This is a genomic window from Paeniglutamicibacter selenitireducens (assembly GCF_051550675.1).
GTDB lineage: Bacteria > Actinomycetota > Actinomycetes > Actinomycetales > Micrococcaceae > Paeniglutamicibacter.
Genome location: NZ_JBPULF010000004.1, coordinates 1 through 57,671, shown reverse-complemented (window position 1 = coordinate 57,671; position 57,671 = coordinate 1). Strand labels below are relative to the sequence as shown.

The window sequence follows — 57,671 nt, the reverse complement described above, 5'->3', positions numbered from 1 at the left end:
TGATTCCTGCGAGCATCAAGGTGGATAACGGGTAGTAGATCATCGGTTTGTCGTACACGGGCACCAGCTGTTTCGAAACACCGCGGGTGATTGGATGTAAGCGTGATCCCGTTCCCCCGGCGAGAATTATGCCTCTCATGGGCACATACTAAGCACACCTAGCCACGGATGTGGAGGGGCGATAGCCTTGCGACCATGAAGAGAATCCTGGTAACTGGGGGTGCCGGATTCATTGGGGCGAACTTTGTCCGATACGTGATTGAGCACTCCCACGCGAGCATTGTTGTACTTGACGCATTGACCTACGCGGGGAACCCCGAGTCGCTCAGGGACCTTCCCGCCGACCGGGTACGGCTGGAAATCGGGGACATCGCCAACGCCGCACTCGTCGATGGATTGGTGGGGGATGCGGATGCCGTCGTCCACTTCGCCGCGGAATCCCACAATGACAATTCCCTCCACGATCCCGCACCGTTCCTGCACACCAACATCGTGGGGACCTACACCCTGCTCGAGGCGGCCAGGCGCCACGACGTGCGCTTCCACCACATCTCGACGGACGAGGTCTTCGGCGACCTGGAGCTCGACGATCCCGGGCGCTTCACCGAAACCACCCCGTACAACCCCTCAAGCCCGTACTCCTCGACAAAGGCCGCCTCGGACCTGCTGGTCCGGGCCTGGGTGCGGTCCTTCGGGCTGCGGGCAACCTTGAGCAACTGCTCGAACAACTACGGGCCGTACCAGCACGTGGAAAAGTTCATCCCGCGGCAGATCACCAACATCCTCGACGGCGAGCGACCCAAGCTCTACGGCAGCGGTTCCAATGTCCGCGACTGGATCCACGTGGATGACCATTCCTCGGCGGTCTGGGAGATCCTGCAACGGGGCGAAACGGGGCGAACCTACCTGGTCGGGGCGGACGGCGAAACGAGCAACCTGGGCGTCCTGGAGACGATCCTCGGCCTGCTGGGCGAGGACAAGGACGCCTTCGACTACGTGGCCGACCGCCCGGGGCACGACATGCGCTATGCGATAGATGCCGGCTCCCTGCGCAACGAGCTGGGCTGGCGACCGCAGCACCGGGACCTTGCAGCGGGCTTGGCACAAACCATCGACTGGTACCGGGAGAACCGCTGGTGGTGGGAGCCTGCCAAGCGGCGGACCGAGGAGCGCTACATGCTCCAGGAACAAGCCACAGGACTCGCCGCGGCGGACGGCGACGCCCGGTGACGGCACCTGAGGTCCAGGCCACCGGCATCCCTGGACTCCTGCTGGTCCAACTGCCCGTGCACGAGGACGCGCGGGGCTGGTTCAAGGAGAACTGGCAGCGCGAAAAGATGACCGCCGCCGGGCTGCCCGATTTCCGGCCCGTGCAAAACAATGTGTCCTTCAACCGGGAAACCGGCACGACCCGCGGGATCCATGCCGAACCGTGGGACAAGTACGTGGCTGTGGTTGGCGGATCCGTCTTCGGTGCCTGGGTCGACCTGCGTGCCGGGGACGGCTTCGGCAGGAGCTACAGCACGGTTCTCACCGCCGGGCAGGCGGTTTTCGTGCCGCGCGGGGTCGGCAACGGTTTCCAGACCCTGGAACCGGACACCGGCTACAGTTACCTGGTGACCGAGCACTGGTCACCACAAGCGCAGGAGGGCTACACCTTCCTGAACCTGGCCGACGAAACCGCCGGCATCCCGTGGCCAATCCCGCTGGACCGGGCGGTCACCTCGGAAGCGGACAAGGAGCACCCGGCGCTGGCCGACGTCATTCCCGTGCCACGGCCCAAGACCCTTGTCATCGGCGGGAACGGCCAGCTGGGGCGTGCGCTCTCGGCGCTGCTCCGTGGCGAGGGCCGATACGAGTTTCCGCGACGCGGTGACTTCGACCTCTGCAATCCGGAGCACCTGGCCGGGGTCAACTGGCAGGACTACGGGACGGTTGTCAACGCCGCGGCCTACACGCGGGTCGACCTGGCCGAAAGCGAAACCGGCAGGCACGACGCCTGGGCCACCAACGTCACAGCGGTGGAGCGCCTGGCCCGCGTCTGCACCGAGCACGGCATCACCCTGGTGCACGTCTCCAGCGACTACGTCTTCGACGGGCGCCTGCGCTCCTACGGCGAGGAGGACCCGCCGTGCCCGCTGGGGGTCTACGGACAGACGAAGGCCGCCGGGGAGGCGCTGGTCCGCACGGTTCCGCGCCACTACATCGTCCGAACGAGCTGGGTCGTCGGGGCCGGCCAGAACTTCGTCGCCACCATGGCGAGGCTGGCACGGACCGGTGTGAATCCGTCCGTGGTCAACGACCAGGTCGGGCGGCTGAGCTTCACCGCGGACCTTGCCGCCGGTATGGTGCACCTGCTCGAATCCGGTGCTCCCTTCGGCACCTACAACCTGACGAACGACGGCGAACCGGCCTCCTGGGCCAGGATCGCCAAGCAGGTGTTCGTGCTCTGCGGCCACGATCCCGCCCGGGTGAACGAGATCAGCACCGCCGACTACTTCGCGGGGCGCCCGGACACCGCCCCGCGGCCGGCCAGCAGCACGCTGCGACTTGAAAAGATCCGAGGAACCGGGTTCCATCCCGCGGACCAGTTGCAGCGGTTGGCCACCTACGTGGAGGAACTGTAGCCCAGCGGCTCCAGCGGCCGCGGGGCAAAGACCGACTTCGGCCACAGGCGCACGGTGATCCGGGGCCCGGTGGAGAGCCGGTCCGTGAAAGCCCGCTCGACACCGGCCAGTGCCTGGACCAGCGCGGCTCCCGCCGTGGGGGCCTTGGCGGCCGGGGCGTACAGCTGCCGTTCGTAGGCCCCGCCCAGTGTGTGCAGGTCGGCGGCCGCACCGGGCAGGAACTTCGCGAGGCGCCGGGCATAGTCGCCGGCCGATTCGTCCTGGCGCATGGGCCGTGAATGGTCCAAGCCCAGCGCCACGAGTTCCGCCCAGGCGGCATCGACGGGCGAACCTGCCGTATCCCCGCGGTCCCCGGCGACGGTGCGCAGGCGCCGGGAGCGCTGGAGGCGGCGGATGGCGAACGGGGTGGCGCCCAGCAGCAGGACCCCTGCCAGCGCCGCCAGCGGCCACGCCGGCGTGTCCCGCTCCACCGGCCCGGTGCCGGCTGCGGGGCCGGCGGCCGCGGAGGAGGAACTCGCCGTGGGGCTGGCGGTGTTGCTGGTGGTGGGCCTCGTCTGGCGCGGGTCGCGGCCGGGGTCCTGGGTCGGCACGGCGGCGGCCGGGGCGTAGGCCGGCGGGACGCCGCGGCCCGGGGTGGGTTCGAAGGGGACCCAGCCCGCGCCGGGGAAGTAGAGTTCGGGCCAGGCATGGGCATTGCGGGAATTGACAGTGAATTCCGCGAGCGTGCTCCCGTTGCTGCCCGGGACGCTCTCGCCGGTGGCGCTGCCCGGGGAGTATCCGGTGACGATGCGGCTGGGGATTCCCAGCGTGCGTGCCATCACGGCCATGGTGGAGGCGAAGTGCACGCAGTAGCCGGCCTTCTGCTGCAGGAAGGCATCGATGACCTGCATCCCGCTGCCATCGTAGCCGTCCTCGACGGGGGTCTTCTCGGAGTAGGTGTAGGTCCCGGACCGCAGGTGCTTCTGGATCGCGGCCGCCTGTTCGAAGGCCGAGCTGCCCTCGGCGCCTTCAATGGCCTTCGAGGTCGCCTCGAACAGGGACTCGGGGGTGTCGTCGGGCAGCCGCAGGTATTGCGAATCGGCCGAGCCCGCGGCCGCGCCCTGGAATTCGATGCTCCAGCTCTCGAGCTCCTCGGCCGTGAACTCCGGGACCCGGGCCAGCGCGGTGTAGTCCTGCGCCGCCATCGGCTCGTTTTCCCCTGCACGCATGGTCCCGGTGTCCGGGCTCCACCGCCAGTCCCCGGGCAGGTTGTCGACGATGACGGGGTTGCCCGGCATCGGCAACCACACCCCGCGGTACCTGTCGGTCACCACGCGGGTCACGGTGTCCCTCGTCAAGGCGAACCCCGCGAGGCCGGAAGAGACCAGGGGGTCCGTGACAGGCACCCGGGGCTGGGAATCCTCGGGCTGCCACTTGCTGCCCTCGAGGGCCCCGATCACCGAGGTGCGCAGGTACAGCGGTTCGGTGTCGTCGGTGTAGTAGCGCAGGACCGTGCCGGGGGAATTGTTGCGCAGGTCGTTGCCCAGGGCGATCATCGGGTCGATGTTCGTGGCGACGCCGCCCCAGGAGGGCCTGGTGCCCTCGACCATCATGCCCTTGGTGAACCCGGGGACGGCCATCGGCAGCACCATCAGGCTCGCGACGGCGCCGGCGAGGACCACGGATCCCTGGATCCACGAGGTCCCCGGCCTGCGAGGTGCCGCGGCATGCCCGGGGTCATGGTCCCCGACGAGCTCCACGGCCAGGCGCCGGCCCCCGGTGCCCGGGGCCGCGGACTCCAGCCACCGGGCGGAGGCAAGGACCAGGAGGAACCCGACGGCCGCCAGCGTCACGGAACCGATCCCGGCGCCCTGGGGTTCGAACAGGGAGGCGATCACCGGCAGCAGCGACAGCGGGATCCCGGAGACGGCCGGCGCCCGCAGGGTGAAGGCGAGCGTGTCCACGGCCAGGGCGACGACGGCGGACCACAGCGTCACCGAAAAGACGATGACCCCCGTGGTTTGCACCGGCGGCACCTGCGAACCCATCTGCTCGTTGGCCGTCTCCCACACGTACAGCAGCGCCCTGTAGGTCTCGGGGGTGGGCAGGAAACCCAGCAGTGCGGTGTTGGAGAAGAACAGCAAGGTCAGCGTGCAGACCGCGGCCAGGACCCCGGCCACGGGCACGGCCCACCGCGGGGCCGCCAGGTGGCGGGCCAGGTTCGTGGCCAGCACGACAGCCAGCACCGTGGCGGCCACCTGGACCAGCCACGACCAGCCGCTGACTACCCCGTGGAGGCTTGCCGCCGAGCCGAGCGTCGCCAGCAGCGTGGCGAACCCGGCACCCAGCAGCGGTGCCGCGGCGCGCAGGTCCCTGCGCTGCGGGGCCATGGCATGGAGGTCCTCGGCGGGCAGCGCCCGGTCCAGTGTCGGGGCGCTCACGACTGCCCTCCGAGTTCGCTCCAGGCCTCGGCCAGCGTGGTCTTCGGGGACACCGCCACGGCCGACCACCCGGCCTGGCGGAAGCGTGTGACCACGGGCTGTGCCTGCTCCGGCCGGTGCACCACGCAGAGCACCACGACCTGGCGGCGGGAGCCGACCGAATCGATCCACGCGTTCGCCGTCGCGGGGGACACCTCGCCGAGCAGCAGCACCAGCCGATCGCCGTGCGTGCGCAACCGGGTCTTCAGGGCCGTGGTCAAGGCCGGGGCCGATTCCGAGACATGCCGCGCGGGCGGGTCCTCGAGGCCCAGCGCCGCCAGGGCCCCCTGCATGTCCTCGACGGCGTGGGGGCCGCCGAAGACCTCGCTGCCGTCATCCGACCCCGAGGCCGAGACCTGGTTGACGGGACGTGCCTCGTGGTCGATCATTTCGATGCCGAACCCCGACCGGGACAGGTAGGCGCCGATGCCCAGGGCCCCGCGCAGCGCCCACTCGAACCGCGGGGTGGACTGCTTGGGGTCGGAGGTGTACTGCGGGATGGCGATGCCGGGCTCGGAGCCTGAGCCGTGGGGCAGGTAGGCAGCCCGCGAACGGTCTAGCACTATCAGCGCACGCGGCGTCGCCCGGTAGTCCTCCTGGCGCACCATGACCGAACCGCGCCGGGCGGTGGCCGGCCAGTGGATGCGCCGCACGGAGTCGCCGTCCCGGTAGTCCCTGGTCATCACGTCGAAGGAATCGGGGGTCAGCCGGCGGTTGGAGCTTGCCTGCCCGTGGGCCCCGCGCTCGCCGGGCAGCCCGTCCGGCTCCAGCGGCTCGATCCGAGGCATGGCCACCAGGGCGCTGGGCTTGTCCACCGCGGCCGGTCGCGCGGCCAGCCCGAACGGGTCCGTGACCCGGGCCTTGACGGGGCCGATGGGGTAGATGCCGCGGGAGGCCAGGCGCAGGCGGTATTCGTAGTGGCTGCTTGAGACACCCTCGTGGACCGCAGCGTTTCGTGACGGGTAGCTGAATTCGGGGCCGTGCCCGAAGTCCCCGGGCAAGGTGTCGCTCAGCGGCAGGATGCCGGGGGAGCGGCCGGCATGGCTGATGTGCAGGCGGACCCGTACCCCGGAGTCCGTCTGTGCCACGCTCGGGTTGAACGTGCGCACCACGCCCAGCGGCGTGCGCCCGAAGCGCAGCAGGAAGGCAGCGAGCAGGGGCGTCAGGACCAGGAAGAGAGCCACGGCCATCAGCTCGCGCCGGCCCAGCAGCCACGCGCCGGCCAGTGCCGCAACGCCCGTGGAAAAAAGGCCCCAGCCGCGGGAGGTCAGGAACCCCAGGTGGACGCGCTCGCGCAGGCTCGCCGGTGCCTCGTCGCGCACCCACCGGCCGGTGTGCGGGGACTCGCGGAACTCCGCGGGGCCTTCTTCCCGGGGGTTCATCGTCTCGGACGTCCTTCGTGCGTCATCCGCGGGCACCGGCACGGACCGGGATGGAGTTGAGGATGGAGGCCAGCAGCGATTCGGCGTTGGTGCCGGCGGCCTCGGCACGGCGGTGCAGGATCAGGCGGTGGCCCAGCACGTCGGTGGCGACGGTCCGCACGTCCTCGGGCAGCACGTAGTCGCGGGCGTTCAGCGCGGCCTCGGCCTTGGCAGCCCGCAGCAGCTGCAGCAGCGAACGCGGGGAGGCCCCCAACCTGATTTCCGGGTGTGCGCGGGTGGCCCGCCCCAGGGCAACGATGTACTCCTTGACCGGCTCGGCAACGAACACCGCGGCAACGGTGTTGATCAGCGTGTGCAGTGTCGCCAGGTCAAGCACCGGGCTGACGCGCTCCAGGGGCGACGCGGCCTGGTGCGACTCGAGCATCGACATTTCCGCCGCGGCATCGGGGTAGCCCATGGAGATCTTGGCCATGAACCTGTCCCGCTGCGCCTCGGGCAGCGGAAAGGTGCCCTCCAGCTCGATCGGGTTCTGCGTGGCGATGACCATGAAGGGGTTGCCCAGCGCATGGGTGATCCCGTCGACGGTGACCTGGCCCTCCTCCATGCACTCCAGCAGCGCGGACTGCGTCTTGGCATTGGCCCGGTTGATCTCGTCGCCGATCACGATGTGGGCGAACACCGGCCCGGGCCGGAACTGGAACTCGTGGGTGTCTTGGTTGAAGATCGAGACGCCCGTGACATCCGAGGGCAGCAGGTCGGGGGTGAACTGGATGCGGTGGACCGTGCAGTCGACGGTCTTGGCCAGCGTCTTGGCCAGCATGGTCTTCCCGACGCCGGGGACGTCCTCGAGCAGCAGGTGTCCCTGGGCGAGCAGGACGATCAGGGCAGTGCGCGCGACCTGGGCCTTGCCGTCGATCACCGTGCCGATGCTGGAGAGGACCTGTTCACAGACGCGGCCGAACTCGTCGGCAGACATGATCTGGGGCTCGGTGGAAAGCGACATGCAATGTACTCCTGAGGTGCAGCAGCGGGCAATTGTGAAGTCCTCACTTCAACGATACCGGCATCCGCGTGCCACGCATCACATTTGGCGGGACCCGGCATGGTGGGACGCGTACCCTAGGTACGTCGCGGTCGATCGCCGCGCAACGCAAACCGCGCACCGAGGGAGACGGATCGATGGCCAAGGGCAACGGCGCAGCAGCAGGCGGAAGCACCCACGGGGTTCCCGAGGCGTACCTGCCCGAGGTGGACCGGAGGGGCCCGGAAGTCGAGCTGTCCGGGAGCGGCGACAACGAACAGGGCAAGAAGCGGAACCTGCACTACCCGCCGGCCCCCGAACCGCTGCCGTTCGGCGTTCCGGACAACCACACCCACCTCGACTTCCGCGACGGGCTGGTCGATGTCGAGGTGTCGAAGGCCCTGGACGCGGCTAACGCCGTCGGGGTTCCCGGCGTGATCCAGGTAGGTTGCGACGTCGAATCCTCCCGTTTCGCGGTCCGTGCCGCGAGCGAGGACCCCCGCGTCCTGGCGGCCGTCGCCATCCACCCCAACGACGCCGCGCGCCTTGCGGCAACCGGCGACCTGGATGCCGCGATTGCCGGGATCGAGGCACTTGCCGGCCACGACCGGGTTCGGGCCATCGGCGAGACGGGCCTGGACTACTTCCGCACGGGCCCCGAGGGGCGTCCCGCGCAGGAAGCCTCGTTCCGCGAGCACATCCGCATGGCGCGGGAGCACGGAAAGGCGCTGCAGATCCACGACCGTGATGCACACCTCGACGTGGTCCGTGTCCTCGAAAGCGAGGACCTGCCAGAGCACGTGGTTTTCCATTGCTTCTCGGGTGACGCGGCGCTGGCCGAAACCTGCAATGCCAACGGTTGGTTCATGTCGTTCTCGGGAACCGTGACCTTCAAGAACTCCCTCGACCTGCCCGAGGCGTTGTCGGTAGCCAGGCCAGAATTGGTGTTGGTGGAAACCGACGCCCCGTTCCTGACCCCGCACCCGTACCGCGGCCGTCCCAACGCCAGCTACCTGATCCCGCACACCGTGCGTTTCATGGCCGAGCACCTGGGTGTCGGGTTGGAGGAGTACTGCCGGGTGCTTGCCGGAAACACCCTGCGCGCCTACGGCCCCTTCTAACGTATTTTCGCCACAACTCAAGCACGAGCCACTTGCGGCCTTATTACGATTCGATTACGGTTAAGGAAAAGTAGCCGGGATCGGGGAAGGTTCCCGGGTGCATTTGATGCCGCAGGAGATTGTCGGGTTCCGTATCGGAGCCCGGCAATTTTGCGGAATTGGATGGTGCCGCAAGACACCGGCCGTTGCGCAACCACGGCCCCGGCTTGATCCGAGATCAGGCATTCAGGGCTAGACGCGCGAAGTTCGGTTCCCCGTGCCTGGACCAAAACTAAGTTTGGAATCCTGTGAAGAATGCCTTCAAGAATCGTTGGGTGAAAATCGGCGCGCAAGCAGCCGTCCTGACCGCGTTGATCCTTGGTCTCGTCACCTTTGTCGGTGGCAACAAGACCGTCGCCGTCGCCATCGACGGTGAAACCCAAAGCGTGACCACCCGTGCCGCAACCGTGGCCGATGTCCTGAAGGACTCGCAGATCGAGGTTTCCAACCTCGATGCCGTTTCGCCCGCCCTCGGCACGGCCGTGGCCGATGGGACGGCCATCGACATCAAGCGCAACAAGACCATCGAGGTCAATATCGACGGAGTGGAGCGCGTCGTTCAGACGACCGGCCTCACCGTTGCCGACGTCCTCGATCAGCTCAACGTGGAGTCCGACTCGGAGATCGCGCAGGGCCCCGCCCTCGAACTCGTCGACCTGCGCACCCCGATCGACATTTCCACTCCCAAGGCAGTGACGATCAAGGTTGACGGCGACACCAAGAACCTGGACACGACAGCGGCCACCGTTGCCGACGTGCTGGCCGAGGCCAAGGTCAAGGTCTCCAAGGACGACGAACTCAACGTCAAGGCTTCCGACGAAATCACCGAGAACCTGAAGATCAAGGTCACCCGCGTGGAGACCAAGAAGGTCAAGGAAACCGAAACGATCGCCCACGGCACCACGACCGTCAAGGATGCGAAGGCGCTCGAAGGAACCAAGAAGACCCTGGCCAAGGGCAAGGACGGCGAACGAACCAAGACCTACGAGGTGACCCTGCGCAACGGCAAGGAAACCGACAAGGAACTGGTCAGCGACAAGGTCACGACCAAGCCCGTCGACGAGGAAATCTCCGTCGGCACCAAGGAGAAGCCGAAGCCCAAGGCAAGCAAGGGAACCACCGCCAGCGCGGGCAGCGTTTCCGCGACCTGGAAGGCACTGGCCAAGTGCGAATCCGGCGGCAACTGGGCGATCAACTCCGGCAACGGCTACTACGGCGGCCTGCAGTTCTCCGCCAGCAGCTGGGCCGGCGCGGGCGGCACCAAGTACGCGCCGCTGCCGCACCAGGCGACTCCCGCCGAACAGGTGGCAACCGCCGAGAAGCTCCGCGCCAGCGGCGGATGGGGCCACTGGCCGGCCTGCTCCAGCAAGCTGGGCCTGCGCTAGGAACCGATACGCCGACCGCCCGAGGGGCGTGAAGCCGCACGGCACATACATGTACATCCGATGGGCCCCGCAAGTCTTGCGGGGCCCATCGGCCTTTCCAACAAGGGCCCCGTCCGGGGCTTTCCACCGGCCACCGGTCCGCCCGGGCCGGTGCCTGAACTAAGATTGAATCGTGACTTCCGTAGAATCGACCCCGCCGCCACTGCTCGGCGCCACCGACATTCGCCGCCTCGCCGGCGAGCTCGACGTACGCCCGACCAAGACGCTGGGGCAAAACTTCGTCATCGACGGAAACACCATCCGCCGCATTGTCTCGAATGCACGACTCGACCCGAGCGAAACGGTGCTCGAGGTCGGCCCCGGCCTCGGCTCGCTCACCCTGGGACTTCTCGACGCGGCTGCCCGCGTCGTAGCCGTCGAGATCGACCCGAAACTTGCCGCGCGTCTGCCGCAGACCGTTGCCGAGTTCCGCCCCGAGAAGGCGGAGAACCTCACGGTCATCCTCTCGGACGCCATGAAGGTCACGGAGCTGCCGCACCCGCCGACGGCCTTGGTGGCAAACCTGCCGTACAACGTCGCGGTGCCGGTGGTGCTGCACCTGCTCGAACACTTCCCGTCGCTGCGCCACGGACTTGTGATGGTCCAGGACGAGGTCGCCGACCGCATGGCCGCGGGACCGGGCAGCAAGACGTACGGCGTCCCCAGCGTCAAGGGCGCCTGGTACGGCACCATGCGCAAGGCCGGCGTCATCGGCATGAACGTTTTCTGGCCGGCCCCCAAGATCAACTCCGGCCTGGTCGGGTTCGAACGCAGCGAACCGCCGACGACCACGGCCAGCCGCCAAGAGGTCTTTGCCGTCATCGACGCCGCTTTTGCACAGCGCCGCAAGACGCTGCGCGCGGCACTTGCCGGGTGGGCAGGTTCCCCCGCCAAGGCGGAAGAGGCCCTGACTGCGGCGGGTATCGACCCGCAGGCACGCGGCGAGAAACTTGGCATCCTCGAGTTCACCGCCATCGCCGAAGCCAGGCAGGCGCTGGAATCCGGTACCGAATGAGCCGTACGATCACCGCGCGGGCGCCGGGAAAGATCAATTGCTACTTCAAGGTTGGTCCGCCCCGCGAAGACGGCTACCACTCGGTAGCCAGCCTCTACCTGGCGGTCTCGCTCTACGAGGATGTCTCCGCGACGGGCCGCGACGACGAGGAAATCCACGTCTCGCTGCACCCGGATTCCACGGCGGTCTCCGATCCGGAATCGTTCCCGCTGGGCCCCGACAACCTGGTGGTCAAGGCCGCAATGATGCTCCGCGAGCACACCGGCCACTACGCCGGTGTCGACCTGTGCATCACCAAGCGCGTACCCATTGCCGGTGGCATGGGCGGGGGATCAGCCGACGCCGCGGCGACGCTTGTGGCCTGCAACGCCCTCTGGGGGACCGGCCTGAACCGCGAGGAACTGGCCCGGCTCGGTGCCCGCCTGGGCGCCGACGTGCCCTTCGCCCTGCATGGCGGGGCAGCCGTCGGGCTGGGCGTCGGGGACCTGTTGGCCCCGCTGCTGCTGCGCGAACGCACCGACTGGGTGCTGGTCCCGGCCTCCTACGGGCTCTCGACGCCGAGGGTCTACGGCATGCTGGACCGGCTGCGCGCCGCCGAGGACGTGCCGACCCCCACCGAGGTCGACCCGGACATGGTTGGAGCCCTGATGGACGCCGACCTCGACGCGCTCTCCGGGCTGCTGGTCAACGACATGACGCGGGCGGCCCTGGCCTTGGCGCCGGAGCTCGGCGTGGTGCGCGACCTGGGCGAGGCAGCAGGGGCCCTGCATGCCCTGGTTTCGGGTTCCGGCCCGACCCTGGCGCTGCTGGCCACCGACGAGGCGCACTGCGAGCAGATCATGACGCAGCTTTCCGACGAGGCAGGCGTCGCGACGATCGCCGTGCACGGCCCGGTCCCCGGGGCCGGTATCCTGCCCACCACCGAACACACCCTCTAGCTAGGAGCTCCCCACCCGTGGCACATCTGCTCGGCGCCGAAAACATTTCCATGGCCTTCGGCACCCGTACGGTTCTCGATTCCCTCTCGCTGGGGCTCGAGGACGGCGACCGCATCGGCATGGTCGGCCGCAACGGCGACGGCAAGTCCACGCTGATGCGCCTGTTGGCCGGACGCATCACCCCCGACGAGGGCCGTGTCACCAAGCGGGGCGACGTGCGTGTGGCCTACCTGGACCAGTCCGACGTGCTGGAGGGGCACCTCTCGGTCGGCGAGGCCATCGTCGGCGAGGCTGCGGACCACGAGTGGGCCTCGAACCCGCTGGTGCGCGAGGTCATGGGCGGCCTGGTCGGCGAGGTCGACTGGCACGCCGAGGTCGCCTCGCTCTCCGGCGGCCAGAAGCGCCGCGTGGCCCTGGCCAAGCTGCTCATCGGCGAGCACGAGGTGATCATGCTCGATGAGCCGACCAACCACCTCGACGTGGAGGGTGTCGCCTGGCTGGCCAAGCACCTTAAAAACCGCTGGCGCGCCAACGCCAACGGCCTGCTCGTGGTCACCCACGACCGCTGGTTCCTCGACGAGGTCTGCACGCGCACCTGGGAGGTCCACGACGGCATCGTCGACCCGTTCGACGGCGGCTACGCCGCCTACGTGCTGGCCCGCGCCGAACGCGACCGCACCGCGGCCGTCGTCGAAAGCAAGCGCCAGCAGCTGGTCAAGAAGGAACTGGCCTGGCTGCGCCGCGGCGCCCCCGCCCGAACCTCCAAGCCGAAGTTCCGCATCGAGGCCGCAAACACCCTCATCGCCGATGTCCCGGTGGCCCGCGACACCGTCGCACTGAACAAGATGGCCACCGCCCGCCTGGGCAAGGACGTACTGGACCTCGAGCACGTCACCCTCGATTTCGGCACCGGCAAGCCGCTGTTCAACAACATCACCCTGCGCCTGGCGCCGGGCGAGCGCGTGGGCATCGTCGGCGTCAACGGCGCCGGCAAGTCCACGTTGATGCGCCTGCTCAACGGCGAGATCGAGCCGACATCGGGCACCATCAAGCGCGGCAAGACCGTCAAGACCGCGATCCTGACCCAGGAGGTCAAGGAGCTCGACGAGGTCGCCGACATGCGCCTGATCGAGGTCATCAAGTCCGAGCGCCTCTCCTTCGAGGTCGGAGGCAAGGAGGTCTCGGCGGGCCAGCTCGCGGAGCAGCTCGGCTTCGGCACGGACAAGCAGTGGACCCCCGTCAAGGAGCTGTCCGGCGGCGAACGCCGCCGGCTGCAGTTGCTGCGCCTGCTCATCGGCGAGCCCAACGTGCTGATGCTCGACGAGCCCACCAACGACCTGGACACCGACACGCTCGCGGCGATCGAGGACATGCTCGACGGCTGGCCGGGCACCCTCGTGGTCGTCAGCCACGACCGGTACCTGCTCGAACGCGTCACCGACCACCAGGTCGCCCTGCTTGGCGACGGCAAGGTCCGTGGCCTGCCCGGCGGCGTGGACCAGTACCTGGAACTCCGTGCGGGCGTCCAGGGTGGCGGAAGCACCGGAGCCCCGACAGCCAAGTCCGGCTCCTCCGAGACCGCGGAATCTGCGGGCCCCAGTGAGGCAGAGAAGCGCGAGGCCCGCAAGGAACTGAACCGGGTGGAGCGACAGATGGGCAAGTTGGACACCCAGATCGAGAAGCTTCACGCGCAGATGGCTGCCGCTTCGGAAGCCATGAAGTTCGACGAGGTGAACAAGTTCAACGCCACCTTGCAGGGCGTCGAAGCGGAGAAGGAAGAGCTGGAAATGGCCTGGCTGGAGGCTGCCGAGATCCTCGGCGAGTAGCGGGCCGATCGATCCCGGCGCCCGGACGGAACGCCGGGGAAACCCCGCCGCATGAAGTCCGGTCTGCGGTCGGACCGGGCCTTGCACGGAGGACTTCGTGAAGGGCCCCGTCCGGGTTCGGGCGGCGGTTCTTGCCCACTGCTGGCGAGCCGATGCGTAGCGTTGCCGTTTGTGGGCGGAGCGACCGGGTGGCCCATCGAGTGGGTTCACGCCGGGATCTGTGGAGGACCCGTTGCCCGTCACCACCCTCGCGGCCGAAGGTTCCGGCAAACTCCGGAACCCGGCCCGGATTTCCCGAAACCAGTCTGTGCGGTGTCGGGATCCCACGGTTTCCCGATCTGGATCGAGATCCAGATCGGAGCCAAAAGGTCGAGGTCGATTCAAGCCGAATCCAGATGGATACAGGGCCGGGGTGAAGAAAGCCAGGAGACCCTCAAGCGGCACCGGGATCGAACAAGTTAATCAATTTTCCCCGTAACTGGTGATTAGGCCGCAGAACCGCCGTAGGATGAGCACGAAGTTGCAAGAGACCTCCTTTGGGGGGAGGGTCTTTCGTTGATATATCCGGGTTTGGGGAACGGGTGACAATGAATGAAGTCAATGCTTGGCGTCCAAATTTTGGGGAGAACGCCAATGCAAATGGGGAAGTGTGTCTTACGGATTCCTTTGGGGGGAAACCACGTGATGCCTATATCGACAAACTGAAATCCGTGCTCGAGCAAGGTTCGGCAACGGCACTTGTCATGCTTGGTGAGCATGGGGATGACCGAGTTGCACTCTTGGCGCTCGCACAGCGACAACTGAACGAAAACGGCGACATCATCCATGTTGTCGGGACGACCTATGCCCAAAGAATCGAATACGGAGCGCTGGGTTTCCTGCTGGCTGATGTCGAAACCAGTGGTTCGCTCGGCCCAGCCGATGTCGCTCGTTCCTTTTCGAAGGTGAAGCGTCGCACGGGCGGGCGTCCCGTGGTCGTTGTGCAGCATCCGCAACTCCTTGATGAGAAATCACGTGCAGTGTTGTCGCAGATGGCCCACAACCGGAGTATTCTGTTGGTCGTCTTGGCCGTACACGCGGAGTTCCTTCCTGCCGAGTTTGTTCCGCTCTGCGATGGCCCGGGCTATCACGAACTTGTCGTCGATCCTTACAACGTGCATGAGACACACCAGGCCCTCATCGATGAATTCGGTGTTGTGCCCACGCCTGTGACTACAGCGGAAATGTGGCGCCGCAGCCAAGGCAACCCCGGCTGGCTTGAAGCCCTCGCCCTCGATGCCTTCGCCAGCGGGAAACTCGCCATCCGTCGTGGCCACCTCAGCACGGAGAAAGGGGACTGGCCGCATGGCGCCAGGGTCGAGTCGATGGGGCGTTCCCAGATTTCCATTTTGGATGCTTCGGAACGAAAGTTCATTCAGCGGCTTGCCGTCTCAGGATCCCTCGATATTTCTCAATTGGCGGCCAACGAACTTGCATGCGTCGACCACCTGATTGGGTGGGGTCTTGTGCAACGTCTTGGCGGGCAGCGGGAAGCCATCGTCCTCACCTCGAGGCTTCTCGAAGACGTCCTCAGAAGCGAAACACGGGCGGGGTCCTTCGCGCCCGACGCGTATGCCGGTTCCGAGGAAGGAAACTTCTACGCCTTCATTTCCGATCGTTGCCACGCATACGAAAAACTGGCTGCGAGCGGTATCCCGCGCAACCTGGAACTGTGCCATTTGCTCCGAGACCTGCGTGTGAGTCTCCTGGACGGAGAACTGGGGGATGCCGAACAGGCCATTCATCAAGTACTCCCCGGGTACTTTGAAGAACTCCCCGCGGAGCTGTTCGAGGTCGTCTCGGTGGCTGAGGCAATCTTGAACGTCGCTTCCGACCGTTTCCACCAAGCGCAGCCGGTTCTTGAAGCCATGTTCGCACAGCTGGAGGAATCCGAGGCAACCTACGATCTGTGGCTGATCCGGTCCATGCGGAATTACGTTCAAGACATGGATGACCCGTCGAGGCACTCGCCCCTACCATTTCCGGAAATTTGGGATCCCGGCAGGTGGTGGTTTACGGAGCTGTTGGCCTCTCCTGAAACCACGTGGGCACACGAGTCCCGGATGCCCGGTGGAGTTCGCCAGAATGTCAGCCAACGTGAGGTCCTCGAAGCACTCGTTGGATTGCGGCATGGGTTCCAGCCGCCGTATCGGTTCTCTGATCAGGACGTGGAATACAGGTCCACGAGGTCGGGAACCGCCCTTGCACTCATGGCCTCCGGCTCGGACCTGGCGACCGAGTCCGGACAACTGTCCGGGCTGGAAGCCATGATCGATGCTGGTTTGGTCGTGTTCGCGCTGCCCGGCGCCAACCAAGTTGTCGAAAGGCTTTCACCTCCGGGTAAGTCGTTGGTGGCAAGCTGGGTCAACCGCCGCCGCAAGAGTGCTGTTTCGCGGTCGGAGACCGCGCGCGACGATGTCCTTGATGGCGAATACCCGCTGCTTGAAGTCCTTACCCGGCGTGAGAAGTTTGTCGCTACGGCAGCCGCCCGCGGACTCAACAACCAACAGATCGCCAAGAACGCGGGTGTTTCGATCCGAACGGTGGAGGGGCACCTGTACCAGATCTATTCCAAGCTGGCGATCGGCGGGCGAAGGGAACTGAGCTCGATGGTCGCTACCCTCGAAAATCGTGGAAGTGCCAGGGCATGAAGGCGCCAGCGTCCTTGGCAACGGATCTCGCTGGTCACGACGCACGCTCCGAGCTACTCAAGATGATGAGTCAACCATCATCGAACGGGGCCGTGATCTCAGGGCCAATCGGCAGCGCAAAAACTTCCTTGCTGACGGAAGTGCTTGGAGGGGAACTAGTAGAGGCTGTCCACCTGCTTTGTTCGCCGGTCCTGGGTGAATGCGAGTTCGGGACCCTCACGCCGCTATTGATAGATTTCGAGGGCCAATCGACCGATATTGCCGTATTGAAGCACCTGATGCAGCGGTTTACGCCCTCCGTCAGTGGATCAAAGACGCTGGTAGTCGTCGAAGAAGCGCACTTCCTGGACCAATCAAGTGCTTTCGTCCTGTCTCAATTGGCCTTGGCCGGCAACATCAGGTTGCTGCTGCTGACCGTAGGACAGGGACGAACAGAACCCGTGGTTGCCAGCACGGAAATCGGTGCCCGGCTGGGAAGGGTGTCTCTCTCCGCCTTGTCCCTTCAAGAAGTGGCGGACTACGCTCGCCGTATTCTTGGCGGACCCACGACGAATGCAACGACGCATTCGATCGCCGTTTCCTGCGCCGGAAACCCCATGCTCATTTCCGCATTCCTGCGTTCTGCCCGTGAGCAGGGGGTCCTCGTTGAATCCAAGGGCTGGTACGTCCTGACCCAATCGCACGTCGAGAACGACCTGCATTTGTCGGCCGCAGTTTCCGAAATCCAAAAACGCTTGAATGCCGAAGATGCAACGGCCCTCGAGGTGCTGGCATTGGGTGGGGCAGAAGAAGCCGTTGCCCTGGAAGAAATCTCGGGGTCTGACATCGGGCGACTCCTTGGCACAGGGCTGGTGAACTACTCTGCCGAATCCAAGATCGTCATTGCCGCTCCCTTGTACGCGCAGATTCTCCGCGAGATCGTGCCACCCGGGCGAAGCGCGCAATTGTGGAGGCACGTGTCCATGAGGACTGCTACCCATGGAAGCCTGCCGTATTCGCTGATGTGGGCCAGTGAAAGCGGAAGCGTGGTTCCCAGGGAACAATTCACAGCGGCCATCGGCCGAGCAAATGCGGGTCTGGAATTTCGCGATGCCTGGACAATGTGCCGGCTCTCCGGGGCACTTGAAACCGACCCCCACATTGCCTTGCACGGTGCCAGGGCGATGATGGGCCTGAAACGGTTTCAGACGGTTGTTGAGATCGTTGACCGGGTGCAGAAACTATGTGGCGATCCCCTGCTGCAGCCTGACCTCGTCTCGCTGAAGGCATTGGCCCTGTGGCACGGACACGGAGACGATGGCGAAATCAGGGAGCTGATGAGGGAATGCGGAACCAGCCCGGAAAGCACCCCGCCCAATCGGGCAGGAGCCACCGATGCCCAGAAACCGTTCAGCATGCCAACGATGGATGTCTTCGGATTATGGGTCGATATGGCCTCCGGAGTGAATCTGCACAAGGTCTTGGACCAAGCCCGGGAAGCCGCAAGCCGACATGAACCGGGAAGCCTTGAGTACCTTTTGTGCCGTGATGCGTGTTGCCAGATACTGGTGGCTCTCGGCCGTTTCGTGGAAGCGGCAGACACCGCTATCGAATTGCTCGAGGAGATCGCGCCAAATTCAGCCAATGAATACGTTGCCGGGTACACGATCGTCTCCACCGCGTTGCGTGCACTCTTTGCGGTGGGGGACTACGCCAAAATCCGGGGATTGGCGATTGCCCATGAACCGGAATCGCCCGACCTGCATCTGGAATGGAGTGGACTTCTGCATTTATGGGCGGCGTTTGCCGCAGTCCAGGAAGGTCGGTGGCAACTTGCGGGCAAGCTCTTGGACGAGGCCCGAGCAGAACTTGCGGTTCACGATCCCAACGCGTTGCTGACCCTCGCCGAGGCTTTGCGCGGCTACATACGGCCTGATGCGGGTGGGGATCTTGGTTCCGCAGGTTGTGTGGGTCAGGGCAGCCCCACGAATCGCGTATCCACCGTGCATGGACGCCAAGATGCGACACTGCTTGCGGCTGCCTACAGGAGCCTTTCAACCGGGACCCACGAAGAAGAATTGGTGAAACTTGCTGCCAGGGCCCGCGCCTATGGGCTTCTCCACACCGAACAGCAGCTACTGATTTTGCTTTGGAAGTCGGAGCCGGGTTCCTCGAAATACCATGAGCAGATGGCAAGACTGCATGAACTTGCCGAGGCCGGCGTTGGGCGTAGAAATGGCACCCTGTCGGGTGCGGTCCGGATGTCGTCCTCGGAGAATCCATCGGTGTTGGTAAACGTGGCGGACGAACTGTATTCCTGTGGCGAGACCGGTCTGGGAACCGAACTCATGGAGCTTTCCCTGCGGTACTTGGAGGGAACCGGGAACGAACGCCAGCGCGGCGTTGTGCTGAGAAAGATCGATTCACGGATCAAGGAACTGGGTGGGAGAGCCTGGGGAACGCTGACTAACGCCATGAGTGAAAGGGCACTGACGAACCGGGAGAGAGAAATCATCTCCCTGGTGAACCAAGGCCTAAGCAACAAGGCGATCTCAGCGGAATTGGTGGTTTCGCAGCGAACGGTTGAAGGGCACCTGTACAGGATCTTTGCCAAGCTCGGAATCAGCGGGCGCGACGAACTCCGCAGCAACTAGCAAACGATAGCGAGTTGCAAGTCTGGCTTTCTTCGAGTGCATCGGTCGCGGTTTCGCGTAGCTGGGACGGAAGAATCAGGTGGCTGCTACGCGTGAGCGGGGCCCGCTGCGCCAACTAGTGTCGGAGGTACCCCAGGAAGCCTGGTGCTGTTGACGGTGTGAATCCGGAGCACGAGATTCACGAATCCCGGGCGGGGTGCCATCTGATGGCAAGTGGACTCAAACGACGTGCCACTTGACCACAAAAGACCGGAGTCGGCGGCTGGCGATCCTCTCGACGAGTGATCGACCCCCCAGCAGCCGCCGGCTCCTCCTTTCGGCGGATATCCCGTGAGCACCAAACCATGGAAAGAAGCGCCTTCCGGGGCTGCGCGCAGAAGCCGCGCCCCACGGAACGGCTGCATTCCACGGACCGGACGCCGGCGCGCAGTGAATCACTGGTCCTTCTTCGCAGGGGAAAGGGGGCGCACTTCCCGGATGGACAGACGGTACGTCGGCCGTTCTTGCTCCGCCGCACCCGTTCGAGTGACTACCTGTGTAAGCCAATCGGTGAAACGAGTATGCACTTACGCGTGTGTCCCAAGAACCACGGAATTAGGCTCAAAACAGCCGGCATGGGAAGCCGGCTGCATTTAGGCAATACAGCTTGGGGATATGGGGAACGATGACAACTGCATTGTGTCCGCATGCGCCGGTCGGTTTTGATGACCGGCGCACAGCGAAGGTCGCGGCTCATGACTGACATCAATGAATCATTCGATGCAACAGCTTCGTGGTGGCCCGTGCGGCGCAACTCGCGCGTCCGCACCACGGGTACCGCCGTCCATGCGCCGGCCAGGGAGTGGCGTCGCAGGTTTACGCTGCGATTGGCGGCCACGGACCTGGCGATCATCGTGGTCGTTTGTTCCGTTGGTGCGCTGACGCTGCCGGACCGGAACCTGTCGACCACGATTGAAGTCTTGGACGTCGTGGTTTTCTGGATGGTGTTGCTGACGTTGTACCGCACACGTTCGCCACAACGCATCGGTGCCGGCGCCATGGAATACAAGCGAATCGTGGACGCAACGGTGGTCGCGGCAGGATGGACTGCCATGGCGATCGTGGTCACCGGGTCATTGCACGTGCGATGGGTGGTCATCGTCGTCTTTCCCGTGGGGCTTGTCGCGTTGCTTGCCGCGCGCTGGTTGTGGCGCCGTTGGCTGGTCCGACAGAGCTCCGTTTCCGGGCACTACCTTTCGCGCGTGGTGGTGGTTGGCCGCAGTGCCGACATCCGGTATGTCAACGAGCGGCTCTCCCAGGCCCCGGGTGCCGCCTACAAGGTTGTGGGTGCCGTGTACGACGAGGACGTGGTTCCGGGCCATGGCGCTCCATACCCGCAAAGGGCCGGGCTGAAGACCCTGGAAAACGTCGTCGCCAGCACGGGAGCAGATGCCGTCATCGTTGCGGGAAGCCTTCGCGAAGGAAGCGAGGCGGTCAAGAGCCTCGGGTGGCGCCTCGAGGAATCCAGGACACAGATCATCCTGGTCTCGAGCCTGACAAACGTCGCCGGACCCCGCATCAGGATGCGCCCGGTCGAGGGACTGCCCCTGATGCATGTCGACCTTCCGAACTTCGACGGGGGACACCACGTGGTCAAGCGCATCATGGACATTGTCCTGTCCGCCGCGGCGCTTGTGGTCCTGCTGCCGGTGTTCGTTGCCCTTGCCGTCATCGTCAAGAGGGACAGCCGCGGGCCGGTCTTCTTTGCGCAGCAGCGGGTCGGTCGCAGTGGGGAGCCCTTCAAGATGTTCAAGTTCCGTTCCATGGTGGTTGACGCCGAAGCACGGCTTGAAGCACTGCGGGACCAAAACGAGGGTGCCGGGCACCTGTTCAAGCTCAAGAACGATCCCCGTGTCACCCATGTCGGCCGGTGGATGCGCAAGTACTCGCTGGACGAGCTTCCCCAGCTGCTCAACGTGCTGAAGGGCGACATGTCCCTGGTCGGCCCACGGCCCCCGTTGGCAAGCGAAGTTGCGCAGTACGAGAAGGAAACGGTGCGCCGCTTGTACATCAAGCCAGGCGTCACCGGGCTCTGGCAGACCCGCGGACGCAACGACCTTCCCATGGACGAGAGCATCCGCCTGGACCTGTACTACGTGGAAAACTGGTCGGTCACCGGTGACATCATGATCATGTGGCGGACCCTGAAGGTAATGATCCAACCGGAAGGTGCATACTAATGCCGAACGAAACCCAGCCGCTGAAGGTGGCAGTCATCGGTGCCGGCTATTGGGGTCCGAACCTGGCCAGGAACTTCTCGGCGTCACCGCTATGGGACCTCGTGGCCATCTGCGACCTCGACACGGAGCGCGGCGAGGGGTTGGCCGCGAAGGTGGGCCGCCCGGCCGTCGTCCCCGATGTCACGACGTTGTTGGCGGATTTCGAGATCGATGCGGTGGCCATCGCCACGCCCGCCCGCACACACCACCAGATCGCCATGCAGGCGATGACGGCGGGCAAGCACGTACTCGTCGAAAAGCCGTTGGCCGATCGCGGCAATGCGGGGCAGGAACTGGTGGATACGGCCGAAGACCTGGGCGTGGTGCTCATGGCCGACCATACGTACTGCTACACGCCGGCGGTCATGAAGATCCGTGACCTGATTGCCTCAGGGGACCTCGGCGACATCCTCTACATCGATTCGGTCCGGATCAACCTGGGATTGGTCCAACCTGACGTCGATGTCTTCTGGGACCTTGCCCCGCACGACCTGTCGATCCTGGACTTCATCCTGCCCGACGGGCTGCGCCCGCTCACGGTCACCGCCCAGTCGGCGGATCCGCTGGGCGCGGGAAAGGCCTGCGTCGGGTACCTTTCGATGCCGCTGCCCGGCGGGGCACTGGCCCACATCCATGTGAACTGGCTCAGCCCCACCAAGATCCGCAGCATGGTCATCGGCGGTTCCAAGAGGACCCTGGTGTGGGACGACCTGAACCCGCAGCAACGCCTGAGCGTGTATGACCGCGGCGTGGACCTGCGGGGCCAGGAACTCGTCAACGGAGACAGCCGGGACAGGCGCAACGCCTCTGTGTCTTACCGCCTGGGCGACACGTGGTCGCCGGCGCTGGAGGAGTTCGAGCCGCTGGCCCGCATGGTTTCGCAGTTCCATGCGAGTGTCCGAGGCGCATCGGATTCCCCGACCGACGGGCGGGCCGCGATGCGCGTGCTCTCGGTCCTGGAGGCCACCAGCAGGAGCCTGGAAAAGGGGGGAGCACGCGCACGGGTCACGGGGGAAGGCCTGCGGTTGGAAGTTGCGAAGTAGCAAGGAGAAGAACAACCAAACCTTGGGGGGATCATGAAGGAAAACACTCACGACGGTTGGGACAGCAACCCGACCGCCCTCTCCGGCGGGCACTACCTGGTGACAGGCGGTGCGGGGACCATCGGCTCGGAAATCGTCGACCAGCTCCTGGACGCGGGAGCCGCGCATGTCCAGGTGCTGGACAACCTGGTCCGCGGGCGCCGCGCCAACCTGGCGAACGCGTTGGCCACCGGCCGGTGCACGCTCGTCGAGGGGGATCTTGCCGACCGGGGACTCGTGGCCGAACTCGTCCGCGGAAAGGACGTCGTGTTCCACCAGGCAGCGATCAGGATCACCCAATGCGCCGAGGAACCGCGGCTGGCCCTCCAGGTCCTTGTCGACGGGACGTTCAACGTCCTCGAGGCGGCGGCCGCGGCGAGGGTGCCCAAGGTCGTTGCCGCATCCAGCGCCTCGGTCTACGGAGAGGCCGAGTGCTTCCCGACGGGGGAACACCACCACCCCTACAACAACGACACGTTCTACGGGGCGGCCAAGTCGTTCAACGAGGGCATGCTCCGTTCGTTCCGCGCCATGTACGGGATGAACTACGTGGCACTGCGCTACTTCAACGTGTACGGGCCGCGCATGGACGTGCACGGGGCCTACACCGAGGTGCTGGTGCGCTGGATGGAACGGATCGCCGACGGGCTCCCGCCGCTGATCTTCGGCGACGGGTCCCAGACCATGGACTTCGTGTTCACCGAGGACATCGCCCGCGCCAACCTGCTGGCCGCGGCCGGACCCGTCAACGAGGGCACCTACAACATCGCCAGCGGCACCGAGACAAGCCTTGCCGGCCTGGCCGGGGCCCTGCTGCGGGTGATGGGCTCGGACCTCGACGTCGAGCACGGGCCCGAACGCGCCGTCAACGGCGTGCAGCGCCGGCTCGCTGACACTTCGGCGGCGCAACGGGACCTGGGTTTCGCTTCGCGGGTCGGTTTGGAGGAGGGCCTGAAGAAGCTTGTCGCCTGGTGGGAACCCCTGCGCGAGGAGGTGGCCGCCGGCCGCCTGCTGACCGCCAAGAGCGGGGTGGGACCACGATGACAACGATTCCGGCACTGCCGGCAACGGCCGCACCCGAACGCATCAACGTCATGAAGCCCTGGCTCGGCGAAGACGAATCTCGGGCGCTGGCAGAGGTCGTCGCCTCCGGGTGGGTGGCACAGGGGCCCAAGACCGCCGAGTTTGAAAGTGCCTTCGCAGCACGCCAGGGTGCGGGCCATGCCGTGGCCACCTCAAGCTGCACCACGGCGCTTCACCTCGCACTCATCGTGGCCGGGGTCAAACCCGGAGACGACGTGCTGGTCCCGTCGTTCTCATTCATCGCCACCGCGAACGCGCCGACATACGTGGGTGCCCGCCCGGTCTTCGCCGACGTCGAGGAGGCCACCGGCAACGTCACAGCCGAATCCCTGGACCGCGCGCTCACCGTGGCCACCACGGCCGTCATCGTCGTCGACCAGGGCGGTGTGCCGGTCGATTTGTCTCCTATTCGACGGTGGTGCGACCTTCACGGCCTGTTGCTCATCGAGGACGCGGCATGCGCCGTCGGCTCGACGTACCGCGGAAAGCCCGTGGGGCAGGGGGCGGATGCCAGCGTCTGGTCGTTCCACCCGCGCAAGGTGCTCACCACCGGCGAGGGCGGGATGCTCACCACCGACAACGAACTGTGGGCACGGCGTGCACGGACCCTGCGGGAACACTCCATGGGCGTCTCCGCCGCCGAACGCCACTCCTCGATCGTCGCGCCGGCCGAAAGCTACGCGGAAATCGGCTACAACTTCCGCATGACCGACCTGCAGGCGGCCATGGGGCTTGTCCAGTTGGGCAAGCTCGATGAAATGGTGGCCCGGCGCCGCATGCTCGCCGAAAGGTACCGCACGGCGCTCGCCGGGATTCCCGGGCTGCGCCTCGTAGCCGACCCGGAGCACGGGACATCGAACTTCCAGTCCTGCTGGGTCGAGGTCCTGCCGGAATATCCACTCGGCCGCGAGGCCCTGCTGGAGCACCTGGGCCGCCTGGGGATTTCCGCACGGCGCGGCATCATGGCCGCCCACCGGCAACCCGCCCACGCGCATGTCGCGGCGGGCCGGCTGCCGGTGACAGAACGGCTGACCGATGCCACGCTGATCCTGCCGCTGTACCACCAGCTCACCGACGACGGCCAGCAACGCGTGATCCACGCGCTGGCCAACCCGCGGGGCTGAAGGCATGGCACGGGTGCTGCTGCTGGCCGCCGGGGGACTGGCGCGCGAGACAGCGTCGTCGATCCGCGCCACCGGCGACCACCGGGTCGTGGGCATGCTTGACGACTCGGAAGGCCTGTGGGGCCGGGAGATCTCGGGCGCGGCGGTGCTCGGAGGCATCGATGCGGCCGCAACGCGCACCGAAATGCTCCTGGTGTGCGCGGGCCCGGGAAGTTCCCGCGCACGAATCGTCGCGCGTTTGGCGGAACTCGGGGTGGAACCCGAACGCTATGCCACGCACGTGAGCGGCGCGGCCGACATCGGCAGCAACGTCGCCGTTCGGCAGGGAGGCATCGTCCTTGCCGGATGCGTGCTGACCTGCGACGTGTCCGTCGGGCGACACGCAGTGCTGATGCCGCGGGTGGTCCTCACGCATGACAATGCGGTGGGGGACTTCGCAACCCTGGCAGCCGGGGCCGTCCTGGGGGGAAACACCGTCATTGGTTCGAGCGCCTACGTGGGGATGAACGCCAGCGTTCGGCAGGGCCTCACGGTGGGGGAGGGCGCCACGCTGGGCATGGGCGCGGTGCTGCTCGAGGACCAGCCGGCAAACAGCGTGTGGGCGGGGAACCCCGCCCGGGCGCTGCGCGCACGTGAAAACACCGAAACCGCCGCACGGCCGCGCCTGGAGGGGGCCCACCGATGACCACCAATTCGACGACCCAAACCTCGGTCCCCCTGGTGGACCTCAGGGCGCAACAGCTTGAGGTCCAGCCGCAGGTGGATGCGGCACTGGCGCGGGTCTTCCGCGACACGGCCTTCATCGGAGGGCCCGCCGTCCAGGAATTCGAGGCCGCGTACGCGGCCTTTGTGGGCACCTCGCACTGCGTGGGCGTGGGCAACGGCACCGACGCCCTGGAACTCGCGCTTCGGGCAAGCGGCATCGGCGCGGGGGACGAGGTGATCCTTCCGGCCAATACCTTCGTGGCCACCGCCGAAGCCGTGAGCCTGGTCGGTGCCCGCCCGGTGCTCGTGGACGTGGACCCCCGGCACCTGCTGATCGACCCGCTGGCCGTGGCGGCGGCCGTGACCGGCAGGACCCGGGCGATCATGCCGGTGCATCTCTACGGGCAGACCGCCTTCGTGGAGCAGCTGGAACCCATCGCGGCGAGGTGCGGCGCGGTGGTCATCGAGGATGCCGCGCAGGCCCAGGGCGCGACCCGCCATGGTCGAAGCGCCGGGACGTTGGGACAGGTCTCCGGGACCAGCTTCTACCCGGGCAAGAACCTCGGGGCGGCCGGCGATGCAGGCGCAGTGCTGACCAGCGACGCCCGGCTTGCCGAGCGGGTGCGCCTGCTCTCGGCCCATGGCAGCAAGGTGAAATACGTCCATGAGGCAGTGGGCCGCAATTCCCGGATGGACGCCGTCCAAGCGGTCGTGCTCGGTGCAAAGCTGGAACGCCTGGCTGGCTGGAACGACATGCGCCGCGAGGCCGCCGCCCGGTACGGGCGGCTGCTGGCGGAGGTCCCGGAAGTCGAGCGGCCAACGCAAGCCACGGGCAACGTCGATGTATGGCATCTGTACGTCATCCAGGTCCAGGAGCGCGACAGTGTCCTGGCCAGGCTGAACGAGGCGGGCATCGGGGCCGGGATCCACTATCCGTACCCGGTGCACCTGACCGGGGCGTTCGCCGATCTCGGCTACAAGCCCGGGGACTTCCCGGTGGCCGAGCGTGCCGCCGGGAGGATCCTTTCCCTGCCGATTTTCCCGCACATTACCGAGGAACAGCAGGAGCTCGTTGTCGAGGCCCTCAAGCAGGCGTTGCGGTAATGTCCGAGCGCAAGGCCACGATTCCGGAGGCGCCGCCGCACGACGGGGCCACCGCCGGCGGCGCCTTCGGCTGGAGTCTTGCCAATGCCTTGGTCTCCAGGCTGGGAACCCTGGGCATTGGCATTGTGTTGGCCCGTCTGCTGGGGCCCGAGGAATTCGGCACGTTTGCGATTGCGCTCGTGGCACTGATGGCGGTGCTCAGCTTCAACGAATTGGGCGTCAGCCTCGCCATCGTGCGCTGGCCCACTGATCCGTCGCTGATCTTTCCGACGGTCAACACGTTGTCCACCGCCGGAAGCATTGTTTTTTGCGCCCTGGGCTGGTTCGCCGCCCCGGTCTTCACCGATCTCATGGGAAATCCGGGCGCGACGGACGTTGTGCGGCTGCTGATACTCTCGGTTCTTCTCAACGGGATCGTGGCAGCACCGGCCGCGCTTCTCCAACGCGCATTCCAGGAACGGACCCGGATGGCCATCGACCAGGTCAATGTCTGGTCGGGAGCCGTCGTCTCAGTTGTTCTCGCCTTGCTGGGCATGGGGGCCATGGCTTTGGCCATTGGCCGGCTGGTGGGGAGCACGCTGTCGGCCGCCATGCTTCTCCGGGCTTCGCCGATGCCGTACTGTTTCGGGTGGGATCGAGGCACGGCCACGTCCCTGCTGAAGTTCGGATTGCCCTTGGCCGGAGCCAGCATCGTGATGTTCGCAGTGGGATACGCGGACCAGTTGGTTGCCGGGGCGGTCCTGGGAAGCCTGGCCTTGGGCTTCTACGTCTTGGCATTCAACCTCTCCAGCTGGCCGCTGAACGTCGTGTCGCAGCCCCTGCGCAGGGTCGCCCCGGCCGTCTTCGCCGCAATCCAGCATGACCCGGTCCGCTCCCACCAAGTCGTTCAGGGACTCTTGGGGATTCTGGCCAGCGCCACGTTTCCGGCATTTCTGGCCATTGCGGGTGCGGCCGGACCGTTGGTTCGACTGGTCTACGGCGAACCTTGGATGCCCGCGGCGGGGGTGCTTTCCTGGCTGGTGGTTGCCGCTCTTTCCAAGGTGTTCTACGAGCTGGTCTACGACTATCTGGTCGTCGCGGGGCGGACAGGTACGGTCATGGTGATCCAGCTTGCCGGACTGGTGGCCCTGGTGCCGGCGCTGTGGTTCGGTGCGGCATGGGCGGGCCTGCTTGGTCTGGCGGCCGCGCAGGCAGCGGTGGCTTTCGCGGTGCTGATGCCGATGTACTTGTGGCAGTTGCGCCGGGTCGGCATCGGGCTGGGATCCATGGTGGGCGTTCTCTGGCTTCCTGCTCTCAGCGGGTTGGCGGCTGGGGCGGTGTGTTCCCTGTGCGCCACGGTGATTCCGATTCCCCTTTTCGCGCTTAGCGCTGGGGCCCTTTTCACACTCCTAACCATGGCGGGCCTGCTTTACCTCCAGCGCGGGGACATCCGCCGCATTCTCCGTATTTCCCGGCAAGAAAGACCAGAGGCATCCCCATGAAAGTCTTGATCTACCCTCACGACCTGCACATGGGTGGCAGCCAGCTCAACGCGCTGGACCTCGCTGCCGGGCTGCGTGACAAGGGGCATGAGGTGGTGGTGTACGGGCAGCCGGGCGAACTGGTGGCGCGCATCCACGCGCTCGGGCTTGAATACATCGAGTCGCCGCGCCCGAGCCATCGCCCGACACCGGGCATTGTTGCCGACTTGCGACGCGTGGCCATCGAACGCGAAATGGATGTTCTCCATGGGTTCGAGTGGCCGCCGTCGCTCGAATGCCGCCTGGCTGGCTGGGGGCTTAAGAACACGGCAAGCATCTCGACAGTCATGTCCATGTCCGTGGCAAATTTCATCCCCCGGGACATGCCACTGACGGTGGGTACGGAGCAGATCATGGAGGAACGGATCCGCCGCCGCTACGGGCGGGTCACGCTGCTGGAACCGCCCGTGGACGAGGAGGAAAACACCCTTGATGCTGCGGCAGGTTCCGAGTTCCGCAGGCAGCAAGGAATTCCCGACGATGTGCCGATGGTCGCCGTCGTCAGCCGGCTGGTGCCGGAGCTGAAACTTGAAGGGATCGTGTCGGCCATCAGGGCTATGGGGTTGCTGCGCGAAAGCCGCGATATCCGCTTGGTCGTGGTGGGGGACGGCCCGGCGCTTGGCGAGGTCCGGCAGGAGGCCCGTCTTGTCAACCAAAGATACCCGGGGACAGTCATTCTGGCCGGGGCAATGTCCGACCCGCGTCCCGCCTATTCCGCGGCCGACGTGATGCTGGGCATGGGGGGATCGGCACTCAAGTCCTTGAGCTTCGGCAAGCCGCTCATCGTCCAGGGCGAAGGGGGCTACTGGAAGGCAGCGGCTCCCGAAAACGTGGGCGAGTTCTTCTGGCAGGGCTGGTACGGGGTCGGCACGGATGCCGGGCGGGGCCCTGTGAACTTCGCTGCCGAACTTGAGCTTTTGCTGGCGGACCCCGCACGCCTGGAAGCGCTCGGTACATTCGGCCGGGGCGTCATCGAGGAACGGTATTCCATCACGGCTGCCGTCTCCGGCTTGGAAGAACTGTACCGCGGTGCTTTGGCCGATACCCGCCAGCACCCAGGGGAAAGCCTCAGGGCCTCCCTGCATTTCGTGCGCTACCAGGCTGCCCGTGTGGCACAGCGGATCCGCCGAAGGGCTGCCGCCGACGACTTCAACGTGGACACGGTTGCAGCACGCGGGCCGGCCGGGCCAAGGCAGGCGGAACATCCGCCCGTCGTGTATGTGCCGGGAACGTTCTGGAGCGACATCAAGGGCACCGACCACATGCTCGCAACGGCCTTGTCCAAACGAGGCCCCGTGATATGGATCGACCCGCCGCGGACACTGAAGTCAGCCCTTGCGGCAGGAACGAAGCCGTCCCTGAGGTCTGTCGCTGTCGAGTCGGCGGAGCCGGGAATCACAAGGGTCTGGACCCAAGTGCCCGCGGGGGTCAGTATTCCCGCATTGCGCAACCAGTACGACAGGCTCTCGGCACGGGCGGTGCGCCGGATCGTGGCCCGGCAGGGCCTTGCTGCGCCGTTGATCGTGCATTCTTCCGCCACCGCCGGTTTCCCCAAGGGGTTGCCCGGAACCAAGGTCCTATACGTCACCGATGACTGGGTGGCGGGCGAGCAGCTGATGGGGTTGCCGGCCGGAAGTGTGGAGCGACGCCTGGCCCAGAACATCGCTGTGGCCGATGTCGTGTTGGCCGTGTCTCCGGGATTGGTCGATGCGCTGGGTTCATCTCCTGCCCGACCACGTGTGCGGTTGCTGCCCAACGGGTGCCACGTGCGCGAGATGCATCCTCCGCAAGCAGGACGCGCGGACGTGGCCCTGCTGGGCCAGCTCAATGACCGGTTGGACCTGTCGTTGCTGGAGGTGATCCGTGACAGTGGATTCCGATTGCAAGTGGCGGGTCCTGTGCGCGGAAAGGATGCGGCTTGGAAACACCGGATGATGGAATTCCTGGAATCCGAAGGTGTCGAGTGGGCAGGAGAAATCGACCAGCATGATGTTTCCCGGTTCCTCTCCAAGTGCGCGGTGGGACTCACGCCCTACGCTGCCTCGCCCTTCAACGAGGCCAGTTTCCCTTTGAAGACCCTGGACTATCTCGCTGCCGGGATTCCCGTGGTCTCCACCGACCTGCCTGCTTCGCGGTGGTTCGAATCGGTACACGTGCGGATCGGCCGGTCGAGCCGGGAAATCGTGGAGCTCCTCGCTGAAGCGCAGCGAATCACCGAGGACCCCCTGGCCATCGCCGAGCGGCACGACCTGGCCGCCGCAAACAGTTGGGACAAACGCACAGGTGAACTGTTGAGATTAAGTACTGACGATGTGGTATTGCGCCAGTAGAGTGGGGGAAACCACAAACGCATTCGATCGTGCAGCCACGACGCACCATGCGAAAGCAGTGGGTTGGGGCGCAGCTAGCACGGCGAATTTTTGGGGGAAGTTCCATGATAGTCAGCGATTTGCTCAAGAGCTTGTTGCGTCGTTGGTACATCGTGCTTGTCGGGCTGTGTGTCACTGCGGGCATGGTTTTCGTTGCATACTCGATCACTCCTGTGACGTACAAGGCCACCGCGACAGTAGTTCTCTTGCCGCCGAAAAAGTCGGTCGCCGAGGGGGACAACCCGTATTTGTACATGGGTGGACTGGGCCAGGCACTCAATGTCCTGGTGATCACCATGAACTCTGCCAGTACCCAGGCAGAGGTGCTGAACGGACGAGACGGACTCGGCTATGCGCTGGAACAGGACACGACGACGACCGGTCCGATCATCAACATCACCACCGCGGCACCGACAAACACCGAGGCATTGGATCTGCTGGGCCAAGTGGTGGAGCTGGTACCCCAGACACTGGACGGCCTGCAATCGCAGCTGGAGGTACCCGGCAACGCGAAGATCGGCTCGATGACGCTTGCCCAGGCCCACGAGGCGGATACGGAAAACAAGCGCCAACTTCAGCTGATGGCTGGCGCTGGCGCTGCCGGCCTGATCGGAACCGTCTTGGCAGTGGCGGCCATAGACAAGCTCCTGGTCAAACGGGCAGGCAAGCGCAATCGGCCCAAGCGGGACAAAGGCGGCAGCACCGGGGCCGAGGATGAAAAACCGTTGGTCAAAGACTCCGATGAGCAGGGAACACCAATGGTTCCGGACACCTCGCTGGCCCAGCTCCACCGGTCGGGGATGGCCAGCGGGTCATAGGCCATGCTCCAGACACTGAGCCGCAAAGCCCCCCAACGTGTACCCATGACGGTGCAGTTCGATGCTGTCACGGGACTGACCGTCTATGTGCTGTTGCTCCTCTTTGTGCCCAGTGACAGGGTGCTTGCCCCACTGGGCGGTGCAGGGACCCCGGCGGCGATCTTTTCGGTGGGCCTGCTGGTGTGGTGGCTGTGGTTCCGGGTCCGCTCCGCAACCTATCGGCGTTTCTCGAACCCGGTAGCCGTTGCCTTCGCGCTGTTCTGTGCCGCCGTCTTGGTCAGCGAGATTGTGGCCGCGGCATCCTCGATTCCACAGGCGGACCAGAACGCGGCGGATATGGGACTGATTCGACTGGGCAGCTATGCAGGGGTGTTCTACGTGGCGGCCGACGGGATCCCTTCCAAGGCGCGACTGCTGGTGCTTTGCCGACGCCTGGTGCTGGTGGGTGCAACCGTTGCACTGCTGGGCATCTACCAGTTTGCAACGGGTACCCTGCTGATCGACAGGCTACCGACACCGGGCCTCAGCGGCAGTGACGGAGGAATGGATATCCGCAACGGGTACATGCGGCCGAGAGGAACCGCGCGGCATGCTCTTGAATTCGCGGCGGTCCTTTCAACACTGTTGCCCATCGCCCTCGCCTTGGCCGTGGGCGACAGGCAACGAAAGCTGGTGGCTCGAGTGCTTCCGGTCCTGTTGATGGTGACGGCGTCACTGGTGTCCCTCACTCGGTCCGCCCTCATCGGTCTCGTGCTTGGATTCGTCTCGATGTTCCTCTTCTGGGGGAACAAGGTTCGCATGATCGTGCTCACCAGTTTCGTCCTTGGGGCGGGTGTGGTTGGCGTGGCCATGCCACAACTTGTGCGCGTGGTCGCTGACATGTTCTCCGGCGCCGACACCAGCGTGAATTCACGGACTGACAGCTGGGACCTCGCCTTCGCGATGTTTTTGGCAAACCCGTGGTTCGGGAGGGGCTTCGGGACCTTCCTGCCGAGCTACCGGATTTTGGACAACCAGCTTCTACAGCTGCTCATCGAGATCGGCATCATCGGGTTGCTGGCGTTCCTGGGCTTGATGGCAACCGCCGTGTATTGCGCGGTTGTCGCCCGAAGGGACGATTCGGACGCCGCAATGAACCAGCTCGGGGTGGGTTTGGCCGCATCCATCGCATCAGGGGCCTCACTTATGGCCTTTTTCGATGCCTTTTCGTTTCCGCAGGCACCTGGCGTGCTCTTCCTCGTGCTCGGCTTGGCTGCAGGATACTGGCGCCTGTCTCGCGAGCAATCGCTGGACAGCGCAAGCGTCCGCCTGGGCGGGGTGAGCAAGCGGCGAGCGCACGTGATATCGGCTGGTGCCGTGCTGCTGGTATTCTCCCTGGCGGTTCCAGTGGCGCTCCATATCCGATCTGTGCCTCCGGTCTACTGGGCCCAGCAGGAAGTCGTGTTCCTGCCGCCGGCCTCGGCGGTTGACGGAAACTCCTTGCGCACGGATGCCAGGGACTTGATCCCGTATGCGGCAATGGTGGAGCGCCGATTTGCGGGCACGGTTGGCAAACAGGCATTGCGCACCGTCTCGGCTCCGATTTACGGGACCGGGATCGGCCAAGGGTCCGTAGCCTATGTGCCCAATGCGGGCGGCCAATGGGAAACCTTCATGAAGAATGCGTTGATCACCGTGGAAGTTGTAGCCCCGAACCGCGATGCGGCACGGGACCGACTCAGATCCATCACCAGCGAGCTGGTTGCCATGGCCGCACAGCCCCAAGACGAGATGAGGGTTATTCCCAGCGCCTTTATCCTGACCGACACCTACCCGCAAGACGTCGTTCCGGCGGCAATCCAACCTCGCACGAAGTGGGCCCTGCTGCTCTGGGGGTTGACGACGGTTGTTGCCGCGATGCTTGTCCATTCCGCAGTCACCCGGCGAATCAGGCCCCCTGGCCTCTGGGAGCCTGCCAAACGAGAGGAAGCCTTGTGAACGGCGCTGAACACAGTCCGCCCGCTGTTTCCATGCGTAGGGCGATGGCAGCGGCGAGCGCCACGGTGGCGGCACTCTTGTTCTCTGGCTGCATGGTGGGCGAACCGGACCGAACCGTGGAGCTGGGGAGCCTGCCTGTGGACGGCACAAACGCGTACTACGGGCAATTCGAGAACCCGCTCCCCGACGATGCCTCGTTCTTCCCCCTGTCCGTATGGCACGAGAGCGTCACCGACGCAGCCCTGGTGGAGAAGGACAAGTCCTTCGGCATCAACACCTACGTTGAGCTGACACCCGATTCGGTGCCCCAGCTGGCCCGCGATGCCGGGATGTATGTACTGGCAAGCACACCGGACGATGACTTGAACGGATTCGTGCTCCCCGACGAGGTGGACATGTGGGGCAAGTCCGGCCACGGGGTGTGGACGGGTGCATGGCCCGGCGAAGCCCCAATCTGCAAGCCCGAAGACAGCCGCTGCGGGTACACGATCATGGAGAAGTCGTTGCTCAAGTCCCCGGAGGGCCTGGTGGTCTACGCCAACTTTGGCAAGGGCGTCACGTTTTGGGATCCGGACACCGTGGGCAGGTATTTCGTCAATCAGTATGCCGACATCGTTTCGGCAGACAACTACTGGTTCACCGACCCGAATATCTGCGGCAAGTCCGAAGGCGGCACGAAACTGGACGAACCGCGTGACTTGACGCCAAGCGAATGTCGCCTCGCCGCCAACTACGGTTGGACGGTCGAGCGCATGCGCGGGTTTGTGCAACCCCCGGGTGCGAAGCCGGTCTGGGGCTTCGTGGAACTCGGAATGCCGTTTGCGGAGACCGTCCAGCCGATCAAACCGGAAGAAATCCGGGCCGCCGTCTGGCACAGCATCATCGCCGGCGCCCGCGGCATCGTGTACTTCAACCACAGTTTCGCCGGGAGTTGCGCCTCGCAGCATATCCTTCGTGATTGCGGCGAGGATTTCAGCGCTTCGGTCACAAAGATCAACAACGAAGTGTTGAGGTTGGCCACTGCCATCAATGCGCCGGTGGTGCAGGGAGGCCTGCAGTCGGTGAAGGGGAACATCCGCAGCACGGTCAGGAAACTCGATGGCGAGGTGGTCGTGTTTTCCGGTTCGGCGAGCCCCGGGAAACAGGAAGCCGAGTTCCGACTGGCCTGCGGGATTGCCGGAGACATAGAAGTCGTCGGAGAAGGCCGTACCGTCAAGGCCAGGGGGAGTACCTTCAGCGATCGATTCGAAGACGGCAACGCTGTGCACATCTATCGAGTCCCCACGGAGTCTTGCTAGCGTTAGACACCGTCCTCCATGCGCCACGACCCCGGAGGGCTTCGTCGCGGATGCTCAGGACCGGCTGGTGTCGTCCCGTTCCCAGGCTTTTCCACGGCTATTGGCCTTCGTGCGGTTCTGCACCCGGGCGACGGAGGCCAGTGTTGCGTATACGAACACGTCCAACGCCGTTCGTGGGCCCGAGACGGAAGCCAGAAGCTCTCGCAGGGTACGTCTGGTGGAATGTTGGTGCCGGCCCTCTGAAAGTTCGCCCTGCCCTCGGTAAGTTCGGCGCAGGATCGCCAAAAGTGCTTCGACGGTGCGCGGGGTCTTGACGCGCACCGGGATGCTGGGCAGCACCGTTTTCTCTGTGGGCGCGAACTGCCGGTCCACGAACAGGTCGTCCGCGGTCACGTCCGGGAACTCGTCGAAGCGTCTGCGGCCGGCAAGGCTCACTCCGTAGGCCCCGGCGCCCCAGAGAGCTTGGTTGCTGGACGGGATGCGGCGTCTGGCCCGGTAAAACGCCCGAACTGGCCATGCCGCCCCGGTGACGTCGTAGTCGAAGGCAGGACGTGCCGAAAGCGCCTGGGGCGAAGACAGATAATCGAAGGTCATGCGCAAGGCCGAGACAGTGATGATGATGTCCGCGTCAAGGTACAGCCGTGGGAAGGTCTCGGTGAGCCGGTCGGCAAGGTTCAACGCGGCGACTTTGGAAGGCACCTCGGATTCGATGACACGTATCCCGGGAAAGGAGCGGGCTATTTGCGCGGTGTTGTCAGTGCATCCATTGCACGCGACAACCACTTCGATGAGTCCCGCCTGGGCAAGAGGTGCCAACGGGGTCAGGGTACGGGCGATGACCGCAGCCTCGTTGTGTGCCGGAATAACCACGGCACCGCGCGGGAAACGGTCGCCTCCGTCCTCGGGCTGGGTCCCGGCCGGAAGCTGGTCCCAAGTCGACTCATTGGCGATCCTGGCCAAGAGCCCTTGGTGGGCCGGAAGGTTGAAACGCACGGCATGGTGCAGTGCAACCAGTCCGTGGAACGCGGCTGCATACCGCGCGGTGCCGTGCTTTCGGGCGTAACGCACCCGGTTCACGGCCATCAATGCGTTCAGGTCCGTTGAGGAACCCGAACCGCCCATCTGGTGGGTCATTGCCGCCGAAGGTTCGTACCAGATGTCGTGGCCGTGCTTGCGGGCCCGGCGGAAGTAATCGGTCTCCTCCGAGTAAAGGAAGAATTGCTCGTCCCAAGCCCCCAATTGCCGCTCGACGTCCACCCGGATCATCAGTGCGGCGCCGGTGGCCCAGTCCACGCGGTGGGGGTGTGCGTAGCTCTCCGGGTTGAATTCGATTTCGCTCATCCACCCGGGCCTGGAGGGCAGTTTCGAACCGAACACCGCGTCGCCCAGTGCCCTGCCCAAGGAGGGTTCGCGACGCAGCGACCGGTAGGTCTCGCCATCTGGTTCCAACAGCCTGGGAACGACCAACCCTGCACCCGAGCGCCTCATCCGTTTGAGTAGTGCGCCGATTGCTCCAGGTGCCACGGTCAAGTCCGGATTCAGCACCAAAACGGCTTCACACTCCCCGGCGAAGGTCCGTGCCATGTTGATGCCGCCGGCGTAGCCAAGGTTCGCGTTGTTGGCTACGACGATGACATCCGGATGCCCCCGGAGCACCTCCAAGGTCGCGTCGCCCGAGCCGTTGTCGCAGACAACCAAGCGCAGGGCGAACTCCTGAGCTTCGATGCGCAGGCTCTGGATGAGCTCCTCGATGGAGTCGGCATTGTTGTACGTGACCGCCAGCACCGAGACGCTTGAAACCTGCCCGTCGGGAACGAACATCCCCGGAGCATGCTTCGGTTCCTCCGCTGCCGGCACTCGACAGGGTTCGACACCTGCCGCGGTCCCCGCGGCAGCATCCAGCAGGTGGCTGTCGCGGCGGATCATCAGCAGCCCGGGCGGATCGTCGAGAAGGTAGCGCCGGGCGAGCCGCTTTGGTTCCAACCCCAGCCGCCAGGCCCATTCCATTCCGTGGCCGCTAACCCAATCCGGGGCCCGCTGCACCGTGCCGGCCAGGAAATCGACAACGGCTCCGAAGGACAGGAGTACCCGGGCCCCTGTCAGGTCGCCGTAGCTGGCCACCCACAGTTCCTGCCGGGGCTTGCCCAACCCCACTACCAGGATGTCGGTTCCGGCCCGGCGCACCTGCTCGGCCAATTCGAGTGAAGCTGCGCGGTTCTCGATTTGCGCGCGCTCCGGTGCCCAGAAGCCGCTGATCCTCAGCGTCGGACGCACCGTGGGCAGGTCAAGTGCCAGTTGCTGCTGTACGTGGGTGGAACCACCGAGGAATCCAACGGACGATCCGTTGCGCTCCGCAGCGTCAAGGATCGGGCCGATCAGGTCGCTTCCGGCGAGCCGGGGCCATCGGCGCCCGGTGATTCGATTTGCCCGGGTGACCAGCGGTGCCCCGTCCAGCAATGTCAGCCAATTGATCCGAGGCGCCGTGCTGCCGGATTCCTCGTCGTCGCGGCACCGCAGCACTGGGCTGGGTGTGCGCGAGTCACCCAGAACGCTGTCCCAGCGTCCGCCATGGCCGAACTGGATGATGTGGTCCATGTTCGCGGAAACGACCGACAGCGGTGGCGGGTTCGCGGTGCCGGGACCCGGCACATGGCTTGCACGTTCCGTCACGCGATCCAAGGCGTCCTGAAGATCCAGCAGATCAACGACGACACCGGCAAGTTCCACCCGCTGCATTGTGCCCCCAAGGCCCCTGCGTTTCGTGCTGCAACCCCGGTCGGCAGCACCCCGATGGAAACCAATCTATGTGCAGACTTTTGAGGAGTCTTAAGTGTTTTCTTGATCCGCACACCCTAATTTTCGGGAACAAGAAGGTAGGTAGCACTCCGATGACTGCTCCGGACCAGCCGTACTCGTCGCCCCGGAAAGTATGGACGCGTTCTTGCCGGAAGAAGTGGTGCCCGAATCCTGGAGCCCGGAGGACGATCGCACACCTGGAGGGCCTGAGCGCACCGAGGTGGTTCTCAAAGGGAACTTTTAAGAGAGTCGTCACCAGCCTGGTAGTGAACGCCGGAGAAGGCGAGTTGGTCCCGGGATCGACAGTGTTCCGCCGTCGTGACCGGCCAGTGGAACATCTCAGGGCCTGCCCGCGAAGACGCCGGTGCACTCCAAGATGAAGCAGGGCCAGGAATGCGAGAGGTGCCCTCGCTGGATGCCGGGGCACGCCTCACAAGGGCCGCAGTTTCCCGTCGGATTCGACGTACCGTTTTTGGGTGGCAGGGCAGACCCAGTGGCCCTCGGCGTGGGTCAGCGGGCGGCCCGCTTCGCCGACCCATCCCACCCGTTTGGCAGGCACCCCCGCGACCACCGAGTAGTCGGCAACGTCCTTGGTAACAACCGAACCGGCGGCGACCATGGCCCATTTCCCGATGACCAGCGGAGCAATGCAAACGGCTCTTGCGCCGATGGCTGCCCCCTGATGAATGGTCACGCCAACCATTTCCCAGTCGTCGCCCGTCTTGATAGTGCCATCGGGGTTGATCGCACGTGGGAAAAGGTCGTTCGTCAGTACGGCGGCAGGGCCGATGAACACCCCGTCCTCGAGCACGGCGGGCTCGTAGACCAGCGCGTAGTTCTGTATCTTGCAGCGATGGCCAAGCTGGACGCCGGGGCCGATGTAGGCGCCGCGACCCACATTGCACTGTTCCCCCAGGACAGCGTCTTCGCGCACCTGTGCCAAATGCCAGATGTTGGTGCCGGCACCCACACGGGCACTTGACGCGACATCCGCGGTTTCCTCAACATGCGTCATTACTGATTCCCCAAATCACCAGCCAGCAGGATTCCTATGCTCACCTAACAGTGGAGGAAGGGATGTCTTCCGCACAAGGGTTCAAGCCGCGGGAACCGCCGGAGGCTACTGATCCGGTTGGGTCAACACGGTCTGGTCACGAAGCCCGGGCTCCTTGCGAAGACCTGTCAGCCCATACCATGCGAGGTTCACCACGTGGGCTGCCACAGTGCGCTTGTCCGGATGCCGGGCATCAAGCCACCACTGTGCGGTCATCGCGACCATGCCGACCAGCATCTGGGCATAGATGGAGCCGTCCTCGGCGCTGAACCCACGACGCGAGAATTCGTCGGTCAGGATGTGCTCGACCTGTTCGGTCACCTTGGTCAGCAGGGTCGAGTAGGTGCCTTCGGGCTGGGACGGGGGAGCGTCGCGAACCAGGATCCGGAAGCCCTCCGTGCAGTCCTCGATGTAGGTCAAAAGCGCCAGCGCAGCCTTTTCGAGAAGGACGCGTGAGCTGTCGTCGCCTGAAAGCGAATCGGTGATGCGTGCCAGCAGCTCCCGGTATTCGTTTGTCACCACCTCCATGTAGAGGGCTTCCTTGGAGCTGAAATGTTCATAGACAACGGGCTTCGACACCCCCGCGGCCGTGGCGATCTCCTCGATCGTGGTTCCGTCAACACCGCGCAGGGAGAACAGCTGTCGGGCGATATCGAGCAGTTGGAGTCGACGCTGAACGCCGGTCATCCGGGTGCGGGGGCGTTGAATGGAGCTCATGCACTTCATGGTACGCAGGAAAGGGCGGCGGAGGCGCTCCCTGCGGCGCTGACACGCGTGAAGGCCAAGTCGCATCAAGGGTCCCAGTCGTGGCAGAATGGATGACTGTGTTGCAGAGCCAGTCTCCAAGCACAATCCGCCCTGGTGTAATTGGCAGCACCCCAGCCTTTGGAGCTGTGGAGTATAGGTTCGAGTCCTATGGGCGGAACGCATCACCCGATGAAATTCTTGGTGAAGTTCACCGGATAGAATGGTGAAGCCAGGCTGGGCCGGTCCGGCTAGCCAAAGTACAGGGAGTACACATCTTGAGCGTTCAAGCCAACGCACCAGCTGCCGTCATCGTCCTAGCCGCAGGCGCGGGAACCAGAATGAAGTCGGCGAAGCCCAAGATCCTTCACGAAATCGGCGGCCGTTCCATGGTTGGCCACGCGATTGCCGCAGCTCAGGGATTGGAACCCGCAAAGCTCGTGGCAGTGGTTCGGCACGAACGCGACCGTGTCGTCGAGCACCTCCTGCAGGTTCACCCATCGGCAGTAATTGCGGACCAGGACGAAATCCCGGGCACCGGCCGTGCCGTACAGGTCGGCCTGGAAAAGCTTGATGCAAGCCTCGAGGGCACGATCGTCGTGACCTACGGCGACGTTCCCCTGCTGACGACCGAGCTTCTGTCGGAACTCGTGGAAGTCCACGACCGCGACGGCAACGCAGTCACTGTCCTCACCGCGCTGCTTGACGATGCAACGGGCTACGGGCGGATCCTCCGTGCCGAGGACGGAACCGTCACTGGCATCCGCGAACACAAGGATGCAAGCGACGAAGAGCGCGCCATCCGCGAAGTCAACTCCGGCATCTACGCCTTCGACGCCGAGATCCTGCGTTCGGCCTTGAATGACGTCACCACCGACAACGCCCAGGGCGAAATGTACCTGACCGATGTCCTGGGGATCGCCCGGGCAAACGGCGGCCGCGTGGCAGCCGTCGTGACGGAGGACCGTTGGCAGGTGGAAGGCGCGAACGACCGCGTCCAGCTTGCCGCCCTGGGCAAGGAATTGAACCGCCGCATCCTCGAGGCTTGGATGCGTGCCGGTGTCAGCATCATCGACCCGGACAGCACCTGGATCGACGTTGAGGTCGCGCTGTCCAACGACGTGACCATCAAGCCCGGCACCCAGCTTCACGGTGCCACAGCGATCGGCACCGACTCGGTGATCGGCCCCGATACCACGCTGAACAACACCTCCGTCGGGCGCGGTGCACGGATCGTGCGTTCGGATGTCACCGACTCGAACATTTCCGAGGGAGCAACGGTGGGCCCCTTTGCCTACCTGCGCCCCAAGACCAACCTTGGCCCCGACGCCAAGATTGGTGCCTTCTACGAGACCAAGAACGTCGTTGTTGGCCGTGGATCGAAGCTCTCGCACCTTGGCTACGCCGGGGACGCTGAAATTGGTGAATTCACCAACATTGGCTGTGGCAACATCACGGCCAACTACGACGGTGTCAACAAGCACCGCACCGTCATTGGTTCGCACGTGCGCACCGCCTCCAACACCGTCTTTGTCGCCCCGGTGACCATCGGCGACGGTGCATACACAGGAGCCGGCGCCATCGTGCGCAAGAACGTTCCGGCGGGGGCACTTGCCCTCTCCGTGGCACCGCAACGCAATGCCGAGGGTTGGACGCTTGCCAAGCGCCCGGGTACCCCCGCCGCAGAAGCTGCATTCAAGTCGGCCCTTGATTCCGGTGTAGCCACCGTGTCAGCGGATTCCGCAAAGTAAAACCAATCACCTTCGATCCCCGTTCGAGCGAGAAAGCGATCACATGAGCGAACTGAGCCATAACGTCGATAAGAAGCTGGTGCTAGCTTCAGGCCGTGCCCACCCGGAGCTAGCCGAAGAGGTGGCAGCGGAGCTCGGCACCGAATTGCTTCCGATGAGTGCGTACGACTTCGCCAACGGCGAGATCTACGTTCGTTCGGGTGAATCGGTGCGTGGCAAGGACGTCTTCGTCATCCAGGCCCACCCGGCACCGCTGAACAACTGGCTGATGGAACAGCTCATCATGGTCGATTCCATGAAGCGCGCATCCGCCCGCCGCATCACCGTGGTGGCGCCGTTCTACCCCTACGCACGCCAGGACAAGAAGGGCCGCGGACGCGAGCCGATCTCGGCCCGATTGGTTGCCGACCTGTTCAAGGCAGCCGGCGCGGATCGCATCATGAGCGTGGACCTGCACACCGCGCAGATCCAGGGCTTTTTCGACGGCCCGGTCGACCACCTCTTCGCCATCCCGCTGCTCGCGGACTACATCCGTGAACTTGTCGGTGGCGACGAAGTAACGGTCGTGTCCCCGGACACCGGACGCGTCCGTGTTGCCGAGCAGTGGGCGGAACGCCTGGGCGGGGCCCCGCTCGCCTTCGTACACAAGTCACGCGACCTCACGGTACCGAACCAGGCTGTCTCCAAGACGGTCGTCGGCCAGATCGAGGGTCGCACCTGCGTGCTGATCGACGACATGATCGATACCGGCGGAACCATTGCCGGTGCAGTGAAGGTGCTCAAGGACGCCGGCGCCAAGGATGTCATCATCGCAGCCACCCACGCCGTATTCTCCGACCCGGCCGCCCAGCGCCTCGCCGAATGCGGTGCGCGTCAGGTAGTGGTCACCAACACCCTGCCGATTCCTGAATCCAAGCGCTTCGACACCCTCAAGGTGCTTTCGATCGCCCCGCTGCTGGCCCGCGCCATCAAGGAAGTTTTCGAAGACGGCTCTGTCACCAGCCTGTTTGACGGCAACGCCTAAGAACGCCGCCTTCTAGAATTCCAAGGACCCCCTGATGCTGAACTGGCATCAGGGGGTCCTTTCACAAGGTCCCGAGCGCCCGATCCCGTGATTTCCCTGTCGGGGGCGGTTCCTGCTAAAATTGATGCTTGTGCCCAGGCGAGGGAACTGCATGCGAATGTGGGGTCCGTTATCGACGAGGCTAGAAACGCAATTAGCGTCCTTCTCCTGACAAGGAATCGGATGATGATGCTTCTAGGCCCGAGCGGGGCAAGAACCAATCAATCATCTTCCACAAGGAGAAACCATGAGCAACATCATCACGCTTGACGGCGAACTGCGCACCGACTTCGGCAAGGGCGCTGCACGCCAGGCCCGCCGCGCCGGCAAGATCCCTGCAGTGATCTACGGCCACGGCGCAGAGCCGGTTCGCGTTCTTCTCCCGTCCGCTGCAACCACCCTTGCAGTCCGCGGCGCAAACGCCCTGCTGAACATCTCCGTCGATGGCGAAGAAACCGTCACCCTGGTCAAGGACATCCAGCGCCACGCCCTGCGCCAGACCGTAGACCACCTTGACCTCCTGATCGTCAAGAAGGGCGAAAAGGTCACCGTTGACGTCTCCGTTCACGTTGAAGGTGAAGTTGTAGCCGGCGCCACCCTGTCGCTGGACCACGCTTCGATCGCCGTTGAGGCAGAAGCCGTTGCGCTTCCGGAATTCGTTGTTGCCAACATCTCCGGTGTTGCAGCAGGCTCGCACATCCTGGCCTCGGACTTGGTCCTGCCGGCAGGCACCGAGCTGGCTATCCCGGGCGACGTCGTCATCGCGACCATCGATGCCGCTGCAGCAGCCGAAGCCGAAGTGGCTTCCGCCGAGTAGTCTTCAGGTAATCTTCATCGCATGACTAGCGATACCTGGCTCGTAGCCGGGCTCGGGAACCCCGGGCCCGGCTACGCGCACAATAGGCACAATGTCGGACAAATGGTCGTTGACGAATTGGCCTCCCGGATGGGTGGAAAGTTCAAGACCCACAGCTCCCGCTCGCAAATACTGGAGGGTCGTCTCGGAATTGGCGGACCGAAACTGATCTTGGCCAAGCCGATGACGTACATGAACCTTTCCGGAGGGCCAGTCGGAAACCTTGCCAAGTTCTTCGGCGTCGGCGCATCACACGTGATCGCCGTGCACGACGAAATCGACATCCCTTTCGACACCGTCAAGCTCAAGATCGGTGGCGGAGAAGGCGGGCACAACGGGCTGCGGGATATCTCCAAGGCACTCGGCACCAAGGACTACTTAAGGGTGCGGGTCGGGGTCGGGCGTCCTCCGGGACGCATGGATACCGCTGATTTCGTGCTCAAGGACTTCTCCAAGGACGAAAAGAAGGATCTTCCTTTCCTGATCGACAATGCGGCAGACGCGGTCGAGCACCTGGTGCACCTGGGACTCGAAGCGGCCCAACTCAAGGTTCACACTTCGTAACATGTGTCCCGGGGGTGCGCTCCGATCCGGAGCTGACAACTGTCGACGGAAAAGGTCTCGGCTTGAGTGCCGATTCGCGAATTTGTTGAACCATCGTTCAGCTCTTACAATGATTTAGTGCCTTTTTGGCCCCAAATACCAGGGGCCGGTAGCGGGCGGCCTCCGAGACTGGGCCACCCCCATCCTGCTGCCGGCCTCTTTTTTGTGCCCGAAAGCCCGGGTAAGGTTTGACTTAGATGCCCACGCAGCCACTACATGGGACAATTAGCGAAGAAATTGATGCCGTAATCAAGGCATGGTTCCCGGCTGCGCGTCCGACAAGAATCGGGGTGCGGATCCGGGAACGTTTCGGCATGAAACGAGACTTCGGAGGATCCAACAGTGTCCAGTGCATCTCCACAACCGCATGATGCCCGCCTCGAGCCCCTCGACGACGTCGAGGTAGCCCGCCTCAGGGCGGATTTCCCCATTCTCGAACGCCGGGTCAACGATGCTGAGCTGGTCTACCTGGATTCCGGTGCGACGTCCCAAAAGCCGACCTGCGTCTATGAAGCCGAGCAACACTACTACGAGAGCTACAACGCGGCAGTTCACCGCGGGGCGCATTCGCTGTCCGTCGAGGCAACAGACGTTTTCGAGCAGGCGCGTGCAACCGTGGCCGGATTCATCGGGGCGGGCGAGAACGAGCTGGTCTGGACCTCCAACGCCACAGAGGCCTTGAACCTTCTGACCTACTCGTTCGGCAACGCAAGCGCGGGCCTCGGCGGGGAAGCGGCCCGACGCTTTGCCTTGGGCCCGGGCGACGAGATTGTGGTGACTGAACTCGAACACCACGCGAACCTGATCCCTTGGCAGGAACTGGCCTTCCGGACCGGGGCCACACTGAAATACATTCCCATCGACGAGCACGGCGCCCTTCGGTTGGACATCGCCGATGAAGTCGTTTCCCCGCGGACCCGCGTGTTGGCATTTACCCACGTCTCGAACGTGTTGGGTACCGTCACCGACGTCCCGAGGCTGGTTTCCCTGGCCCGCGCTGTCGGGGCGTTTACGGTACTGGACGGCTGCCAGTCCGTCCCGCACCTCCCGGTTGACGTCAAGGCGCTCGACGTGGACTTCATGGCCTTCTCCGGCCACAAGATGCTCGGGCCGACGGGGATCGGCGGACTGTACGGACGAAGCGAACTTCTCGACGCGATGCCGCCCTTCCTCACCGGCGGGTCAATGATCACCTCCGTCACGATGGAGAAGGCGGAGTTCCTGCCTGCCCCCATGCGCTTCGAGGCCGGCACCCAACGCATCGCCCAGGCCCACGGGCTTGCCACAGCGGTGTCCTACCTCCAAGAGGTCGGAATGGAGCGCGTGGCCGCTTGGGAGGAATACCTCGGCGAACGCATGCTCATTGGCCTGCAGCAGATCCCCGGCGTGCGTCTGCTGGGGCCGGCACGCGGCGTGCCGCGAATCGGCGTGGCGCCCTTCGCTGTCGAGGGAGTGCACCCGCACGACGTCGGGCAGTTCCTCGACGCCCGTGGCATCGAGGTGCGCGTGGGACACCACTGCGCGCAGCCGTTGCACCGTGCCTTGGGAGTGAACTCAAGCACCCGCGCCAGCACCTACATCTACAACACCACAAGCGACATTGATGCACTGCTGAACGCGGTGGCCGATGTGCGAGGATACTTCGGAGTCGGCAAATGAACGAACTAGACCAGCTGTACCAGCAGATCATCCTGGAACACTCAAAGGCGCGCACGGGGGAGGGCCTGATCGATTTCGATTCCGCCGGTGCGCACGGCGAATCCATGCAGCACAACCCGGTTTGCGGTGACCAGATCCGGCTGCGTGTGCAGATGGATGGATCCAAGCTGAAGGCCGTTTCCTGGGAGGGAGACGGATGTTCCATCTCGATGGCCTCGGCTTCGGTGCTGGCGGACATGGCTGTCGGACTTGACCGCGAGGAATTCATGGAAATCCTCGAGGAATTCCGGGAACTCATGAGATCCCGAGGCAGCAGGGAAGCCGACGAGGAGATCCTGGGCGACGCGGCGGCGTTCGCCGGGGTCTCCAAGTTCCCCGCACGCGTCAAGTGCGCGATGCTTGCCTGGGTTGCGGCCGAGGCCGCCTTGCTGGAGGCCAATTCCCAGGCCTGACCTGCACGCCACGTGAAAAGGGCCATGGCCCCGACTCCCCGAGATGTCGTTCGGGGGACGGGACCATGGCCCTTTGACGTTGAACCGGCTAAGCGCCGGGCTTCTGTTGGAACACGTCCGGGATCCCGTCGTGGTCCTCGTCGACGGCGTCGCGTTCGGCGATGATGCGGTAGCGTCGGTCGCGCGGACGCAGCCACAGCGCACCGAGGACCGCTGCCAGCACCGAAGCCATGAGAATCGCGACCTTGGCGTGGTCGTAGTGCGGGGATTCAAGGCCGAACGACAGCTCCGAAACCAGCAGCGAGACCGTGAAGCCGATGCCGGCCAGGAACGTGACACCGAGCAGGTCGCCCCACTTGACGTCGGGGTCCAGGTTCGCGTGGACGCTTCTGGTCACCAGCCAGGTGGAGCCCATGATGCCCAGGGGCTTTCCGAAGATGAGGCCGGCAACGATGCCCCAAAGCACCGGGTCGCTCAAGGCCGAGGCGATGCCGCTGGTGCCGCCGATGGCAACACCGGCCGCGAAGAAGGCGAAGACCGGAACGCAGAAGCCGCTGGAGAGCGGGCGGAAACGGTGCTCGAACTTCTCGGCCAGCCCTGGCTTGTCCGGTGCGTCCTTGCGCAGGACCGGGACACAGAAGCCCAGCAGGACACCGGCGATCGTTGCGTGGACGCCGGACCCGAAGACCAACGCCCAGCTGACGATGCCCAGCGGCAGCAGGATCAGCCACGGTGCCCACCGCTGCGAAGCGAAGAACTTGGGCCACTTGTGGGTGAGGAATGCGTAGAAGGCGATCGGCACGATGGCCGCAAGCAGGTACACCGGGCGCAGGTCGTCTGTGAACACGAACGCAATGATGACGATGGCGATCAGGTCGTCGACGACGGCCAGTGTCAGCAGGAAGATCCGCAGCGGGGATGGCAGGTTGGAGCCAATGACGGCCAGTACGGCTACGGCAAAGGCAATATCCGTGGCGGTGGGAATTGCCCAGCCGCGCAGGGTTTCCCCGCCGGTGGAAGCGTTGAGTGCCACGAAGATCAGTGCTGGGACAAGTACGCCGCCGAATGCCGCGGCGACAGGCACCACGGCTCGCTTGAAGTCGCGCAAGTCGCCTGCGACGAACTCCTTCTTCAGCTCGAGCCCTACCAGGAAGAAGAACACCGCCAGCAGGCCGTCGGCTGCCCAGTGGCCCAGCGAAAGGTCGAGGTCGATGCCTGCGACCTCGAAGCCGATGTGGAAGTCGCGCAGTGCGAAGTAGCTTGCGGAGGCGGGAGAGTTTGCCCAGATGATGGCGGCCACGGCACCGAGGATGAGGAGGATGCCGCCGACGGTTTCGCGGCGGAGGATCTCACCGATTCGAAGGTGTTCGGAGTAGCTGCCGCGGCCAAGCACTGTCCCGCTGGCAGGTGTGGGGGGCTTCGATTGAGTCATGGTTTTGCACCAATTCTTTTCGGGTACGTTGAATTATCGCCGACCAGACTTCCCGGCACACCACGTTCCACACTATCGGAAAGGGATGGCCCAACGCACATTTTTCCTCGGCGAACCGCGCGGAGCGACGCGAACGGGCCGCTCCGGTGGCCCGGACGGCGCGGCCTGTTAAGCAACGAACCCGCCCACTCCTGCCGCTTTCCTGCGGTTGGAGAGGACGGGTCCGCTGGGCCGGGCCAGGTTGTCGAACCGGGCCCGGAGGGCGGCGGACTAGCCGCGTTCGATCCAGGAGGAGACGCTGGTGGCCTGCAGGGCCAGCGCCTTGGAGATGAATGGTTCGGCCGCTGCAGCGATCTTGCCGCCAACGAACGGGATCGAGGAGGAGACAGTGGCCTCGAGGCCAAGGGCGGAGCCCTCGGCGCTTGCACGCAGCGATTCGGAACCGGCGACCGAAACCGGCAGGGAACCGACGGTGACCTTCAGGGTCGCATCGCGCGAACCGTCGGCGGCGGGTGCGGACCAGGACTCGACCTGGGTGACCTCGACGGTCTGGCCCACGAACTTGCGGGCGATCTCCGGAGCGCGGTCGGTCGGGAGGGAACGGACGGTGGTCAGGGTGAACGCCGCAGCCACGTCCCCGGTCATGTCGAAGCTCTTCAGTTCGCCACCGACCATGGTGGTCAGGTGCTCGGCGAAAGCGCGGTCGGTCAAGGTGGCGATGACTGCCTCGGGGGCGTGCATCAAATCAGTGGTGGCATTAAGTGCCATGGGGCAAACTCCGTAAATATAGATCGGCCGAAGCAAACGTTCTTGCGCCTCCTAGGGTACCCGTCCCACCTGGGAGGAGCTGTACGCTTGGATATGCGCACCCCGGGATTCACATGGAATTCCGGGTAGTCGTGTTGTGCGCGGAAACCGGTTTCTCGAAAGGTACCTAGTCGATGGCGCTTCATGGTCTGCGCAGTGCGCTGCGAGCCGACACCACTTTTTCCAGGGTGCATTCAAACGCCGCCACCGGCTACGTGACGCGGGCCAACCAGTTGGAGATCTCCGCACCCACGGGCATGCGCCCGGTCATCACGGCGGAAACCGTCGAGGCGCTGCAATCGAAGGTGCCGGGGGCCGTGGTGCTGGCCGTGACTGCCACGGGCCGCGAGGCCGAGGACCTGAGCGCCGGGCTGCGCAGCTACCTGCCCGAAGACGCCATCGCGGAGTTCCCCTCGTGGGAGACGCTTCCGCACGAGCGGCTCTCGCCGCGCTCCGACACCGTAGGACGACGCCTCGCGGTGCTGCGTCGCCTCGAACTCAAGGACCCGGGACTGAAGGTCGTGGTCGCACCGATCCGCGCCGTCATCCAGCCCCTGGTGGCTGGGCTTGGCAAGCTCGAGACCGTCGACCTGCGGGTGGGCGACGAGTACCCGTTTTCCTCGGTGGTCAGGGCGCTGGCGGACGCCGCCTACGCGCGCGTCGACATGGTCACGCACCGCGGCGAATTTGCGGTGCGCGGCGGCATCCTCGATGTCTTCCCGCCGACCTACGCCCACCCGGTGCGCATCGACTTCTTCGGAGACGAGATCGAGGCCATGCGCTACTTCTCGATCGCCGACCAGCGCTCGCTCGACTCCGAGGCGCCAGTGCACATCCAGGCTCCGCCCTGCCGCGAGCTGCTGATCACCCCTTCAGTCATGTCAAAGGCCGCGAAGCTGCAGGCGCACATGCCGGCGGCCCGGGACATGCTGGCCAAGATCGCCGGCGGTGTCGCCGTCGAGGGGATGGAATCCCTGGCGCCGCTGCTTGTGGACGCGATGGTGCCGCTGCTGAGCCAGCTGCCGGCCGAGTCCATAGCCCTGGTCATGGAACCCGAGCGCGTGCGCGCCCGCGCCCACGACCTCGAGGCCACGAACGCGGAGTTCCTCGCCGCGGCCTGGGCCACGGCCTCCGACGGCGGGGCCGCGCCGCTGGACCTCAGCCAGGCGCAGGCCCAGGCGGCCGCCGACGAGCTGGAGGCCGGCAACTTCACTTCGCTGGCCGCGACCCTGCTCGACGCGCAGGCGGCCGAGGTTTCCTGGTGGACGCTGACCTCGCTGGGCACCGACGCGGAACTGCTGCCGGAGGTCGACGCCCTCCGCGTCGACGCCCGGGAGCCCCGCGGCTACCAGGGCGACGTGGCGGAGATGATGCAGTTCATCTCCTCGCGCATCAAGGACAACTGGCGCCTGGTGGTGGCCACCGACGGCCCGGGCCCGGCGCAGCGCTTGGCCGAGCTCTTCCACGACGCGGACATCCCCACGCACCGCATCGACTCGCTGGAGGGGGAGCCGACCGAAGGGCTCATCGAGATCACCACGGCGCAGGCCGGCCGCGGGTTCGTGCTCGACTCGCTGAAGCTGGGCCTGCTCACCGAGGCCGACCTGCTGGGCCGCTCCAGCGCCTACGCCCCGCGCGGGGCCAAGCGCATGGCCGTGAAGCGGCGCAACGCCGTCGATCCGCTCTCCCTGGTGGAGGGCGACTACGTGGTCCACGAGCAGCACGGCATCGCGAGGTTCGTCGAGCTGATCGCCCGCAAGGTCGCCGGGGGCACCGACGCCAAGCGCGAGTACCTGGTGCTCGAGTACGCGCCGTCCAAGCGCGGTGCGCCGGGGGACAAGCTCTTTGTCCCCACCGACCAGCTGGACCAGGTCACCCGCTACGTGGGCGGCGAGGCGCCGAGCCTTTCCAAGATGGGCGGCTCGGACTGGGCCAGCACCAAGTCCAAGGCGCGCAAGGCCGTCAAGGAGATCGCCGGGGACCTGATCCGGCTGTACTCCGCGCGCATGGCAAGCCGCGGGCACTCCTTCGCCAAGGACACCCCGTGGCAGTCGGAGCTGGAGGAGGCCTTCGCCTACGTGGAGACCCCGGACCAGCTGACCACCATCAACGAGGTCAAGGCGGACATGGAGCGGGAGATCCCGATGGACCGTCTGGTCTCCGGCGACGTCGGCTTCGGCAAGACGGAGATCGCCGTGCGCGCGGCGTTCAAGGCCGTGCAGGACTCCAAGCAGGTCGCCGTGCTGGTGCCCACCACGCTGCTGGCCTCCCAGCACCACCAGACCTTCACCGAGCGCTACTCGGGCTTCCCGGTGCGCGTGAAGACGCTTTCGCGCTTCCAGACCGCCAAGGAAACCAAGGACATCATCGAGGGGCTGAAGAGCGGAAACGTCGACGTGGTGATCGGCACCCACCGGCTGCTCTCGGACAGCGTGCAGTTCAGGGACCTGGGGCTGGTGATCGTCGACGAGGAGCAGCGCTTCGGTGTCGAGCACAAGGAGCAGCTCAAGAAGATGCGCACCAACGTGGACGTGCTTTCCATGTCCGCGACCCCGATCCCGCGCACCCTGGAGATGAGCCTGACCGGAATCCGCGAGACCTCCACGCTGGCCACCCCGCCGGAGGAACGCCACCCGGTGCTCACCTACGTGGGACCGCGCACCGACAAGCAGATCTCCGCGGCCATCCGCCGCGAACTGATGCGCGACGGCCAGGTGTTCTTCGTGCACAACCGGGTCTCCTCGATCGACTCGGTCGCCGCCGAACTGCGCCAGCTGGTGCCCGAGGCGCGCGTGGAGGTCGCCCACGGCAAGATGAGCGAGTCCCGCCTGGAGAAGATCATCCAGGACTTCTGGGAGAAGAAGTTCGACGTGCTGGTCTCCACCACCATCATCGAGACGGGCCTCGACATCTCCAACGCGAACACGCTGATCGTGGACCGGGCGGACATCTACGGGCTCTCCCAGCTGCACCAGCTGCGCGGCCGCGTGGGCCGCGGCCGGGAGCGCGCCTACGCCTACTTCCTGTGGAACGCGGAGAAGCCGCTGGGCGAGGTCGCGCTGGAGCGGCTCAAGGCCGTTGCCGCGCACAACGAGCTGGGTTCGGGCTACCAGCTGGCCATGAAGGACCTGGAGATCCGCGGCGCCGGCAACCTGCTGGGCGGGGAGCAGTCCGGGCACATCGCCGGCGTCGGGTTCGACCTGTACCTGCGCCTTGTCGGCGAGGCCGTGGCGGAATACAAGGGCGATGCGGACGAGAAGACCACCGAGATGAAGATCGAGTTGCCGGTCAACGCGCACCTGCCGCACGACTACGTGCCGGGGGAGCGGCTGCGCCTGGAGGCCTACCGCAAGATCGCCGCGGCCACCGACTTCGAGGGGCTTGAGGAGGTCCGTGCCGAGCTGGTGGACCGCTACGGGCAGCCGCCGGCGCCGGTGGTGAACCTGCTGGAGGTCGCGCGCATCCGGATCCGGGCCCGTGCCCTGGGGCTCACCGACGTGGGAATGGTCGGCAACTTCATCAAGTTCGCCCCCGCGGCCATCGGGAACCTGCCCGATTCGCGGCAGCTGCGCCTGGCCCGCATGTACAAGGGCGCCGTGGACAAGCCGGCGCTTGAGTCGATCTTCATCCCGAAGCCGAAGACCTCCGCGGTGGGCGGGCGCGACCTGGTGGACGAGGAGATCCTGGACTGGGTCTCCGGCGTGCTGGGGAACATCTTCGAGGCCGAGCCCCCGAGGGCCTGACACCGACGTCGTGCCCGGGGTCCCTGGCGCTCCGCCGGGCCGCCCGCGGGCACGAAAAATGCCCTTCCCGTCCGGGAAGGGCATTTTTCGTGCGGGGTCCTACTTCTCGCCGTGGTGGATCAGCACCGGGCAGTGTGCGTGTGCGGCCAGCGAGCTGGAGACCGAGCCGAGCAGCAGCCCCTTGAAGCCGCCGCGGCCGCGGGTTCCCAGGACGACCATTGCCGCGTCCTTGGACGCCTCGATGAGCGTGGGGGCCGCCGGGCCCATGACGACGGTGCGCACCAGGTGCTCCGGGACGTCCTCGCCGAAGGCCTCGGCGATGGTCTCGTCCAGGGCCTCGCGGGCGTCGGCCTCGGGGTTCCATTCCGGGGTGTAGTCCTCGAGTGCGATGCGCGGCAGCCACGAGGCGAAGGCCTCCAGGTTGTGGCCGAGTGCCTTGGACAGCGGTGCCGCGTAGCGAAGTGCTTCGATCGACTGCGGGGATCCGTCGATTCCGACGATGACCTTGGTGCGTGGGGCGTTTTCCATGTGCGGCTCTCATTTCTGCAAGCTGGGCTCTTGTGCGGACCTTTGGGGGTCCGTTGTGCACCATCATACCCGTTCCCACATGGCTTTTTCTACGTGGCGTAGAAAAGTTTGGGAGATGCTGCGCCGCGGCGCCGTCCCGCGCCCCTGGTGCATTTCGGGGATGCTTGCCGGGCACGAAAAAAGCCAGGACGCACGGACCGGGACCCGCCGTGACGGCGGGAACCGGGGAACGTGCGCCCTGGCTGTAGAGCTGGTTTAGCGCTCCGAGGCGGTCTTGGCCGGGGAGCGGTCCGACATGCCCAGGATGTGCTGCGGGATGGCCCAGGCGAGGACCGTCAGTGCGAGGCACGAGAGGCCCGGGATCCAGGCGTTGTCCAGCGAGAAGAACGACAGTGCGTAGATCGCGCCGCAGAACATTGCCAGGAACACCAGGGTTGCGATGAAGTTGCCGACGAAGCGTCCCTGGCCCGAGTGAGCCACATTCTTGCCGTTCGAGTACACAGCGATTCTCCTTGAGTGTGTTTTCAGTGCCCGCGGGCGTACGTCCTAGTACCCCTCGGTGCCTTGTTCACCCTCTACAATAGCAACTCCGGAGCTGGATCCGAGCCGCGTGGCACCGGCGGCGATCATGGCCCGCGCGGTTTCCAGCGAGCGCACCCCGCCGGAGGCCTTGACACCCAGGTCCGGGCCCACTGTGGCACGCATCAGGGCGACGTCTTCGAGGGTTGCCCCGCCGCCGGCAAACCCGGTGGAGGTCTTCACGAAATCCGCCCCCGCGGCCACCGAGGCGCGGCAGGCAAGCACCTTCTCGTCGTCGGTGAGCAGCGCGGTCTCGATGATGACCTTCAGGATGGCGCCGCCCTCGTGCACGGCGTCGGCGATGGCTGCGATGTCCGCAACAAGTGCCGCCTCGTCCCCGGCCTTGGCCGCGGCGATGTCGATGACCATGTCGATCTCGTTGGCGCCGTCGGCGATGGCGCCGCGTGCCTCGAAGACCTTCGAGGCGGTGGTGGTGGCGCCGAACGGGAAGCCGATCACCGAGCAGGTCAGCACGCCGGAGCCGGCCAGGGCCGCTGTCACGGTGGAGACCCAGATCGGGTTCACGCAGACCGACTTGAAGCTGTACTTGGCGGCCTCGGCGCAGATGCGCTCGATGTCGGTGCGGGAGGCGTCGGCGGCAAGGATGGTGTGGTCGATGTAGGAGGCGATGTTCGCCGTGTTCGTCTCGGTGCTCATGAAGGGGGACAACTCCTGTGGTTGTGGGGTGGGGGTTCGGGTTGGTGCGTCGTCGCCGGTGCGGGCCTGCGGCCGGCTAGGCGCGCAGCAGGTGCAGCAGCTCGGACTTGATGGCATCCAGCCGCCGGGTGCCGGCGGCCCGGAGTCCGGGCAGGTCCCCGGCGGAGGCGGCGGGGGCGATGATTTCCAGGTAGCACTTGAGCTTGGGCTCGGTGCCCGAGGGCCGGACGATGACCCGGGTACCGGCCTCGGTGAGGAAGAGCAGGCCGTCGGTCGGCGGCAGGTGTGCGCCGAGGCCCAGGTCCTCGAATTCGGTGACGGCTTCCCCGGCGAGAGACTGCGGCGGGGCGGCGCGCAGCGCGTCCATCATGGTGCCCAGCAGGGCGAGGTCCTTGACGCGGACCGAGAGCTGGTCGGTCTGGTGCAGCCCGTGTTGCAGCGCCAGCTCGTCGAGCACCTGCGGGAAGCCGGAGCCCGCGGCCTTGAGCTCGGCGGCGTATTCGGCCAGCAGCAGCGCGGCCGACACGCCGTCCTTGTCGCGCACCAGCTCCGGGGCCACGCAGTAGCCCAGGGCCTCCTCGTAGCCGAAGGCCAGGTGCGGGGCGCGCGAGATCCACTTGAATCCGGTCAGGGTCTGTTCGTGCTTCAGCCCGCGGGCCGTCGCGATGGAGGCAAGCATGCGGGAGGAAACGATCGAGTTGGCGAGCACCGCATCCGGGGCGAGCGTCGGGGCCAGGCGCGCGCCGAGCAGCCATCCGACCTCGTCGCCGCGCAGCATGCGCCACCCGGTGTCCGGGAAGCGGACCGCCGCGGCGCAGCGGTCGGCGTCGGGGTCGTTGGCGATCACCAGGTCGGCGCCGGTTTCGCGGGCGAGCTCCACGGCCAGGTCGATGGCGCCGGGTTCCTCCGGGTTGGGGAAGGCGACGGTGGGGAACTCCGGGTCCGGGTGTTCCTGCTCGGGAACGATCGAGACCTGCGTGAACCCCGAGGACGCGAAGCCCTGGGACATGGTGTGCCCGCCGACGCCGTGCATCGGCGTCAGTACGATCCGCAGGTCGGCGCGCGCGGCATCGAGCTCCGCCGTCGCGGGCCCGCCCGGGGCGGTGAGCAGCGCGGTGACCTCTGCCAGGTAGGCGGCCTCGATGTCCCCGTCCTCGCCACGGCCCGGCAGCACGTCCCAGCCGGAGTCGGCCAGGGCGATGGCGGCGATCGGCTCGTCGTGGTCGATCTGCGCGGCGATCTGCGCGTCGGCGGGCGTGACGATCTGCGCGCCGCGGCCCCAGCCGGGCTCCACGCGACCGCCCAGGTACACCTTGTACCCGTTGTCCGCCGGAGGGTTGTGGCTGGCGGTGACCATGATGCCGGCCTCGGCGTCCAGCTCGCGCACGGCCCAGGCCAGCACCGGGGTGGGCAGTGGCAGCGGCATCAGCGAGACCTTCACGCCGGCTTCCGTGAGGATCGCCGCGGATTCGCGGGCGAAGACATCGGAGTTGTGCCGTGCATCGAACCCGACGACTGCGCTGGGGACGTAGCCCCCGGCGGCGCGCCCGAGCAGGAAGCGGGCGAGGCCCGCTGCGGTGCGGCGCACCACCATGGAGTTCATCCGGTTCGGCCCCGCACCGAGTTCGGCGCGCAGGCCCGCGGTGCCGAATGCGAGGTTGCCGGCAAACCTGTCCTCGAGTTCCTCCAGCGCCTCGGGTTCGCCGGAGCGCACGCGCCAGCACAGGCCGCGCAACTGCGCCTGCGTTTGCGCGTCGGGGTCCTGGTCCGCCCAGGCCGCTGCGCGATCCAGCAACTCGGTGTGGTGGAGGGTTTGGCTCATGGGCGGGTCCTTAGGTCGGGCGGGGAGGTGGAGGGGGAAGAGCATGGGGGCCCGGTGCGCCGGTGCGCGCCGGACCCCGCGGCTGCTAGAGCTTGGCGACGATGTCGGCCAGCAGCGCGGAGATGCGCGGGCCGGCCGCGGCACCGGCCTCGATGACTTCCTCGTGGCTCAGCGCGGTCTCGGAGATGCCTGCGGCCAGGTTCGTGACCAGCGAAATGCCGAAGACCTCCATGCCGGCGTGGCGGGCCGCGATGGCCTCCAGCGCGGTGGACATGCCCACCAGATCGGCGCCGATGACCTTGGCGTACTGCACCTCGGCCGGGGTCTCGTAGTGCGGGCCGGTGAACTGCGCGTACACGCCTTCCTCCAGCGACGGGTCGACCTCGCGGGCCAGCCCGCGGATGCGGGAGGAGTAGAGGTCGGTCAGGTCGACGAAGGTCGCGCCCTCGAGCGGGGAGGTGGCGGTGAGGTTGAGGTGGTCGGAGATCAGCACCGGGGTGCCCGGGGCCCAGGCGGGGTTCAGCCCGCCGCAGCCGTTGGTCAGCACCAGCGTCTTGGCGCCGGCGGCGGCGGCGGTGCGCACGCCGTGGACCACGGAGCGCACGCCCTTGCCCTCGTAGAAGTGGGTGCGTGCGCCGAGCACCAGCACGCGCTTGTTGTCGCGGGTCAGCACGGAGGAGATGGTGCCGACGTGGCCGGGGACGGCCGCGGCGTGGAAGCCGGGCAGGTCCGTGGCGGGGATGCGGTGGGTGGTTTCGCCGATCAGGTTCGCGGCCTCGCCCCACCCGGAGCCGAGCACCAGGGCGATGTCGTGCGAGGGGACGCCTGTCACGTCGGCGATTTTGGCGGCGGCGGCTGAGGCCAGGGCAAAGGGGTCGGTTGCGTTATCGATCACGAGGTTAAACTTACCGGCGGATACCGTACTTGTCAGCCGTGCGGGGCCAGCTTCGGGTGTGACCTACGGCAAGCGCGTAACGGCGGGTTCACCGGGACTTCCGCGGTGGCCATCGGGGACGGCTCGGAGGCGGTTGTGCACTTGGTGCCGCAGTAGGGGAGAATAGGTGATCGTGAGTGCACAACACGATTTCAATTCCCACAGGCTCGTCATCCTCGGCGGTGGCCCCGGCGGCTACGAGGCGGCCATGGTTGGCGCTCAGCTGGGCGCGCAGGTCACCATCATCGAACGCGCCGGCATGGGCGGCTCCGCCGTCCTGACCGACGTCGTCCCGTCCAAGACCCTGATCGCCACGGCCGACGCCATGCGCCGCGTGGTCCGCGCACGCGAGTTCGGCATCAAGCTCGGCGACGACACTGCCGCGGCGGAGGCCGACCTCTCCGTGGTCAACTCCCGCCTGCTGGGCCTGGCGCGGGACCAGTCCTCGGACATCCACGTCGGCCTCGAGCGGGTCGGGGTGCGCGTGGTCATCGGCGAGGGCAAGATGCTCGACGCCCGCAACATCCAGGTCACCCGCGCCGACGGCAGCGTCGAGAAGATCGAGGCGGATGCGGTGCTGGTCTCCGTGGGCGCCCACCCGCGCGAGCTGCCCACCGCCAAGCCCGATGGCGAGCGCATCTTCAACTGGACCCAGGTCTACAACCTGAAGGAAATCCCGGAGCACCTGATCGTCATCGGTTCCGGTGTCACGGGCGCCGAGTTCGCCTCGGCCTACAACCTGCTGGGCACCAAGGTCACCCTGGTCTCCTCCCGCGACCGCGTGCTCCCGGGCGAGGACGCCGACGCGGCCGAGGTGCTCGAAGAGGCCTTCAAGCGCAACGGCGTCAACGTGGTGGCCCAGGCGCGCGCGGAGGCCGTGGTGCGCGACGGCGACGTCGTCCGCGTGACCCTCGGCGACGGCCAGGTCATCGAGGGAAGCCACTGCCTGGTGGCGGTAGGCTCGATCCCGAACACCGCGGGCATCGGCCTGGAGGAAGCGGGCGTGCAGCTCACCGAGTCCGGCCACATCAAGGTCGACGGCGTCTCGCGCACCACCGCGACGAACGTCTACGCCGCGGGCGACTGCACCGGCGTGTTCGCGCTCGCCTCGGTCGCCGCCATGCAGGGCCGCATCGCCATGGCCCACCTGCTGGGCGACTCCGTGAAGCCGCTGAAGCTCAACGAGGTCTCCTCCAACATCTTCACCTCCCCGGAGATCGCGACGGTCGGCGTGACCGAGCGGATGGTCGCCGAGGGCAAGTACCAGGCCGACATCATCAAGCTCGACCTCGCCACCAATGCGCGCGCCAAGATGATGAACATCGACCAGGGCTTCGTGAAGATCATTTCGCGACGCGGCTCGGGAACCGTCATCGGCGGCGTCGTGGTTGCACCGCGCGCATCGGAGCTGATCTTCTCGATCGCGCTGGCCGTGCACAACAAGCTGCACGTCGACGACGTGGCCGAGACGTTCACGGTCTACCCGTCGCTCTCCGGATCGCTGTCCGAGGCCGCACGCCGGCTCCACGTCCACCTCTAGGGGGGACATCGCCCGGCCCCGGCCCGACGGCCGCCGGACGGCCCCGGCCCCGAAGCCCCAGGCGGGGGGGGGGGCCCCCCCCCCCCCCGGGGGGGGGGGGGCCCCCCGCGGGGGGGGGGGGGGGGGGCCGCCCCCCCC

General features: G+C 65.7%; 42 protein-coding genes and 1 tRNA gene (1 of these 43 running past the window's edge). 29 read left to right on the top strand and 14 right to left on the bottom strand.

The features are described from left to right. A protein-coding gene (gene rfbA, locus ACSYDW_RS09220; RefSeq protein WP_438338433.1) for a glucose-1-phosphate thymidylyltransferase RfbA crosses the window boundary here: on the bottom strand, positions 1-139 show its beginning. It extends 746 nt beyond the left edge of the window; the window shows 139 of its 885 coding nt (coding positions 1-139); the start codon lies at positions 137-139; the stop codon falls past the left edge of the window. A gap of 56 nt (positions 140-195) precedes the next feature. On the opposite strand from rfbA, the gene rfbB reads away from it, so the two are divergent. Together rfbB and ACSYDW_RS09210 are read left to right on the top strand one after the other, a co-directional pair. Next, complete coding sequence (gene rfbB, locus ACSYDW_RS09215; protein WP_438338432.1) at positions 196-1,230, top strand: dTDP-glucose 4,6-dehydratase; 1,035 nt, start codon at positions 196-198, stop codon at positions 1,228-1,230. Beyond that, positions 1,227-2,627 (top strand): sugar nucleotide-binding protein, encoded by a 1,401-nt coding sequence (locus ACSYDW_RS09210; RefSeq protein WP_438338431.1) that lies wholly within the window; start codon positions 1,227-1,229, stop codon positions 2,625-2,627. The genes rfbB and ACSYDW_RS09210 overlap by 4 nt, the downstream gene beginning before the upstream one ends. On the opposite strand, the gene ACSYDW_RS09205 is transcribed toward ACSYDW_RS09210, so the two are convergent. The 3 genes from ACSYDW_RS09205 to ACSYDW_RS09195 are packed head-to-tail and all read right to left on the bottom strand — an operon-like array spanning position 2,609 to position 7,471. Then, positions 2,609-5,047, bottom strand: coding sequence for a transglutaminase TgpA family protein (locus ACSYDW_RS09205; RefSeq protein ID WP_438338430.1), 2,439 nt, complete (start codon positions 5,045-5,047; stop codon positions 2,609-2,611). The two genes, ACSYDW_RS09210 and ACSYDW_RS09205, sit on opposite strands and share 19 nt — an antisense overlap. Further along, complete coding sequence (locus ACSYDW_RS09200; RefSeq protein WP_438338429.1) at positions 5,044-6,468, bottom strand: DUF58 domain-containing protein; 1,425 nt, start codon at positions 6,466-6,468, stop codon at positions 5,044-5,046. The genes ACSYDW_RS09205 and ACSYDW_RS09200 overlap by 4 nt, the downstream gene beginning before the upstream one ends. Before the next feature lie 22 nt (positions 6,469-6,490). After that, complete coding sequence (locus ACSYDW_RS09195; RefSeq protein ID WP_438338428.1) at positions 6,491-7,471, bottom strand: AAA family ATPase; 981 nt, start codon at positions 7,469-7,471, stop codon at positions 6,491-6,493. Between the two features lie 176 nt (positions 7,472-7,647). On the opposite strand from ACSYDW_RS09195, the gene ACSYDW_RS09190 reads away from it, so the two are divergent. From ACSYDW_RS09190 to ACSYDW_RS09105, 18 genes are all read left to right on the top strand, one after another. After that, positions 7,648-8,610, top strand: a complete 963-nt coding sequence (locus ACSYDW_RS09190) for a TatD family hydrolase (protein ID WP_438338655.1) — start codon at positions 7,648-7,650, stop codon at positions 8,608-8,610. Between the two features lie 314 nt (positions 8,611-8,924). After that, the gene (locus ACSYDW_RS09185) at positions 8,925-10,034 is read left to right on the top strand and encodes a resuscitation-promoting factor (RefSeq protein WP_438338427.1); all 1,110 of its coding nucleotides are present in this window, start codon (positions 8,925-8,927) and stop codon (positions 10,032-10,034) included. Between the two features lie 172 nt (positions 10,035-10,206). Continuing rightward, positions 10,207-11,088, top strand: a complete 882-nt coding sequence (gene rsmA / locus ACSYDW_RS09180; protein WP_438338426.1) for a 16S rRNA (adenine(1518)-N(6)/adenine(1519)-N(6))-dimethyltransferase RsmA — start codon at positions 10,207-10,209, stop codon at positions 11,086-11,088. After that, positions 11,085-12,026 carry a 4-(cytidine 5'-diphospho)-2-C-methyl-D-erythritol kinase gene (locus ACSYDW_RS09175; RefSeq protein WP_438338425.1) on the top strand — a complete coding sequence of 314 codons (942 nt, stop codon included), beginning with the start codon at positions 11,085-11,087 and terminating at the stop codon, positions 12,024-12,026. Before rsmA ends, ACSYDW_RS09175 begins: the two co-directional genes overlap by 4 nt. A gap of 17 nt (positions 12,027-12,043) precedes the next feature. Next, positions 12,044-13,852, top strand: a complete 1,809-nt coding sequence (locus ACSYDW_RS09170; RefSeq protein ID WP_438338424.1) for an ABC-F family ATP-binding cassette domain-containing protein — start codon at positions 12,044-12,046, stop codon at positions 13,850-13,852. A gap of 587 nt (positions 13,853-14,439) precedes the next feature. Further along, positions 14,440-16,542, top strand: coding sequence for a helix-turn-helix transcriptional regulator (locus ACSYDW_RS09165; protein ID WP_438338423.1), 2,103 nt, complete (start codon positions 14,440-14,442; stop codon positions 16,540-16,542). 14 nt (positions 16,543-16,556) lie between these two features. Beyond that, a complete protein-coding gene (locus ACSYDW_RS09160; protein WP_438338422.1) occupies positions 16,557-19,175 on the top strand; it encodes a helix-turn-helix transcriptional regulator in 2,619 nt (872 codons plus the stop codon). Between the two features lie 734 nt (positions 19,176-19,909). Then, positions 19,910-21,394, top strand: a complete 1,485-nt coding sequence (locus ACSYDW_RS09155) for a sugar transferase (RefSeq protein WP_438338421.1) — start codon at positions 19,910-19,912, stop codon at positions 21,392-21,394. Continuing rightward, positions 21,394-22,476, top strand: a complete 1,083-nt coding sequence (locus ACSYDW_RS09150; protein WP_438338420.1) for a Gfo/Idh/MocA family protein — start codon at positions 21,394-21,396, stop codon at positions 22,474-22,476. The genes ACSYDW_RS09155 and ACSYDW_RS09150 overlap by 1 nt, the downstream gene beginning before the upstream one ends. Positions 22,477-22,509: 33 nt before the next feature. Further along, positions 22,510-23,559, top strand: coding sequence for an NAD-dependent epimerase/dehydratase family protein (locus ACSYDW_RS09145; protein ID WP_438338419.1), 1,050 nt, complete (start codon positions 22,510-22,512; stop codon positions 23,557-23,559). Continuing rightward, positions 23,556-24,722, top strand: coding sequence for a DegT/DnrJ/EryC1/StrS family aminotransferase (locus ACSYDW_RS09140; RefSeq protein ID WP_438338418.1), 1,167 nt, complete (start codon positions 23,556-23,558; stop codon positions 24,720-24,722). Before ACSYDW_RS09145 ends, ACSYDW_RS09140 begins: the two co-directional genes overlap by 4 nt. Positions 24,723-24,726: 4 nt before the next feature. Beyond that, positions 24,727-25,407, top strand: a complete 681-nt coding sequence (locus ACSYDW_RS09135) for an LbetaH domain-containing protein (protein WP_438338417.1) — start codon at positions 24,727-24,729, stop codon at positions 25,405-25,407. After that, positions 25,404-26,531: a DegT/DnrJ/EryC1/StrS family aminotransferase gene (locus tag ACSYDW_RS09130; RefSeq protein ID WP_438338416.1), complete on the top strand. Its 1,128-nt coding sequence runs from the start codon at positions 25,404-25,406 to the stop codon at positions 26,529-26,531. The genes ACSYDW_RS09135 and ACSYDW_RS09130 overlap by 4 nt, the downstream gene beginning before the upstream one ends. Then, positions 26,531-28,012: an oligosaccharide flippase family protein gene (locus ACSYDW_RS09125; RefSeq protein ID WP_438338415.1), complete on the top strand. Its 1,482-nt coding sequence runs from the start codon at positions 26,531-26,533 to the stop codon at positions 28,010-28,012. Before ACSYDW_RS09130 ends, ACSYDW_RS09125 begins: the two co-directional genes overlap by 1 nt. Further along, positions 28,009-30,381, top strand: coding sequence for a glycosyltransferase family 4 protein (locus ACSYDW_RS09120; RefSeq protein ID WP_438338414.1), 2,373 nt, complete (start codon positions 28,009-28,011; stop codon positions 30,379-30,381). The genes ACSYDW_RS09125 and ACSYDW_RS09120 overlap by 4 nt, the downstream gene beginning before the upstream one ends. Positions 30,382-30,485: 104 nt before the next feature. After that, the gene (locus tag ACSYDW_RS09115; protein ID WP_438338413.1) at positions 30,486-31,238 is read left to right on the top strand and encodes a hypothetical protein; all 753 of its coding nucleotides are present in this window, start codon (positions 30,486-30,488) and stop codon (positions 31,236-31,238) included. A gap of 45 nt (positions 31,239-31,283) precedes the next feature. Further along, a complete protein-coding gene (locus tag ACSYDW_RS09110; protein ID WP_438338412.1) occupies positions 31,284-33,215 on the top strand; it encodes an O-antigen ligase family protein in 1,932 nt (643 codons plus the stop codon). Further along, complete coding sequence (locus tag ACSYDW_RS09105) at positions 33,212-34,513, top strand: hypothetical protein (protein ID WP_438338411.1); 1,302 nt, start codon at positions 33,212-33,214, stop codon at positions 34,511-34,513. The genes ACSYDW_RS09110 and ACSYDW_RS09105 overlap by 4 nt, the downstream gene beginning before the upstream one ends. 54 nt (positions 34,514-34,567) lie before the next feature. Here ACSYDW_RS09105 and ACSYDW_RS09100 read toward each other — a convergent pair whose 3' ends face one another. The 3 genes from ACSYDW_RS09100 to ACSYDW_RS09090 form a co-directional block, all read right to left on the bottom strand. Beyond that, entirely contained in the window at positions 34,568-37,249 is a 2,682-nt protein-coding gene (locus ACSYDW_RS09100; RefSeq protein WP_438338410.1) for a WecB/TagA/CpsF family glycosyltransferase, read from the bottom strand. A gap of 490 nt (positions 37,250-37,739) precedes the next feature. Beyond that, positions 37,740-38,324, bottom strand: coding sequence for an acyltransferase (locus ACSYDW_RS09095; RefSeq protein ID WP_438338409.1), 585 nt, complete (start codon positions 38,322-38,324; stop codon positions 37,740-37,742). 105 nt (positions 38,325-38,429) lie between these two features. Then, the gene (locus ACSYDW_RS09090) at positions 38,430-39,080 is read right to left on the bottom strand and encodes a TetR/AcrR family transcriptional regulator (RefSeq protein ID WP_438338408.1); all 651 of its coding nucleotides are present in this window, start codon (positions 39,078-39,080) and stop codon (positions 38,430-38,432) included. A gap of 135 nt (positions 39,081-39,215) precedes the next feature. Here ACSYDW_RS09090 and ACSYDW_RS09085 point away from each other — a divergent pair. The 7 genes from ACSYDW_RS09085 to sufU all read left to right on the top strand — a co-directional run bounded on the left by ACSYDW_RS09085 (position 39,216) and on the right by sufU (position 45,491). Continuing rightward, positions 39,216-39,288, top strand: a tRNA-Gln gene (locus ACSYDW_RS09085). A 97-nt stretch (positions 39,289-39,385) separates the two neighbouring features. Then, on the top strand, positions 39,386-40,858 hold the full coding sequence (gene glmU, locus ACSYDW_RS09080; RefSeq protein ID WP_438338407.1) for a bifunctional UDP-N-acetylglucosamine diphosphorylase/glucosamine-1-phosphate N-acetyltransferase GlmU: 1,473 nt from the start codon (positions 39,386-39,388) through the stop codon (positions 40,856-40,858). 43 nt (positions 40,859-40,901) lie between these two features. After that, a complete protein-coding gene (locus ACSYDW_RS09075; protein WP_438338406.1) occupies positions 40,902-41,882 on the top strand; it encodes a ribose-phosphate diphosphokinase in 981 nt (326 codons plus the stop codon). Positions 41,883-42,168: 286 nt separating this feature from the next. Further along, positions 42,169-42,738, top strand: a complete 570-nt coding sequence (locus ACSYDW_RS09070; protein WP_438338405.1) for a 50S ribosomal protein L25/general stress protein Ctc — start codon at positions 42,169-42,171, stop codon at positions 42,736-42,738. A 21-nt stretch (positions 42,739-42,759) separates the two neighbouring features. Continuing rightward, positions 42,760-43,341: an aminoacyl-tRNA hydrolase gene (pth, locus tag ACSYDW_RS09065; protein WP_438338404.1), complete on the top strand. Its 582-nt coding sequence runs from the start codon at positions 42,760-42,762 to the stop codon at positions 43,339-43,341. Between the two features lie 381 nt (positions 43,342-43,722). Then, positions 43,723-45,039, top strand: coding sequence for an aminotransferase class V-fold PLP-dependent enzyme (locus ACSYDW_RS09060; RefSeq protein ID WP_438338403.1), 1,317 nt, complete (start codon positions 43,723-43,725; stop codon positions 45,037-45,039). Next, positions 45,036-45,491: a Fe-S cluster assembly sulfur transfer protein SufU gene (sufU, locus tag ACSYDW_RS09055; protein ID WP_438338402.1), complete on the top strand. Its 456-nt coding sequence runs from the start codon at positions 45,036-45,038 to the stop codon at positions 45,489-45,491. The genes ACSYDW_RS09060 and sufU overlap by 4 nt, the downstream gene beginning before the upstream one ends. 88 nt (positions 45,492-45,579) lie before the next feature. On the opposite strand, the gene nhaA is transcribed toward sufU, so the two are convergent. Further along, positions 45,580-46,923, bottom strand: a complete 1,344-nt coding sequence (gene nhaA / locus ACSYDW_RS09050) for a Na+/H+ antiporter NhaA (protein ID WP_438338401.1) — start codon at positions 46,921-46,923, stop codon at positions 45,580-45,582. A gap of 270 nt (positions 46,924-47,193) precedes the next feature. Beyond that, positions 47,194-47,691 (bottom strand): DUF2505 domain-containing protein, encoded by a 498-nt coding sequence (locus tag ACSYDW_RS09045; protein ID WP_438338400.1) that lies wholly within the window; start codon positions 47,689-47,691, stop codon positions 47,194-47,196. 173 nt (positions 47,692-47,864) lie between these two features. Between ACSYDW_RS09045 and mfd the strand changes: the two genes are divergently transcribed. Beyond that, positions 47,865-51,473 carry a transcription-repair coupling factor gene (mfd, locus tag ACSYDW_RS09040; protein ID WP_438338399.1) on the top strand — a complete coding sequence of 1,203 codons (3,609 nt, stop codon included), beginning with the start codon at positions 47,865-47,867 and terminating at the stop codon, positions 51,471-51,473. A 99-nt stretch (positions 51,474-51,572) separates the two neighbouring features. Here mfd and ACSYDW_RS09035 read toward each other — a convergent pair whose 3' ends face one another. The 5 genes from ACSYDW_RS09035 to ACSYDW_RS09015 all read right to left on the bottom strand — a co-directional run bounded on the left by ACSYDW_RS09035 (position 51,573) and on the right by ACSYDW_RS09015 (position 55,954). Beyond that, positions 51,573-52,001: a universal stress protein gene (locus ACSYDW_RS09035; protein WP_438338398.1), complete on the bottom strand. Its 429-nt coding sequence runs from the start codon at positions 51,999-52,001 to the stop codon at positions 51,573-51,575. 255 nt (positions 52,002-52,256) lie between these two features. Beyond that, positions 52,257-52,502, bottom strand: coding sequence for a hypothetical protein (locus ACSYDW_RS09030; protein WP_438338397.1), 246 nt, complete (start codon positions 52,500-52,502; stop codon positions 52,257-52,259). Between the two features lie 45 nt (positions 52,503-52,547). Then, positions 52,548-53,237, bottom strand: coding sequence for a deoxyribose-phosphate aldolase (gene deoC / locus ACSYDW_RS09025; protein WP_438338396.1), 690 nt, complete (start codon positions 53,235-53,237; stop codon positions 52,548-52,550). A 76-nt stretch (positions 53,238-53,313) separates the two neighbouring features. Further along, positions 53,314-55,059 (bottom strand): phospho-sugar mutase, encoded by a 1,746-nt coding sequence (locus tag ACSYDW_RS09020; RefSeq protein ID WP_438338395.1) that lies wholly within the window; start codon positions 55,057-55,059, stop codon positions 53,314-53,316. Positions 55,060-55,144: 85 nt separating this feature from the next. Then, positions 55,145-55,954 (bottom strand): purine-nucleoside phosphorylase, encoded by an 810-nt coding sequence (locus ACSYDW_RS09015; protein WP_438338394.1) that lies wholly within the window; start codon positions 55,952-55,954, stop codon positions 55,145-55,147. 172 nt (positions 55,955-56,126) lie between these two features. On the opposite strand from ACSYDW_RS09015, the gene ACSYDW_RS09010 reads away from it, so the two are divergent. Continuing rightward, positions 56,127-57,533 carry an NAD(P)H-quinone dehydrogenase gene (locus tag ACSYDW_RS09010; protein WP_438338393.1) on the top strand — a complete coding sequence of 469 codons (1,407 nt, stop codon included), beginning with the start codon at positions 56,127-56,129 and terminating at the stop codon, positions 57,531-57,533. Positions 57,534-57,671: the final 138 nt, after the last annotated feature.

Excerpts from the sequence above, each read along its gene's own strand:
- rfbB (WP_438338432.1), top strand. The coding sequence starts at position 196 with ATGAAGAGAATCCTGGTAACTGGGGGTGCCGGATTCATTGGGGCGAAC.
- ACSYDW_RS09200 (WP_438338429.1), bottom strand. The coding sequence starts at position 6,468 with ATGAACCCCCGGGAAGAAGGCCCCGCGGAGTTCCGCGAGTCCCCGCAC.
- ACSYDW_RS09195 (WP_438338428.1), bottom strand. The coding sequence starts at position 7,471 with ATGTCGCTTTCCACCGAGCCCCAGATCATGTCTGCCGACGAGTTCGGC.
- ACSYDW_RS09190 (WP_438338655.1), top strand. The coding sequence starts at position 7,648 with ATGGCCAAGGGCAACGGCGCAGCAGCAGGCGGAAGCACCCACGGGGTT.
- ACSYDW_RS09175 (WP_438338425.1), top strand. The coding sequence starts at position 11,085 with ATGAGCCGTACGATCACCGCGCGGGCGCCGGGAAAGATCAATTGCTAC.
- ACSYDW_RS09165 (WP_438338423.1), top strand. The coding sequence starts at position 14,440 with ATGAATGAAGTCAATGCTTGGCGTCCAAATTTTGGGGAGAACGCCAAT.
- ACSYDW_RS09155 (WP_438338421.1), top strand. The coding sequence starts at position 19,910 with ATGACTGACATCAATGAATCATTCGATGCAACAGCTTCGTGGTGGCCC.
- ACSYDW_RS09150 (WP_438338420.1), top strand. The coding sequence starts at position 21,394 with ATGCCGAACGAAACCCAGCCGCTGAAGGTGGCAGTCATCGGTGCCGGC.
- ACSYDW_RS09145 (WP_438338419.1), top strand. The coding sequence starts at position 22,510 with ATGAAGGAAAACACTCACGACGGTTGGGACAGCAACCCGACCGCCCTC.
- ACSYDW_RS09140 (WP_438338418.1), top strand. The coding sequence starts at position 23,556 with ATGACAACGATTCCGGCACTGCCGGCAACGGCCGCACCCGAACGCATC.
- ACSYDW_RS09135 (WP_438338417.1), top strand. The coding sequence starts at position 24,727 with ATGGCACGGGTGCTGCTGCTGGCCGCCGGGGGACTGGCGCGCGAGACA.
- ACSYDW_RS09130 (WP_438338416.1), top strand. The coding sequence starts at position 25,404 with ATGACCACCAATTCGACGACCCAAACCTCGGTCCCCCTGGTGGACCTC.
- ACSYDW_RS09125 (WP_438338415.1), top strand. The coding sequence starts at position 26,531 with ATGTCCGAGCGCAAGGCCACGATTCCGGAGGCGCCGCCGCACGACGGG.
- ACSYDW_RS09120 (WP_438338414.1), top strand. The coding sequence starts at position 28,009 with ATGAAAGTCTTGATCTACCCTCACGACCTGCACATGGGTGGCAGCCAG.
- ACSYDW_RS09115 (WP_438338413.1), top strand. The coding sequence starts at position 30,486 with ATGATAGTCAGCGATTTGCTCAAGAGCTTGTTGCGTCGTTGGTACATC.
- ACSYDW_RS09110 (WP_438338412.1), top strand. The coding sequence starts at position 31,284 with ATGACGGTGCAGTTCGATGCTGTCACGGGACTGACCGTCTATGTGCTG.
- ACSYDW_RS09100 (WP_438338410.1), bottom strand. The coding sequence starts at position 37,249 with ATGCAGCGGGTGGAACTTGCCGGTGTCGTCGTTGATCTGCTGGATCTT.
- ACSYDW_RS09095 (WP_438338409.1), bottom strand. The coding sequence starts at position 38,324 with ATGACGCATGTTGAGGAAACCGCGGATGTCGCGTCAAGTGCCCGTGTG.
- ACSYDW_RS09090 (WP_438338408.1), bottom strand. The coding sequence starts at position 39,080 with ATGAGCTCCATTCAACGCCCCCGCACCCGGATGACCGGCGTTCAGCGT.
- ACSYDW_RS09075 (WP_438338406.1), top strand. The coding sequence starts at position 40,902 with ATGAGCGAACTGAGCCATAACGTCGATAAGAAGCTGGTGCTAGCTTCA.
- ACSYDW_RS09070 (WP_438338405.1), top strand. The coding sequence starts at position 42,169 with ATGAGCAACATCATCACGCTTGACGGCGAACTGCGCACCGACTTCGGC.
- pth (WP_438338404.1), top strand. The coding sequence starts at position 42,760 with ATGACTAGCGATACCTGGCTCGTAGCCGGGCTCGGGAACCCCGGGCCC.
- sufU (WP_438338402.1), top strand. The coding sequence starts at position 45,036 with ATGAACGAACTAGACCAGCTGTACCAGCAGATCATCCTGGAACACTCA.
- nhaA (WP_438338401.1), bottom strand. The coding sequence starts at position 46,923 with ATGACTCAATCGAAGCCCCCCACACCTGCCAGCGGGACAGTGCTTGGC.
- ACSYDW_RS09045 (WP_438338400.1), bottom strand. The coding sequence starts at position 47,691 with ATGGCACTTAATGCCACCACTGATTTGATGCACGCCCCCGAGGCAGTC.
- mfd (WP_438338399.1), top strand. The coding sequence starts at position 47,865 with ATGGCGCTTCATGGTCTGCGCAGTGCGCTGCGAGCCGACACCACTTTT.
- ACSYDW_RS09035 (WP_438338398.1), bottom strand. The coding sequence starts at position 52,001 with ATGGAAAACGCCCCACGCACCAAGGTCATCGTCGGAATCGACGGATCC.
- deoC (WP_438338396.1), bottom strand. The coding sequence starts at position 53,237 with ATGAGCACCGAGACGAACACGGCGAACATCGCCTCCTACATCGACCAC.
- ACSYDW_RS09020 (WP_438338395.1), bottom strand. The coding sequence starts at position 55,059 with ATGAGCCAAACCCTCCACCACACCGAGTTGCTGGATCGCGCAGCGGCC.